Genomic DNA, 57671 nt, shown 5'->3' with positions numbered 1-57671 from the left:
GAGCCTCCGAATTGCTGCCCCACCATGTCGAGGCACTCCTCGCATGGCTCCTGGGAGGCGGGCACCTGATCGTGGCCATCGAGCAACCCTCGGACGTCACCAGCATCCCCTGGCTGCGGAATCTGCTCCCCTTCGCCCCCGCAACCGTCGCCCAGGTCCCCGCCGGGGAAGCTCTCCACCGCTGGCTCCAACAGGGCGCCAGCCCCGTCCTCACGGTACCCGTACCCGTCCACCCAACGGATCCAGGAACGGGCGGGCGCTCGGCACGCCTCCGCCCCAGCCCCACCCCGCAGACGGCTGATCCCTACCTCGCCCTCGAACCGCATCCCGCATTTCTCAACTCAGACATCACGGTGGTGACAGGCGTATCCTCGCCGGCCCAGGTCCTCGTCGCCCAGGGCAATACCCCCCTCCTCCTCGCGTCCCGGCACGGGCGCGGATGGATCACGGTGCTGACCTTCAGCCCCGAACGGGAACCCTTCCGCAGCTGGGATCATCGAGACTGGTTCTGGGCCAGGCTCCTCGCCGTGCCTCCCGAACTCCTCGATCCCGGACTGGCTCCCCGTCGCAGCGGAGTCGGCGTGGACGGAGTGTTCGGGGCGATGCTCGACAGCCGCCAGATTCGCAAGCTCCCCGTCGGCACCCTGCTCCTTCTCCTGGTGCTCTATCTCGCCGTCATCGGCCCGCTCGATCGCTGGATCCTTCGAAGGCTGAATCGCCAGATGTGGACCTGGATCACCTTTCCCGTCTATGTCGCCCTGTTCGCCGCGTTGATCTATCTCCTCGGTTATCGACTCCGCTCCGGCGACCTCGAATGGAATGAAGTCCAGGTCGTGGATCAGATCGCCGGCCCGACCGGCAGCCACTTGCGCGGCCGCACCTGGATCTCCCTCTACTCCCCCGTCAATGCCCGTTACCGCCTCTCCAGCGAGGTTCCCTTCTCCACGTTGCGCCCGGAGTTTCACCCGTCGGGTTCCTCCTCCCGTTCCGAGGCGGGCCGCCTCCAACTATGGCACCCGGCCGTCGGCTTCCAGGGCGAAACCTTCATGCCACTCTGGGTCAGTCAGCTCTATGTCAACGACTGGTTCCAGCCGGCTTCGCCGCTCGTGCAAGGCAGTGTGGAACCCGCTCCGGAAGGCTTGCGTGCACTCGTCGTCAATCGCTCCGCCCTTTCCTTGAATCCAGTCCGGCTCGCCTACCGGGGACAGCTCCACGAACTCGGCCCCCTTCCTCCAGGTCAGCGCCTTGACCGTATCCTCCCCCACCGCCCGGACACGCCGCTGTCCGAGGCCCTGGACCGCCTTCCGCAGATCCTCGCCACAGCCCAGCAACGTCGATCCGCGTTCGGCCGCGAGGATTCAGGCCGGATCGATCTCACTCTCGACGCTGTCATCCTGGCCTCTCTGGGCCAGAACACGCTCAGCTCCCGCACCCCTTCGGGCGAGGTCCTCGTTTCTCCCGCAGGCTTCTCCCTGTCCACTCTTGCCCTCTCCGACCAGCCCGTGCTGTTTGCATGGTCCTCCAACCAATCCCTCGCACTTCCCATCCACCAGTTCACGCCCCGCCGCTCCCGAAAGGATGTCGTTGTCCGAGCCGTGTTGTCGGCGCCCGAATCCTCATCTTCCCTCCACAACCCCTGATCCTTAGCCGGCATGCCAGTCATGAACCCTCCAACCCAGCCTGCGGTCGAGACCTTCGGGCTTACCCGCACCTACGGTTCGCTGGTGGCCCTCGATCAACTCAACCTGACCGTGGAACCGGGCGAACTTTTCGGCTTCATCGGCTCCAATGGCGCCGGCAAGACCACCACTCTCCGAATCCTCGCCACATTTCTGCTCCCCTCCTCCGGAAAGGCAGCCGTCTTCGGACACGATGTCGTCTCCCATGCGGATGATGTCCGTCATCTGATCGGCTACATGCCTGACTTCTTCGGCGTGTATAAGGACATGGAGGTCACCGAATACCTCGACTTCTTCGGCGCCTGCTATCGCATCCCCTCCGCCCAACGCGACCGTACCGTGGCCGATGTTCTGGACCTCGTCGGACTTCATGAAAAGCGCGGCACCCTGATCGGCGCCCTCAGCCGCGGCATGCAGCAACGCCTCGGCCTCGCACGGGTTCTCATCCACGACCCCCGTCTCCTCCTCCTCGACGAGCCCGCCAGCGGCCTGGATCCCCGGGCACGCATCGAAATGATGGCCGTCCTCCAGGAACTGCAGCGCATGGGGAAGACCATCATCATCTCCTCCCATATCCTCAGCGAGCTTCAGACCCTCTGTCATCGCGTCGCCATCCTCGAAAAGGGATCCCTGATCTATGCCGGCCCCGTGCAGGGCGCCAGGCAACAACTCGGCAACCCCACGGTGTACTGGGTCAGAGTTCACCCCCCCTTCGAGCACGCCGCCCAGCTCCTGCGCTCAGAACCGGGCGTCCTTGCGGCGGAAGTCCTCGAGAATCGCATCAAAGTCACCTTCGCCGACCATGAAGCCGACCCTTCCTTCATCCCGGACCGTCTCGTTCGGGCCGGAGTTCCCGTCGTCGAATTGTACGAGGATGAAGTCGGGCTTGAGAAAGTGTTCCTCCACGTCACCAAGGGAGAAACCCAATAACCCAGGTCCAAGCCTCTTCTTTTCCAGCCTGACAGCGTGACCCGAAGCTTCGCGACAACTATCCTGTTGCCATGATTCACGTCGGTATTGGCTATGACGTCCATCCCCTTGTGATCGGAAGGAAGTTGATCCTGGGCGGGGTGGAAATCCCTCACACCCACGGACTCGCCGGACATTCCGACGCCGATGCCCTGATGCACGCCATCTGCGACGCCATTCTCGGTGCGCTGGGAGAGCCCGACATCGGCCACTTCTTCAAGAACACCGATCCACGCTGGCTCAATGCACCCAGTTCTGTGTTCCTCCAGGAGGCCGCCCGCCAGGTGATGTTCCACGAGGGCCGGTTGATCAATGTGGATGCCACGGTCATTGCCGAGCACCCCAAAATCGCACCCTATGTGCTGACCATGAAACAGAACATTGCGCAGGCACTCCACCTCAATCTGCGGAGGGTCGGGGTCAAGGCGACCACGCACGAAGGAATCGGAGCGCTGGGCCGCGGCGAAGGCATCGCCGCCATGGCGGTTGCTTCGGTGGACCTGCCGGAATAGCAGCATGGCCATCAAGTCTGAGATCGCCTGGTCCCGCCCTTCCCCCGAAGGTTTCAAGATCCATGTTTACGCCCGCCGCTACGGTGGCGAATGGCAGTTTCATACCCGCCTGCGCAGGTCCGAACCTTGGGTGCCTCTGCCTGAACCGCCACTCGAGGATTGGAATGCTCTTCTCGATGCCGTCCGGCGGCGTGTTCCCCGCCGCCTCTTTCCTCCAGCCGAGGTCGTCCGCATAGAGCGCATGATCCGGGAACGCTTTCCAGATTCCTGTCTCTGACCTGAAGTCCTCCACGGGTGAACCCGGCACCTCGCCGCATGGCTCCTCCAGGGCCGTGCCTCCGCGCCTTGTTCAGGAAGTGGATGCGATTCGGAGGGGCGGTTTCCGAGAATCCGGGCCATTCCGTTCTGGCCCCGGGCCGGGCACAAGGATCTCACGCACTTGACGCCTGGCTTCTCTCCGAAGCCGGTCCTGCGCCAATCACTCTGGAACTTGCCCCCTTCAAGACGCAGAGGCCGGATCTTGCGATCCGGCCTCTCGATATGGGTCTATGACAGCCCTTAACGCTGCTTACCGTCGAACGCGGTAGTACTTGTTCAACCCGGAAGCCGCTTCCGAGAAGGAACCGCTGGTGTTCCCCGTTCCGGTCCAGGGTCCGTTCGGCGAAGTGGCAGTCTCAAGCTCCCCACCACCCGACCACGTGACGGTGATCGTCACCACCCCGCCAACCACGCTCAGGGTCGGCTTCGACACCACCGGGGCCGCAGTACCTTCCGAAACCGAAAGGGCAAAGGTACGCGACACAGTGGTCTTCCCGTCATTGACCGAGATCGTCACCGTCGCGATCCCGGTGGCGTCCGTCACCAGACCGATCGTCGCAACCGCAGCGCCTGAGCTGATGTCGAAGGTGACCCCGCTCACCAGGCCCGGGTTGGAAGTGCTCGACGACAACACCAACTGCGCCAAGGCAGTGTCGGGGTCGGCAACGGCCAGCGGGATTACCACCGGCGTGTTGGCTGTCGTGGTCTGATCACCGATCGGTCCGAGGGTCGGCGGCAGGTTCGGAACCTCGAACACTTCGAACAGGAAGCTTTGGCTTACCTTGATGTTCCCATCGTCTGCCGAGATGGTCACCGTCGCCAGGCCGATGGCCCCCTGAACCGGATTGATGGTGGCCGCGATGCGTCCATCTCCGCGCAGTCCGAACAGCACGCTCTGCACGATGCTCGGATTGGAGGTGTCCCAGGTGTACCCGAGCGATGCGATCGGAGTGTCGGGATCCATCACGTCGAGCACCACCACCACGGGGATGTTCACGGGCGTGCGTTGATCCGGAATCCGACCCAGCACAGGCCCGTTCAGCGGCGTCACCGTGAGGCCAAAGCTGGTGGTTCCGAGTCCCAACTCATCCGTCGCCGTGACGGTGATGACATCGCTTCCGGTTTGCCCGCTCACCAGTACGATCGTGAGTGTGAACTCCGACCCGCTCCCGGTTACGGTAACCCGGTCCACCAACTCCGTTCCCTCAGCCTCGGCGGTAACCACGAGATTCCCGGACTCTGATCCCGAGACCGTGAAGGGCACCGTCCGAACCTGACCTTCCAGGACCGTCTGGTCGGGAATCGTCGAGATCGTGAGGATGTACGGTGCACCCACGGTGACCGCGATGATGTTGGTCGTACCCACCTCGCCGTCGTGGGCCACGACGGTGATGAATCCAAGCCCCTGCTCCCCGGAAGGACGGAACGTCAGCAACCGCGCCTCATCCTCGCCCTCGAGTTCCACAGTCCCGAGCCCTGGCGTCGAGAGCGTGGCGGTAACCACAATGTCGGCAGCCGGAGTCTCCCGGTCGGAAACCAGGAAGGGCAGGCGTGCCGGGCGATTGGCGGCTGTGGTGAAATCGGCCAAACCACTCAGGATCGGGGGAGCGTTCACCGGGGTGACTACCACCCGGAACGTCGTGGAGGCGATGCCGGTGCCGTCGGTCACGGCCACTGTGACATTACCTTCCCCACTTTCCGAACCACGCGGGGTAATGGTGAGCGTCCGGGTTGTACCCGTTCCGGTGATGGCCAGCGTGAGGAGCCCCGGGTTGTCCGTCGAGGCTGCCGTGATCAGATTGGCGGCCGGGGTGTCCGCATCCTCGATCAGGATGCCCACTTCCAGCGGCGTGTTCTCCGGCGTCGTCTGATCCGCAATCGGAGCGATGGTCGGATCCGTGGTGTAGATGTTCAGGATCCAGCCTCCGGCAATAAGACCGGCGTCCGGGGCCGCATCGTCCACAACATACAGCGACCAGGTGCCGTTCGCGTCGGTTCCCGCAAAGGCACTGAGGGCGGACCCATACGGGGGCGCCGGGGCCGGAGCCGGGAAGGTATCACCACCTTGATGGTTGGTTGGGCGATAGGTACCGCTCGCAATCGGAACGGTCGGGTTGAACGGCAGTTCGCTTGCGGCCCGATCATCCAAGGTGAGGCGCGCCCGGCTGAGGCTTCCGCTGCCGCCGGCATCGCTCATCAATATGATCTTCTGCCCGGCGGGACCCACCAGGAGAACGTCGATGTCCGCCGGGAAGGGATGCGAGAGATCAGCCAAGGTTACGGTCACACGGGCAACCGTGCTGTCCACCCCGGCCACCTCAATGGTCGAAGGATAGGGGTTTGCAGTCAGATTGTCGCGGATGACGATTGGCTCGGCATTCGCATATTGCAGATGCAGGGCCGGAATGACGGTGACTTCGAACGTCGTGCTCGCAGTCAATCCCTCGGCGTCGATCACCGTGATGGTGATATCGGAGGACCCGCTCAGATTGCCAACAGGGGTGATTGTCAGCGTCCCGCCAAAGATCACCACGTTGTTGGTGGGGATGAGGCGCGTGTTGGATGAGGACACCCTGAGGATCAGGTTCCGAACCGGGGTCTCGGCATCCCCGTAATTGAACTCGATGGGCGATGTCTGCGTGCCGGAGAAGATCAGTTGATCGGAGACATCGGTCACGAAGGGCGCATCGTTCACCGGATTCACCCGCACCAGGATGGTCTGGCTGACTTCCTGGCCGAAGGCGTTCTTGGCGAACACGGTAAGGTTCGCCTCGCCGAAGGCATCGGTTCCTGGAACGACGTGCATGCTCCAGCTGGTGCCGGATCCCGAGAACGTCACATTTCCAGTCGGGATCAGCGTCGGATTGGATGAGACCGCACGGAATGTGAAATCGTGCGGGACAAAGGACTCCTCAACCACCGTGAAGGGAACACGGAACTCGGTGTCCTCCGCCACTGTCACATTGCCGAGGCCCGTCAGGTAGGGACGCGTCTCGATCAACAGGCGCCAGCCTCCGTTGACGAATCCCGAGTCCGACGGCGTGTCATCCATGATGAACAGCCTCCAGTCGCCCGTGGGAATCCTTCCGACGAAGTCGGCGAGCGTGCTGGTGTAGGGTCCCGCCGGGGCCGGGGCTGCAAACGGATCGTTGTTGCCGTCGTAGTTGCTGGGCCGATAGGTCCCGCTGGTAACAGGAGCGCCCTGCGAGACCAGCCCCGCAGCTTCCTGATCGAAGACCAGATTGACGTTGGTGACCGAACTGCTTCCACCGGCGTCGCTCATGAGCAACGTGCGTGTTCCATCAGGAGCAACCAGGAGCATGTCCACATCCTGCGGGAAGCGATGGGCGAACCCATCCACGGCCACCCGGATTCGGGAGATCTCCCCGATGAGATCCGGAACCTGAATGACCGACGGGTACGGTGCGCTCGGGCCGTTGTCGTTGATGAAGATACGCTGATTGTTGCCGTATCCACGCTCGCGACTTTCCACCACGGTCACAGGGAAGCTCATCGGCACGGACGTGGTTCCATCCGACACCACGATGGTGATCGTTGTGGTCCCGGTGACCGCGAGTTCCGGCGTGATCTGCACAGTCCGGCTCCCGGGAGGCCCGGAGAGTTGATTGATGACAATCGCCGCGTTCCGAACCAGAGCCTGATTCGAGGAGCTGGCTGTCAGCGTCAGCGTTGAGCTGTCCGGATCGGCAATGGTGAACACAATGTTCGTCGTGCTCTCGCCAGCCCGGGCCGTGATGTCAGGGATCTGGCTGATGGTTGGCGGATCGTCAACTTCGATGACCCGGAACAGGAACTCCGTCTGGACGGTATGAGGCGGCGGGAACGGCCTCGTGAGGTCCTCCACGGTGATCCGAATCGTTGCCGTTCCAGCGCTTCCAGGAACCATCGTCAGTTCGATCTCGTTCGATGGAAGCGTGGCCAGGAAGTTGCTGGTTCCGAAGAACAGCAGGTTTGTGGAAGCGATCACTGATGGATTGAAGGACTCAGCCCGGATCCTGAGATCCGCAGGCGAGGAATCCACATCGCTCACCAGGAATGAGAAGCTCAGCGGCCTTCCTTCCTGGGTGGACTTCTCGGTGATTCGAGAAATCACGGGTGCGTCGTTGACGGGCTCGACAACGTTGGTGATGACCACGCTGGATCGCGCACCGTCAGCCTTCCGGGTGACCGTGACAGTAAGCAGGTTGGTGGACCTCAGATTGCTGGCTGGCTGATTGGTCCCCGGAATGACCGTAAGAACGTAGTTGACACCGGAGGGCACCGTTCCTCCCACGTCCGTTGCCCGAACATTAGGAGACGCCGGCGGAACCAGGGTCGGATTCGAGGAGGCGTAACTCAGAAGGAGATCATCCTTAGGAGTGGTAGGCGTGTCGGCATCGCGAACGACGACGGTCGCGTTGGCCGGCGTATCTTCGTTCTGAACGAGGGGAGCCGGCGTTCCAGCGACGAGTTCGATCGTCGGTGCCGTGACGATGTCGAGGGTCCACCCCTGAGCGATCTGGCCCGCGTGCCCTGCCGTGTCGTCCACGACGTAGAGAGACCAGTTGCCGTTGGGATTGGTGCCAACCAGATCACTGAGCCGACCGGTGTACGGGGCCGCGACTCCGGAGAAGGTGTCGTCATCGCCATAGTTGGTCGGCCGGTAAGTGCCGGATACGAGCGGACCATTATCGGGCACCACGGCGGATGCCGAATCGGCAAACACCAGCCTTGCGTTGCTGACGGGAATCGCACCGCCGGCATCGGAGAGGAGAATGATCTTCGCGCCGCTCGGGCTCACCAGCAGGATATCCACGTCATCAGGCGCCGTGTGACTGAAGCCGTCGAGACGTACGGAGACGCTGTGGATGCCACCGAGCAGGCCTCCGACCGGAATGACCGAGGGGTACGGGGTGGCTGTGTTGTTGTCCCGGATCGTGATGGCTCCGGTGTTCGCGAAGGTGGCTCCAGGAGCCGGTGTGATGTTGACGACGAAGCTGGTCGAGGCAGTGAGTTCCCCGTCCGAGACCCGCACCGTGATGGTCACACTCGCCGCCCCGGTCCCGATCGTGGTGAGGGACAGGAAGCGGTTCGCGTCCGCCCCACCCAGGATGATGTTCTCAAGGGGGATTCGGGTTGCATCAGAGGTTTCCCTCGTGACCACCAGATTTCGGGCAGGGGTTTCCAGATCGCCCACCGTGAACGGAATATTGAGGAGCGAACCACCCGCGATGACGTTGGTCGTCGCCGGAAATCCTCCAATGGTGGGAGGATCGTTGACAGGGTTAACAATCAACGTGACGTCGCGATTCACAGTTGTGGTCGCGTCCCGGATGCTGAAGGTGAGGATGGCTTCCCCGTACTGATTCGGGAGCGGAACCACGTTGACATTCATGGCGCCCTCGTCCCCAGCCGGAATGCTGACGGGTCCGGTGAGAATCAGGTTGGTGGTCGTATTCGGCACCAGCGCCGGATTGCTGGACGTCACGGTCGCATTCGTGACCGAGAGAATCGAGTCGATGTCCCGAACCAGGAAGACGATGTTGGTCGTGGTGTCCTCGTTGATCCGGACGAGATTGGTGGCGGTGCTCACGATGGGCGGATCGTCCACGGGACGAACCCTCAGTGCGAATTGGCGGGAATTGGTCGTATTGCGTTCATCAGCGACGAATACGGTAATGATATTGGTCCCGTGCCGGTCTGCATTCGGGACGATGGTGAGTGTCCGCTGGAAGGTATTGGTCGGAAGAACCGTGAGGTTCGTATTCGAGACCAGATTCTCATCGGAGGACAATGCCCATGACCTCAACAGATTGGCGGGGGTGTCCGCGTCGCTGAGAATAATGGGCACCTGGAGGGTGATGTCTTCGTCAGTAACCTGATCGGGGATGGGGAGGATGGTGGGAGCAGTCTCGATCACCAGGATCCAGCCTCGATCGATCGCTCCGAAGTCGGAGAAGGTGTCGTCGAAGGCGTAGAGTTTCCAATCCCCGTTGGGATTGATTCCGTTGAAATCGGAGAGGCTGCTTCCGTAAGGGCCGGTCGGTGCGGGCGGGGGGAAGTTGTTCCCGGCCGCGTCGATGCCGAAGTTTGACGGGCGGAATGTTCCATGACGCAGTCTCCCGTCCGTCGTGAGCGCGGCCCCCGCGTCATCGAAGGTCATGATCAATCCGCTGACCGAGTTGGTCGGGGCGCCGCCGCCGGTGTTGGCCAGGAGCACGACCTTCTTCGAGTTATCGGGCGAGACCAGGAGGAGCGCCACATCGTCCGGGAAGGTGTGCGTAAGGCCGAGGAGCGTCACCTTCACCCCACTGACCGCTCCTTCGATACCGGAGACATTGATGACCGAGGGATAGGGCAGCGCCGTGGCATTATCACGAATGTCGATTCTGCCGGCATTCGCGTAGGAGAGATTGGGACGGAACTCAACGAGGAAGGTGCGGGTCCCCTTCTGGTTCGTCGGGTCGGTGGCAACCAGGGTAACCTCGGACTGCCCTGTCTGATTCCCGTTCGGGAGGATGGTCAGCAGACGTGTCCGGCCCGTCGCATCGGCTGGATCCACCGCGAGCCGAAGGTGCGAATTGGGCAGAAGGGACGGATTCGAGGACGTCGCCGTCACCTCAATGGAACTCAGCGCGCTGTCCGGGTCGTCCACGGTGAAACTGATCGGTCCCCGGATGAGACCTGCGGGGATGTTCTGAGTAGCGATGGCGCCGATCGCAGGCGGATCGTCCACAGAGGTAACCGTGAGTTTGAACGTGTCGGAGGAGGTGGTGCCGCCAACGGTTGCGGTCACGGTAATGAATGTTTCACCGTGTTGATCCTGCTTCGGTGTGATCACAAGAGTCCGGTTTGCACCGGTTCCTTCGAAGACGAGCCCTGCGGAATCCACCAGCGAGGTGTTGGAGGAGATGGCCGTGATCGTGGTCGGCACACCCGGCTGGTCGTCGCCCAGATTGATGCCAACCCGTCGAACCACGTCCTCCTGGGTCACCTGGTCAGGGATGTCGGCGAGGCGTGCCGCGGTGACAAAGTTGATCATCCACCCACCTGCAATCGTTGCTCCGGCCCCCTTGGAGTTGCCGGTATCGTCCACAACGTAGAGCGACCATGTTCCGTTGGGGGTGATGTTGAAGGGAACGAAGCTTCCCAACGTTGTTCCCACGGTGCCGCCAGTGGGCGCATCGGGGAAGACGTCCGCACCACCGATATCATGATTGGTGGGACGGAAGATCCCGGATGTCAGACCCGATCCAGCAGGAAGCGCCGTGGAGGCATCGTCGTCGAGGATCAGGGTAATCGGCCCGGCGGCGACGGTACCGCCTGCGTCGCTCATGATGACCACCCGATGGTTGTTGGGGCCCACCAGGAGCATATCAACATCTTCAGGGAACGGGTGCTGGAAGCCAACCAGGGTGACAATCACCTTCTGGATTTCCCCCTGCACACCATTGACGGTGATGCTGGAGGGGTACGGAACGGCCTTTGCCACGCCGCCGCCGGCACCGGTATCTTCGATGATGATGGGGTTCGCGTTGACGAAGAGCGGGCTGGGCGGCTGGAGGACATCGAGATCGAAGCTGGTCGATGAGGATGCCGGAGGCACGTTATCATCGGTGACGGTCAGCGTGACCGTCACGGTTCCGGGCTCATTCCCGACCGGATAGAGGGTGACCGTCCGGGCGCCACCCGAGCCACCCAGGGCGATACTCGAAGTCGGCAGGATCTTGACGTTGCTCGAATGCACCGTCACCTGCAGGGCGCCGGCCGGAGTTTCAACATCCGCAACGGTGAAGGGAACGTTCTGAACCGGAACACCGGCGTAGGTGGTCTGTTTGACGATGGCCGAGATGGTAGGCACGTCGTTGACCGAGTCGATGCGGAGCTCGAAGGAGTTCGTAGCCCGGTGCCCGCCACTGTTGTCCTGGGCAATGACGCGGACATTGTTCGTTCCGAAGACATTGGCGACGGGAGTCAGCCGGAGGGACACGTTGTTGCCACTGAGAGTGGCGACCCCGTTCACGAAGCCGGCCAGGGGCGCACCGGAAGAGTCAATGGCGAATGCCGTGACATTGGTGACCGATCCGTCGTAGTCGGTGGCCGTGAAGTCAATGGTGACCGGAGTGTCTTCATTGGTGGTCACGGTGGCCGGGAGACCGGAGATGACCGGGGCCGGGAAGATGTTGAGGATGAATCCTCCCTGCAGCCTTCCCGCCTCACCGCTGGCACGGTCCACCACGTAGAGCGACCAGGTCCCGTTCGGGTTGATCGCATGGAACGCATCGAGTGCCGTGCCGTACGGACTGGCCGGCGCGGGGGATGGAAGGCTTTCGGGCGAATAGTCCGCGGGCCGGTAGGTGCCACTGACAATCGGGGCCGAGGCGGGTATGGCGGCGGAGGCTGCGTCGTCGAAGGTGAGACGCGCATTGACCACGGGGGTCGACCCGCCAGCCTGACCCATCAGAACCACCGCGGGACCTCCCTGCTTGGCGAGAAGGATGTCCACGTCGTTGGGAAACTCATGATTGAAGTCTGCAAGGGTGACCGTGATCTTGCCGATGAGGCCGGGCACATTGGACACGGTGACGCTGGTCGGATAAGGCGTGGCGACACCGGCTTCCGGAATGGCAATCGTGGTGGCATTGCCGAAGACGGCATGGGCGGCAGGGACCACGGTCACCACGATCGGCGTGACGCTGTTGGTCTTGCCGTCACTGACACCAATCTGGACCGTGGCGGTTCCAACAGCCGCTGCCTTGGGAGTGATGGCGAAGAAGTTGGTCCCGTTAATCCCTCGAGTGAAGAAGACGTGATCGTTGGGGATCACGTTGGTGTTGGAGGACGAGGCGAAGAGGGTCAGGGTATCCACGTCGTCATCGACATCGGCCACCACGGCGAACAGCAGGTTGGTGGAGAGCTGCCCCTGAGCCACCTGGAGGGTGTTGGCATTGATGGCGATGGTCGGAGCGTCATTGACCGCCTCAACGTGGACTTCCACCGGGGCGAGGATGGCGGAGGCACCTGTTGAGATCGAGTCGGAGAGGGCGATGGTCACCGTGACGGGGCCCGAGGCGGCCGTGTTCTGATTGGGCCGGGGCGTGAAGGTCAAGGTGCGGGTCTTGCCGGTGCCGGAGAAGCTGAAGGCCGAGTTGGCGATGATATTGGTGTTGCTGGACGAGGCGCTGAGGCCGAGCTGGTCGAGCGGGGTGTCGGAGTCGTCGATCTCGAAGGCGATGGAGAATTGGGTATCCTCCTTGTTGGTCACCGAGGTTGGCACTTTGGTGAACACCGGCGTGGTCCAGAGCCGAACGGTCCAGCCACCAATGGTTCCAACGTCGTTGAACTTATCGTCCACGACAAAGAGGCGCCACGTTCCATTCGGGGACGTGCCCACCAGGGAGCCAAGTGTGCCGGTATAGGGACCGGCAACCCGGTTGGGATGACCCGGGATGTCCCACGTGTCCGCTATTTCCCCGGCGGGATCGAAATTGGTCGGCCGGAAGGTCCCACTGGGAATGGCGCTCGCCGCAGGAAGGGACGAGGAGGCCGTCGCGTCCAGCGTGAGATTGATATTGTTGAAGGGGAAGCCCAGGCCGACGTCGCTGAGGAGGACGATGCGCGCATTGTCCTCGGCGCGGACGAGCAGGACATCCACATCTGCGGCGTAGCTGTGGGAGAGGGAATTGAGCGTGACCGCCACGCGCTGCAGCTGGCCCAGAAGGTTGGAGGTGACAATGCTGCTCGGGTAGGGGGAGGCTGCACTGGGGACATTGACGCCCAGCTCAAACCTCGCATCATTGATGGTGATGGTGCCCGGGTTCGTGAGGGGCAGCCCTTGTCCCAGCGCCGGCCAGGCCAGGAGAACACTCAGTAATGTTGCCCAGGAGCCTATCGCATTCGCGAATGATCGTGGGAGTTGCTTCACAGCGCTATTCATAGTTGTTCCTTAACGGGACAGCTTCAATGACGGGCACTTAACTTGTCTGGCAAGCCTTTGGCAAGGCGAATCGTTGGGACAGGACAGGGCGAATCGGGCGCCGGTCCCGGCGGCGACCCGATAAGCGGCTCGGATGATAACGGAACCTTCCTACTTGGCTGGAAGGGGGAATCGACGACCGGATGGCGACAAAGGAATGGCGACAACGGAACGGCGATGTCCTTCGGCAGGCCAGAACGTGCGCGAGCCTCATCAGGGATACCGCTCCCGAATGAGCAAAGACCACCACGGACTGTTGGAATATCATTTGTAGGGAGGTCGCCCCATGGCCCCAGCCATGATGGACGCCAACCCGCCGCCATCTCGTGGGCACCTTGAAGCACCCCAATGAGCCGTTCCTACGGACCCTATTCAATCCGGTCGTGGTAGCGCAAGGGAAATTGTTGGTGGTTAGCCGGTTGGATGATCGTTGCCTGATACTCCCGGCCGGTCAGGCCGGTTTGGCGCCTGTCACGGCTCCAGCCAAGCTCTGGGGAAGGCGCGATGGGCGGGCTTCCTGAGTTCCGAAGGAGGGGAGTTTCCGGCCGGGTCCGGGGTCCGGATTCGGGGTCGGCTTGCCTTGGGATGGAAGGGGGCTGTACGTTTTCAACCGGATGCGCGACGGACCGTCGAAGCGGATCCCACGTAGGCCCGGGAGGGAGCAGGGGTCCTGATCGGTGAGGGATATATTGTCTATGATTCGACTGAATCACCACTATCAAAAGTTGAAGGCCGGGTACCTGTTCCCGGAGATCGGCCGCCGGGTGAAGGACTTCATCGAGCAGCACCCCGAGGCGGCAGGGCGGCTGATTCGCTGCGGCATCGGAGACGTAACAGAACCCCTTCCGCCCACGGTCATTGAGGCCTTGCACGCGGCCGTGGAGGACATGGGAAGGAGGGAGACGTTTCGCGGCTACGGTCCGGAGCAGGGCTACGAGTGGCTCCGAGCCGCCATCGCCCAGCACGACTTCAGGGACCGGGGCCTGGACATCGCCGACGATGAGATCTTTGTCAGCGACGGGTCGAAGTGCGACTGCGGCAACATCCTTGATGTTCTTGGGGCGGGCAACCGGCTGGCCATCAGCGACCCGGTGTACCCCGTGTACGTCGATACCAACGTCATGGCAGGGCACACCGGAGAGGCCAATCCGGAGGGATCCTACGCCGGAATCGCCTACCTGCCCTGCACGCCGGAGAACGGATTTTTTCCCGAACCGCCCCGGGAGCCCGTGGACCTGATATACCTGTGTTCTCCCAACAATCCCACTGGGGCAGCCGCAACCCGCCAACAGCTTGAAGCCTGGGTGGAGTATGCCCGGACCCATCGGTCGTTGCTGCTGTACGACGCCGCCTACGAGGCTTATGTGACCGACCCGTCGCTGCCGCGATCGATTTTCGAGGTCCCGGGGGCCCGGGAATGTGCCATCGAGTTCCGGAGCTTTTCGAAGAGCGGGGGGTTCACCGGGGTTCGCTGCGCCTTCACCGTAGTGCCCAAGACACTGCTGGCGGCGACCCCAGGGGGCGAAGCGCTGCCGTTGCATCCTCTGTGGCTGAGGCGCACGACGACGAAGTTCAACGGCGTCTCGTACATCGTCCAACGGGCAGCCGAAGCGCTGTACACCCCGGAGGGCCGGTCCCAAGTCAGGCTCCTCATCGAGCACTATCTTGGCAACGCCAGGATTCTCCGGGCGGCTGCGGTAAGCGCGGGCCTGGAGGTCTTCGGCGGAGTGAACGCACCCTACATCTGGGTCCGGACGCCTTCGGGCGTGACGAGCTGGCAGGCGTTCGACCGGATCCTGAACGAGGCCCATGTGGTGATTACGCCGGGCAGCGGGTTTGGTTCGCGCGGGGAGGGATACTTCCGCATCAGTGCCTTCAACAGCCGGGCGAACGCCGAAGAGGTGGCAAGCCGGCTAAAGGCGCTGCGGTGGTGATCGACTCTTCGGTCAGGCGATGGGGGTCGGGAATCCGTGCTCGCACACGAACCTTGCCCCCCGCCTCACGCAGCAAGGCCCTCCGAGAACGTGGCCGTGGCCATGCAGCAAGGTCGGGCGCGCTGGCCAGATCTTATCGGCGTGGTACTTGGGGTTGTGGACTCGCGGAGCTCGTCCCTCCGAGTCGCTGCCTCGTCACCCACAACCCGGGGGATAGACGGCCTCGGCGATTCGGGGAAATTGTCTCTTGTCACCCCGGGCCCGGCTGGTAGGGTGCGCCTCCATTTTTCTTGGAAATGAAGGCAGAAATTCATCCGCGGTACGAGGCAGTCGATATCCGCTGCGCCTGCGGCAACGTGATCACGACCCGGTCCACCAGGAAGGGTCCCATCATCATCGGCATCTGCAATGCCTGCCATCCGTTCTACACGGGGACGCAGAAGTTCGTGGATACCGCAGGGCGCGTGGACAAGTTCCAGCAGCGTCTGGCCAAGACCCAGGCGGCCCAGGCGGCCTTGGCCGAGGCGGCCAACAAGAAGAAGCGGCGGTAACGGCTTTCCGGCTCTCCGCCCGCCGATTCGCACCGGATCGGCGGGCGGTTTCCTTGGGTGGATCTCGCCCCCCACATCGAGCGGTTCGGACGGCGCCTGGCCGAGGTCGAGGCGGCACTCAGTGCTCCCGACGCCTATGCCCAGCCGCAGCGTGCCCAGGAGTTGTCGCGGGAGCATTCGCGGCTCAAGGAGCTGGTCGCCCGTGGCGCCGAGTACCTGCGATCCGGTCGGGAACTCCAATCCAACCTTGATATCCTGGCGTCCGAGCCGCCGGGCTCTGAACTGGGACAACTGGCGGAAGAGGAGATCCGCCGTCTCGAACCCGTCGTGACCCGGCTGACCCAGGAGGTCCAGCGAGGCCTGCTTCCGCCGGACCCGACCGATTCCCGCAACACGATCATCGAGATTCGTGCCGGGGCGGGTGGGGCGGAATCGGCCCTTTTTGCGGCCGACCTCTGTCGCATGTACGCGCGCTACGCCGAGGATCGCGGATGGAGGGTGGAGACCCTGGATTCGAGTCCATCGGATCTGGGAGGCCTCAAGGAGGTGATCTTCAGCGTGACGGGGGAGGAGGCCTTTCGCCGGCTGAAGTTCGAGAGCGGGGTACACCGCGTGCAGCGGGTTCCCGCCACCGAGGCCCAGGGCCGCATCCACACGAGCACGGCCACCGTGGCCGTGCTCCCGGAAGCCGAGGAGGTGGACGTCGAGATCAAGCCGGAGGACCTCGACATCAGTGTCTGCCGAGCGTCCGGACACGGGGGGCAGGGGGTCAACACCACGGACTCCGCGGTGCGGATTGTCCACAAGCCCACCGGACTCGAGGTGCGCTGCCAGGACGGCCGGTCCCAGCTCAAGAACAAGGCCAAGGCCCTTCAGGTCCTCCGGTCGCGACTCCTGGAACGGAAGATCGCCGAGGAGAAGGCCAAGTACGATGCCCAGCGCAGCCGCCAGGTCGGGACCGGGGAACGCAGCGAGAAAATTCGGACCTACAATTTCCCCCAGAACCGCGTGACCGATCATCGGATCGAACTGACCGTGTACAATCTCGCCCAGGTCATCGATGGGGCGATTGACGACCTGATCGAACCGCTGCTGGCGCACGATCTGAAGGATCGCCTGGCTGAACTGGCCCGTTCCTGAGCAGGTCCCCACTCCCATGGTCCATTCTCTCATGACACCCGCCGCCCTGATTTTCGACTGCGACGGCACTCTGGCAGACACGATGCCGCTGCATTGGCAGGCATGGCAGGCCATCCAGCGCCGCCACAATTTCACGTTCCCCGAGGATCGCTTCTACTCGCTCGGAGGGGTGCCGTCCCGGGATATCCTGACCATGCTCAAGTCCGAGCAGCACCTGGAACTGAACCCGATCGCCGTCGCCCTGGAGAAGGAGGAGACCTATCTGGAGATGATGGTGGACATCCAGCCGATCCATCACGTGGTCGAGGTGGCTCGTGCCAACGCCGGCCGCCTGCCCATGGCGGTGGCCTCCGGCGGTACCCGCCGGGTGATCGAACTCGTCCTGAACCGGCTGGGCATCCGCGATCTGTTTCAGGCGGTGGTCACCAGCGAGGACGTCACCCGCCAGAAGCCCGCCCCGGACATTTTCCTCGAAGCGGCCCGCCGTCTGGGCGTGGAGCCATCCCGGTGCCGGGCCTATGAGGATACCGATCTCGGTCTCCAGGCCATCCGCGCCGCCGGCATGGAAGCGGTCGATGTCCGCCTGGCAACGCCCCCGGCGGCGTGAGCTTTGAAGGGATCACCTTTGCCGCCCGGCACGCCCGGCTGTTGGAAGCCTTCGGGTCACGGTCCGACCCCCAGGAACGTCTGGCCTGGCTGGTGGACCTCGCCCGCAGCGAATCCCCCATGGATCCCGCCCTGCGTGCCGACCCATGGCTGGTCCCTGGCTGCACCAGCCGGCTCTGGCTGGTATGCCGCGAGGAAACCGGCCGTTGCCGCTTCGCCTGCGACTCGGACTCGGTCATCCAGAAGGCCCTCATCGGACTGCTCTGCCGCCTGTACGACGGATTGGCGCCGGAGGAGATTCTTGAAGGGGAACCCGCCTTCCTTTCGGAAACGGCGTTCCTGCGGGCCCTGACGGACAACCGGCGCCGCACCCTCGTCCGGGCCAGGGACCGCATCCGGGAATTTGCCCGGGCGCACCTCGACGGCCGCCCCTCATGAACCTCTGCGATGCCCACAACCACCTGCACGACGAACGGTATGGCGGGGATCCGGGGCGTCTCGTCGCCGAGTCCCGGGAAGCCGGAGTCGTCCGCATGGTGGTCAACGGTTCCCATGAGGAGGACTGGCCGGCCGTTGCCGACCTGGCCCGACGTTTTCCCGACGTCGTGATCCCGGCCTTCGGCCTTCACCCCTGGTATGTCCACCGGCGCGGCACCGGCTGGTGGGACCGTCTGCGTCGGCACCTCGACGACTGCCCCGGGGCGACGGTAGGGGAAATCGGCCTCGACCGATGGATCCTGGAATGTCCCGCTGCGGCCCGTGCGGCGGTGTCGCCGGAACTGGCCCACTGGACCGCGGCATGCCTCGACGAGCAGGAGGCGGTGTTCGATGCGCAACTCACCCTCGCCGCCGAGCGCGGTCTGCCCGCCAGCGTGCACTGCCTGCAGGCCTGGGGCCGTCTCTTCGACCGGCTTCGAAATGGCCCATGTCCCTCGGCCGGCTTCCTCCTTCACAGTTACGGGGGCCCGGCGGACATGGTGGTGCCCCTGGCCCGTCTCGGGGCGTATTTTGGGTTTCCGGGCTACTTCCTCCGCTCCCGCAAGGCCCGGCAGCGGGACGCCTTCCGATCCGCACCCCCCGATCGGCTCCTGGCCGAAACGGATGCCCCTGACCAGCGCCTGCCGGACGCCTCGGACCCGTGTGAACCGCTCCTGCAAGCGACCGACCGCCCCCTGGTCGAACCGATCGGGACGGATGGACGGCTCCTGAATCACCCCGCCAACCTCCGGGTCGTGGTGGCGGGGTTATCCCGGTTCCTGGGGGAATCCCACACTTCCCTCGCCGCCCGCCTCGACGCCAACTTCCAGCGACTCTTCGGACCCGCCCGTCACTCGTAGATCTGGAAGCGGGCACGCCGCACATGGAACTCCCCAAGGTCCGCCGCCCACAGGGCGCGGATCTCCGCCGCCGACCGGCCCGACCGGATGGCCTCGAGGGTGGGCGGGTGCCGCAGCAAATGGGCCATGCGGTCCAGCGCAAACACCCCGGGATGCAGCCGCTGCAAGGTCAGCGCGAGGGTCAATCCCACCTCGACCACCGGACACGCATCGCGGTCATTGAGCATCAGATACACCCCCCCGCACTCCTGCCCCTGGAAGACACTGGCCTTCGGAGTGAACCGGACCGGCACGAACCGGATCCCCGGCAGCCCCGCCGCGTTCAACTCCCGGGCCCAGCGCCGATCGTCAATGTAGGGCGCTCCCACCACCTCGAACGGCGTGTCCGTTCCCCGTCCCACACTGACCGCCGATTCCAACAGTCCGACCCCGGGATACAGGATCGCCTGCTTCAGGCTGCGCATATTGGGCGATGGGTTGATCCAGGGGAGCCCGGTCTCGTCGTACCCCCGGTCCCGCCGCCAGCCTTCCACCGGAATCACGGTCAGCATCCCCGTCCCCGCCCATCCGCGCTCTTCCGCAAACATCCGAGCCAGTTCCCCCACCGTCATGCCATGCCGCAGTGGAATCGGATGATAGGCGACGAACGTCGATTCGCCTTCGGTGTTCACCGGCCCCTCCACCCGCGACCCGATCGGATTCACACGGTCCAACACGAAGAATTTCAGTCCACTCCGGTGCGCCGCCTCCATGCTGAGGCCCATGGTCGATATGTACGTGTAGAACCGGCACCCGATGTCCTGGATGTCGAACACCAGCGCATCCAGTCCCTCCAATTGCCCGGCCCGCGGCTGCCGCGTCTCCCCGTACAGGCTGTGCACCGGCAATCCCGTCCTCTCGTCCACGCCATCCGGGACCTTCTCATCCAGCACCCCGCGAATCCCGTGCTCCGGACTGAACAGACAGCGCAGATCCACCCCCGGAGCCGACTTCAACAGGTCAATGGTCGGATTGCGTTCGCGATCAGTCCCGGTGTGGTTGGTGATCAATCCCACCTTCAGGCCGCGCAACACGGCAAACCCTCCCTCCACCAGAACGTCGATCCCGTTCCGCACCCCTCCCGCCTGCCGCCCCGATGCCCCGCCGGTTGCCGCCCCTCCGGTTTCCCGCCCCTGACGCGGCAGCGCTCCGGGAACCCCGTGGAAATTGAAATCCCCCACCGCCTCCGCCGCCAGGGTCCCCAGCCGGCGCCGCAACGCGAGGACGTTCCCTTCCTCGGTCGGGTGGTTCCGGTTGGACATCAGGATCACAAACGTCCGGGAAAACGGATCCACCCACAACGAGGTGCCCGTCCAGCCCGTGTGCCCGTAGCTTCCCACCGGAAAATGATCCCCCCGCGGCCCCGCATACGGGGAATCGATGTCCCAGCCCAGCCCGCGCCGCGCCGCCGGCAGCGACGATGGCGTCTGCACCGTCGTCATCAGGCGGACCGTCTCCGGCCGCAGCACGGTCACCGTCCCCACGGTCCCCCCGCCCAACAGCATCCGGGCGAAGCGGGCGGTGTCGGCGGCGGTGGTGAACAGCCCGGCATGACCGGCCACCCCGCCCATCCGCCGCGCCGTGGGATCATGCACCTCCCCGCGCAGGAACGACTCGCCCGCCTTGGTGGTCGGGGCGATCCGTCCCCGGAGGACCGACGCCGGTCGAAACCCGGTGTGGGCCATGCCCAGCGGCAGGTAGAATTCCTCCGCACAAAACCGGTCCAGGCCCACCCCGCTCACCCGGCGCACCAGCTCGCCCAACAGCAGATAGTTCACATCGCTGTACCGTGACCGCATCTCCGGCACCCACTCGGGCCGCTCGCCAAGGGCCCTCTGGATGCCTCCGTCGTACCCGGTCCACTCGGGACGCAACCCGATCCCCGCCCGCAACCCCGAGGTGTGGGTCAACAGATGCCGCACCGTGATGGCCTCGCGTCCGTCCCCATCAAACTCCGGCAGATATCGACGCACGGGCGCATCGAGGTCCACCTCGCCCCGCTCCACCAAACGCATCACCGCCGGGGTGGTGGCCATCACCTTGGTCAGCGACGCCGCATCGAACAGGGTGTCCTCGGTCATTGCTTCCGGCTCGGGTTGCAGCGCCCGCTGTCCAAACACCCCCCGATACACCGCGCCCTCCCGTTCCAGCCAGACCACCGCTCCGGGCAGCGCTCCACGGCCGACCGCCTCGTTCACGGCCGCTTCGATCTCGGCCAGTTTCTCCGACCGGAAGCCCGTGCCCGCCGGCAGTCCGGTCCTGGGCGGCTCGACGGGTTGCCTGGGCGCACAGGCCCCGGCAAGGCACATCGCCAGCAGGGCAGGCAGGGTGGGAATCCTACGCATGACGGGCGCCGAGCATCGGGCCCGTCCCGCCCGAGGCAACACCGAAAACCGGCCCATTTTCCGCTTGTCTCACCGGCCCGCCGGCAAACCATGGCTCGCCGCGGCCGGCGCGGGGCGACCGATCCCACCCATGCTCACCAAACGCATCATCCCCTGCCTCGATGTCCACGCCGGCCAGGTCACCCGCGGCCAGCAATTCGGCCGGGCCGAGGAGGGCGGGCTCCGCAATGTCGGCGATCCCGTGGAACTCGCCCTGCGCTACAACGCCCAGGGCGCCGATGAACTGGTCTTCTACGACATCACCGCCAGCGCCCACGGACGCGCCACGCTGATCTCGGTGATCGAACGCGTCGCCGACCAGTGCTTCATGCCCCTCACCGTCGGCGGTGGCATCCGCTCCGTGGACGACATGTGGACCCTCCTCCGCGCGGGAGCCGACAAGGTCAGCATCAATTCCTCCGCCCTCCAGAACCCGGAGTTGATCCGCCAGGGTGCCCTCAAGTTCGGCAGCCAGTGCATCGTCGTCTCCATCGACGCCCGGCGCACAACCCCGGATCGCTGGGAGGTCTTCCTCAAAGGCGGTCGCGAACCCGCCGGACTCGAAGCCGTCGCCTGGGCCACCCGCGCCTGCGAACTCGGCGCGGGCGAGATCGTCCTCAACAGCATCGATGGCGACGGCATGAAATCCGGCTACGACCTCGAAATCACCCGGCGCGTCTGCGAAGCGGTTCCCGTCCCCGTGGTGGCCAGCGGCGGGGCCGGCCGCCCGGAACACATGGCCGAAGTCCTCCTCGCCACCGGCGCCAGCGCGGCCCTCGCCGCCGGCATCTTCCACAGCGGCCAGTGCACCGTGGCGCAGGTCAAGGCCCACTGCGCCTCCCGCGGCCTCCCCATGCGACTCCGGCACCCGACGCCAGCGGCCTGACCCGTTTTGATCGCCCCCCCGGGGCGGGCACACGCCGTTGACCCTCACAATCGCGCCGAGGACCGTTCCTGGATCCATCTCAGATCCCGGTTGTTGGGGGATGCGTAGCTGTGCCCGTGCCAGTCGATGTTCCCGGCGGGCCGGTACGTCCTCCGATCGTGCCAACGGGGCCGTTCAACGTGCCCATCGGCGAACCCGAACACCGCGCTCCGTTCGTGGTGCGCCCCGGGCACGTGATAAAAGGTGTTCTTCCCCATCGCCACCCCGAAGAACGGCCGGCAGATGCTGTCCGCATGGATCTCCCCGAAGGTGAAGGTCTGCGACGGACCCGGCGCCGTCAGATCCACCGACTTCCGGTACGCCCGGTAACCGGGTGTCGGGTTTTCTCGGTACCGTTCGAGCTGGTCCGAACGATTGTACGGCTGCCACCCGGCGAAGGCGTTCAGCCCGTAACTGCGCACCACCCGGAGACGCTTCCCGCCCACCACCACCGTGCTGCGGTCCGACGGACACCGGTAGATCTCGTAACTCTTGAGGTACGAGCCGAAGAGCGATCGCCGCGGATCGGTCAGCAGGAACGTGTTGGTGTTGTCGCGAAGTTCCCCTTCGAAACTCCCACCCACCCAGGTTGGCACCGCCGCCCCGTCGCCGCGCCCGTTCGACACCAGACGGTCGTCGTGGTCATCCGCATACAGCGTCCAGATGATGCCCATCTGCCTGAGGTGGTTGGCACACTTGATCGCCTGCGCCCGGTCCTTCGCCTTCGCCAGCGACGGCAGCAGCATGCTTGCAAGGATGGCGATGATGCCGATGACCACCAGCAACTCGATCAGGGTGAACGCCAGGGCGGGCTCGCGCCTTGAGACGGGGAGGGTCACGCCCCCTGCTTCCCCCGCCTGCCCGCTCCCGTCAAGCCCACGTTGGGCGGTGCATCCCGGAGTTGTGGGTGAGGAGGCAGCAGATCGGAGCGACGAGCTCCGCGAGTCCTCATCCCAACGCACCCCATCGTTGCGGCCTCGTGGAACTCGGCCCTCCGAGGCGATGCTTCGCGAAGTTCGCGCCTCTACCCACAACTCCGGGATGCACGGCAAGCCGGTCGATTGACACGGATTTTCCCGGCCCGCTAGACTCAGCGGCAATTGAGGGGCCGTTATGAGTTACCTCGGTCAACCCGTACTGGTGCTCAACCGCCTGTGGCAGGCTGTCAATGTCTGCTCAGTCCGGCGGGCCATCGCCCTCTTGTTTCAAGGCCACGCCCAGGTCGTCCTGAACGCCGGGGACGGTTCCTTCCAGACGTTCAGCTTCCGGGAATGGCGCAATCTCTCCTCTTCCGAACCCCACCCGGAGAGCGTCCACGCCATCTCCTTCAAGATCCGCGTGCCCCGGGTCATCCTCCTGCTGGTGTTCGATCAACTCCCGGCCAAGGAGGTCAAGTTCACCCGCCATAACATCTTCGAGCGCGATAAGAACACCTGTCAGTACTGCGGCCGGCTGTTCGACCGGCGCGATCTCAACCTGGACCACGTCGTTCCCCGCGACCGCGGCGGACCCACCACTTGGGAGAACATCGTCTGCTCCTGCATCCCCTGTAACACCCGAAAGGGCAACCGGACCCCCCAGGAAGCCGGTCTGCGCCTCGTCCGCAAACCGCGCCGCCCCAAGTGGCGCCCCTTCCTCCACGTCCAGGTTGGCCTGCCCGCCCACGACCAGTGGCGCCATTTCGTGGATCTCGCCTACTGGAACGTCGAGCTGGGTCAGGACCTCGGCTGAATCCCCGGCTCCGGCCGTCCCCTCCGGCCGTCCCGTGCGGCCCTGACTTCATCTTCCCCCATTCCCCGCCGATACTCAGAGCGGAAGGGGTTGAACGGAATTGCAGCCCCGACCGGGACGGACACCACGGGTTCGCCTCCACCAAAGCATGCCTGCGGTGGACCCGGACACCGCCCCGCCCCGTGGCGTTCCGCCAGTGCCGCTCACGGAAAAGCCGTTGCGACCCGCCCGGGCGGATGCTACGAACTCATCACTATTGCGAATGCACCGTGCATGGTGCCGGTGCCCAAGAAACCCATGAGCGGCCCCAATCCACGCTTCCCGATGGCGGACACCTCCCTCTACCGCGAGTTTCAGGCCGAGCGCGAGGAAATCCTCCGCCATAAGTGGCTCGAATCCGAGAAGCTCGGGTACGACGTCGGCTTCGAATACGCGCTCACCGATTGGAACCTCAAACACCGGCCAGCCTGGCGTCGCCACCGCCAGCAACTCCTCTCCCAGCAGGCTGCCTGATCCCCTGCCCTCCACCCGGCAGGCGAACCAACGTATCGCCCCATCGCGGCAACGCCCCGCTCCAACAGGCCTGTCGCTCCCCGCCTGCCCGCCCAGTCCCCCAATGCAGGCGGCCACCGCTCCTCCCGCCCCAATCATGACCGCCACCCCCACCGTGCTGATGAACGCCCACGCCCTCCGCCTGGCCGTCAGTCGCATGGCCCACGAAATTGCCGAACGCAACGCCGGCAATTCCCGCCTCGTCCTCCTCGGGGTCCAGAAAGGCGGCGTCCATCTCGCCGCCCGGCTCGCCCGGGAACTCGAACGCCTCACCCATCATCCCGTTCCCGCCGGCCAGCTCGACGCCTCCCTCCATCGCGACGACCTCCACCAGCGTCCCGCCCCGGATATCCGCCCCACCAATCTCCCGGGCGACCTCAACGGCGCCACCGTAATCCTCGCGGACGACGTCCTGTTCAGCGGCCGCACCGCCCGCGCCGCCCTCGACGCCCTCCACGACTTCGCGAGGCCCGACCGCGTCCAGCTCGCCGTTCTCATTGACCGCCACGGGCACCGTCAGCTCCCCATCCAGGCCGACTACGCCGCCCGCAAACTCGATACCCGACCGGAACAACGCGTCGATGTCCACTGGACGGAGGACGGTCGCGAAGACGGCGTTCTGCTTCTTGCCCCATGACCTGGAACCGGCCCCACCTCCTCGATATCGAGTCCCTTTCCACCGAGGAACTTCTCACCGTCCTCGACACCGCGCGCGGCTTCAAGGCGGTCGGCACCCGCGCCATCAAGACCGTCCCCGCCCTCCGGGGCAAAACGGTCGTCAACCTCTTCGTCGAGCCTTCCACCCGCACCCGGATCAGCTTCGAACTCGCCGCCCAGCGGCTCACCGCCGACGTCATCAACTTCAGCGCCGACACCTCCTCCCTCAGGAAGGGCGAGACGCTCCGCGATACCGCCCGCAACCTCGAGGCCATGAACGCGGACATCATCGTCATCCGCCATCAGGCCGCCGGAGCCCCCCACTTCCTTGCCCGCTTTCTCCAGGCCAGCGTCGTCAATGCCGGCGACGGTGCCCACGAACACCCCACACAGGCCCTTCTCGATGTCTTCACCATCCGGGAGAAAAAGGGCTCCCTCGAGGGTCTCAAAGTCACCATCATGGGGGACATCCTCTTCAGCCGCGTCGCCCGGTCCAACATCTGGGCCCTCCGCAAACTCGGCGCCTCCGTCACCCTCTGCGGCCCCCCAACCCTCGTGCCCTCCATCTTCGAACGCATGGGCTGCCGCGTCTGCTGGAATGTCGATGAGGCCCTCCGCGACGCCGATGTCGTCAATCTCCTCCGCATTCAGCACGAACGGCAGCGCCAATCGATGTTCCCCGGGGTCGGCGAATATCGCGCCCAGTACGGTCTCGATCGCAGCCGCATGGCCGACCTCAAACCCGATGTCCTCATCATGCACCCCGGCCCCATTAATCGCGGGGTCGAAATCGATGCCGATACCGCCGATGGCGAACGCTCCGTCATCCTCGAACAGGTGACCAACGGCCTCGCCGTCCGCATGGCCGTCCTCTACCTCGTCACCGGCAACGACCCCGGGTTCGTTCGCAATTGATCCGCCAGCCTCCCTTTCCTCCCGCCACACCGGTCCCAACCGGACCCCTCGGGCGTCGAACAACCCGTATTTCCCGCTGCGCCACCGGAACTCGACGCTCCCCGTGTCGCTGGTGAACCACACCTCGGCCGGACCCCGCCGCCACCGTTCCTTCACCGCCTCCGAGGCCTTCGCCGACGCCGGGGACGCCGCATCCGCCACAATCAGCAGCCGCGTCCCCCACCGCTCCAACAACGCCTCCCGAACCGGTTCCCCCCGGTCCGCCAGCCCGCACACCACGATTTCCGCACGCAACTCCGGCCGCCGCGTCATCAATCGTTCCTGGGCAATCGCCCCCAGATCGGACACCAGCAGCACCCGCGTCCCGCCTGGCGCCACCCCGACCACCAGGCATCCGTCGTCCGCCCGCGATGCGGCATCCCCCGTCGCCGGATACCAGATGTCCAGACCCTCCACCCCGCGATCCCCTTCCGTCACCGTTCGCCATCGATCCGGATACCGCTCCTTCAATTCCGTCACCACCGCCCGATAAGGACCCGACCGGAACCGCAGCGGACTCGCCAGCACCCGCTCCGGACGCCACCGCTCCGCCACCGCCACCGCCCCGCCCACGTGCCGCACATCGCCGTGGGTCAGCACCAGCGTTCCCAGCCGGTTCACCCCCTGGGCCTTCAGGAACGGAATGGTCACCGCCCCGGCGGAGGCCTCGTCGCCCGTGTCCACCAGCGTCGATCCCCCCGCCTGACTCACCCAGACCGCGTGCCCCCCGCGCAAGGGCAGCACGACCAGACGTTCTTCCCGGGCCCGGCCCACCCAGACAACCATCGACCAGCCTGCACAAAGGAGGCCCAGTCCGAACCATGTCATCCGCCAATGCCGGCACCGGGATCCTCCGCACCCAATGGCCAGCAGGCCCAGGTACCAACCCACCAGGGCCGCGACAGGCGGCTGCCGAACCTGCCAGCATGCCCCCGGGAACTCGGCCGTGGCACGGCTCAGTTCCAGGATCAACCGCATCCACAACCAGGCCGAGTGGTTGAACCACTCACTCAGCATCGGCGCCCAGGCCCCGCACACCAGACTCCCCAGACTGCTCGCCAACGCCGCCCCGCCCAACGGCACTACCAGCAGGTTCGCCACCAGACTTCCCGGGGTCACCAGGTTGAAATACCACGCCGCCAGCGGCAGCGATCCGAGCCAGCAACTGACCGTCACTGCCAGCGCCCCGGCCAGCTTCTCCCACGTCGCCTCCCAACGTCGCCTCCACCACGGCACGAGACTCGGGGGCAGAAACGGATCCGGCGCCGCCAGCCGGACCCACCCCTGACGCAGCAGCGGCACCAGGATCCCCATCGTCCCCACCACCGCGAACGAGAGCTGAAAGCCGGCATGGAACAGTTGCCGGGGATCCCACAACAGCACCAGCAATCCCGCCGCCGCGAGGGAGTTCAGGACGTTCAGCGGCCGCGCCGCCATCCAGCTCCCCACCAGCACCGACACCATCAGCGTCGCCCGTACCGCCGAGGGCTGCCACCCGGTCGCCGCCGTGTAGAACCACACCGCCGGCAGCACCACGATTCCCACCATCACCCGCGGCAGCCCCGCCACCCGCAGGACCTCGACCACAAGCCCCACCAGCAAGGCAATATGCAGCCCGCTGATGGCGAACAGATGCATCGTCCCGCTGCGCATGAACGGCTCCTCCACCTCGTCCGTCAGCCCGATCTTCCACCCCAACGTCATCGCCCAGATCAGCCGCAGCACCTCATCCTCCTCGGGCAACCCGCGCGCCAGCGTCCGTCGCGCCCATCCCTGGAATCGATCCGCCCAACCGGGTGAATCCCGTTCCCCCTCCAACCCGATCCGTTCCCAGTCTTCCGAGGTCGGCGCCCGCAACTCGAAGTGGATTCCGCGCCATCGCAGGTACCCGCCGTAATCGAACAAACCCGGCGCGGACGGTCCCGCCGGACGCCGCAGGATCCCTGAAATCCGCACCTCCGTACCGCCGCAAAACCCCGGCTCGACCGGGGCCGACGTCGAGACCGCCACCCGCCCCGTCACCGCCTCCCATTCGCCTCCCTGTTCCCGCAACGCCCGGCACTCAACCACCACCCAGGAGTTGGTCGCGAGACGCCCCCATCGCTCATTCCGGCGCTGTCCAGGGGTGCTCACCAGCGTGCCCTCGATGGTGGCCAGCACCTCCTCCCTCCCCTCGCGCAAGCGCAGCTCGTCCGGCGCAATCACCGCCATCCGCCATGTCGCGTGGGTCGCCCCCGCCGTCACCAAGAACACCCCCATCCAAACCCGTCCCCATCGCGTTCCGCCCAACCGCAGCGCCACCCAGCCCACCAACGCCGCGCCAGGAAACAAGGCTCCCAACGGGATGCTTTCGAGGGCCCCGAGGACAACACCGAACGCGAAGAGGCTGACCACCCCCACCAGCGGATGCTTCATGGTCTCACCAGCGGCGCCACCACCGACCGGTCCTCCTTGTACCGATCCAGGCCGACGCCGGCCCCGACGCTACCGCCCCAACCCAGGCTCCGCGAGCCTATCCCGACACAGATGCCGCGCCGGAATCCTAAGCCCAAGACGTGCAGTAAGATCGGGGGTGCTGGCTTGATCCTTTCAGGCAAGAACCCTCCACACTAAACAGCCATGCTTATTACTTTTGACGGACCGGCAATCAGGTCATCGAAGGAGCGTGAGGCCCATAAATAGTAAGCCAGACTTAGTATTATTGACCGTCAATAGTACAATGCCTGACTGTGTATTTGCTTTATTGACTGCCTCAATTAACAGTCAGGCTTTTTGAGATTGACCTCCCGGTGACCAAGGGGTCCACGACCACTAGATGAGGTTGGCAGGGGGCGGCGCCGGAATAGCAGCGCGTCAACTGCATTACGCCGGCCCAAATAAACTGCAGCGTCAACATCAGTGCGCCTGCCCTATTATTTGGTTTGGCGAGCTCATGGGTCGCGACACGAGACGCGGACCGCCAGTCCCTCGGGGCGCAAACAAACAGGCCGGGGTCCGCGCGAACGAAGGGTCGCCCCAGCGGCATTCATCCTCGGTGGCGCCCACTCCCCGTGGGAATGGCGTTGCGCCGTCAGCCCCGGCCACCGATTCCCTTCACCTCGGCCGCTGGCCCGAATTCCCGAGCGTCTTGTGCAACGTGTCCAGGTAATTGCGGGAAACCGGCCCGATGCTGAAGGTCCGGCACGACCGCTCGAGACGGGACATGATTCCCTCAAACTCCGCCCGACTGATTGGACGGGTGCCCACCATCAGGGCCGCCGCCCGCCACATGTACTCATGCAAAGGACTCCGACGGCGCCCATCCGGCCGGCGTCGGAGGTCCGAGTACACCTCGCGCATTTCCTGATCGGTCGGATCTCCGATCAGCGTGCCGTACTCCAAGGCATGGAGGTCGAGAACCAGAAAGGCGTCCTCGTAGTTGTCAGGATAGGTGCCAAACTCGGGCGGCTGGAGATCGCCACGAAACAGTGCCTCCAACGACGGCGGTGCCCAGGACACGTGCTCATCCCCCCACGCAATCATCATCCAGCCGTTCTCAACGAACTTGGGGACCGGCTTTCGTTGCGTCTCGGGATCCTCGATCGAAATGGCAACACGAAGAACCGTGTCGGGTGAGAGGGTGCTGTTGGCGAACGCCTCACGCAGGGAGGGCGTGAAATGTTCCAAGGCGAAGATGGGATTGAGTTTCGAACGCATGGCGGACGACCGAATCGACCGAATCATGGCCCAGCCATCGAGCCAGTGTCATTCAGAATGACGCATTCGGGCTTTCTAGCGCCCGCCGATCCGCACCGCGACACCGCGCGCCCGCGCCCACTCAATCGCCGCGGGGTAGTCGAGCACCTGCCCGACATTCAGATAATCCGGTCCTTCCCGCATCGACGCCGGCCACTCCTGCAGATCCAACCCCGCGACGCCGGGCTCGAACAGCGCCGCGTACAGGGCGTTCACGCCCATCGCCCCTTCCGCCGCCAGTTCCACCCGTGCCAACTCCGGCGCCACCTCGCGCAGGACTGCCAACCCGCGCCGGATGTCCCAGATGCGCATGCCGTCCAGGGTCTGACCCAGCAGCATGAACCGGCGCCGGATCTGCACCTGCTTCCGTTCGTCACCCGACCATCCCCCTTCTCCGATTCCGCGCGGCGCCAGGAACGCCCAGGCGGTCGCGTCCTCCCCCTCAAACTCCCCGCGCCCCCAGCCATCGCCCAATTGCCGCACCGCCCAGACTCCCGCCGCCCTGGGATCCAGAACCCGAAGCACCAGCGTCCCGGGCGGCCGGTCCTCGGCCGTCACCAGGTCCAACCGCAACGGAACATCCGACTGGCTCTCGAAGGTCCACGTCCGCAAACGGCGCGATCCCACCTTCCGGTCCTCGACCTTCTCCATGCGGCCGGTCGATCCCTCGTCCGGCCAGCCTCCGAAGACTCTTTCCCTCAACGACCTCAGCCGCGCCACGCCTTCCCCTACAATCCCGCCCCGACCTTCGGCCGATCCGAACCATTCCTGCGCCGTGGTATTTCGCTGATCTTCCGGAAGATCCCCGAACACCCGCAACGCCATCGGATCCAGGCGTCGCACCGCCGCCTCGCCGATCAACGGTTCCTCGCCCTTCAGATGCCGGTTGAACCAGCGGAACACAGGCACCTGCAGGTCCTGCGTGTCCCGATGCGGGCCCGGCGCGATCACCAACCCCAGCCGGTCAACGGCGCCCAACGCCTCGTACACCCGGCGGACCTGCGCGTGGACCCGCTGCACACCGTCCAGGGGGAAGATCGTGTCGGCATCCGTGTTCACGATCAGCAACGGGCGCGGCGCCACCAGGGCCGCCTTCATCGCGAAATCCCACTGGTGCGTGTTCACGAAGTACATGCAGTCGCAATGCCCCTCGACCACGCCATCGACCACGTGATTGCGGAGATCGGTGATCCCCGCCACCGGCGCCGCCACCCGCACCCGCTCATCGATCGCCGCTGTGGTCCACGTATAACTCCCCCCGCCGCTCCGCCCCGTCATTCCGATCCGTCCGGCATCCACATCCGCCCGCGATTCCAGGTAATCCAACGCACGGATTCCATTCCACGTCTCCACCCCCGCCGGCGTGTAACCCCGCGAGTTCCACCACCACTGCCCCAGCCGGTGCGTCCCGTGATGATCCCCCTCGATCTCCCCCAACTGCAACGTGTCGATCGTCAGGCAGACATACCCGTGTCGCGCAAACCACATCCCGTGATGCTGGTACGCGGTCTTGTTCCCACAGCTCACCCCGTTGGTCCGCACGGCCGCATGCCCGCACACGTACAGCACCCCCGGCAAGCGCCCCACCGCTCCCGCCGGCCGGTAGAGGTTCCCCGTGACGTACAGGCCCGGCATCGACTGGAACTGGAGCCGTTCCACCACGAACCCGTCCCCCTCGACCTTCCCGGCCACCACCGCCTGCAACGGCGTCCGTTCCGGCATCGGCCAGAGCCCCAGCATGTCCAGCAACTCCTGTCGCAACCGTTCCCGCTCGTCGCCGCCCCGGGCCAACCGCTCCAGACCCGCCCTCGCGCGCTCCTCCAACCGGGATGTCTCCCCGGCGAAGTAACGTCGCAAGGCCGCATCCGCCGGGCTTTCCCCGGTTCCCGGCGCTGCCAGCGCCCCCAGACTCCCCAGCCAGCACGCCACCCATGCCACTCCAAGTCGGGTCATGCCCGTCACGCTGCGCCTGCCGGCTTCCCCCGCGCAAGCCCCCAACTCTGCGGATCGCAGGGACCGTCGTCGGCAGGGAATCCCAACCCCGTTCCCAATCGCCAACGGCCCACCGACTTCCGGCTCGCCCGGCAACCCGTCGGACTCCTCATCCATTTTTCGGTGCCACCACGATCAGGGAAGGCCTCCGTCGCCTCGTCAACGATCTCCCCCCCTCTCCGCGTGTCCCCCCTTCCCACAACCCAACCCGAGGATGCTTTCACACGGAGCCGCGCCGGACCGCGGCCGCCATGGTCGAGACGTTCTGAAGGACCTCACGGGCGGCGCCGGCGTCGGGAATCCGCAGACCGAATCCCTTCTCGAGCGCGACGACGAGCTGCAGGGCGTCCACCGAATCGAGCCCGAGACTCTCGGGACCGAACAGCGGCTGGGTGTCGCCAATGTCGTCGGGCGCCATGGTGAGCATCAGGTTCTCGACCAGGAGCGCCTTCATTTTCCGGATCAGCTCGTCCGAGGCAGCGCTGTCCGGCGGTTCAGTGGATTCCCCCATCGACGGTGACCGCGGACCCTGTGAGGTAGGAGGCGTCCGGACAAGCGAGAAAGCGGACGACCGCAGCCACTTCCTCCGGGCGTCCGAGGCGGCGCGCGGGGATCCGCTGGAGGATGCTCCGTCGCGCCTCCGGATCGAGCGCCCCGAGCGCCTCGGTCTCGATGTAGCCGGGGCATACCGCATTGACCGTGATGCCGATGCGGGCGACTTCCTTGGCCAGGGACCGGGTGAGGGCCACGACGCCGGCCTTGGCGGCGGCGTAATTGGCCTGACCGGCGGGAGCCAGGAGGGCGCTGACAGAGGCCATGTTGACAATCCGGCCCCAGCGTTGGGCGATCATCGCGGGCAGGACCGCCTGACATCCGTGGAAGACGGCGTCGAGATGGGTCGCACGCACCTCCTCCCAGTCCGCCACCGGCATCGTGCCGAGCAGGGAATCGCGGGGTCCGCCCGCATTGTTGATGAGGACATCGAGGCGCCCGTGCCGGTCGAGGATGGCGGCCACCGCGCGGTCCCAGTGCTCGCGGGAGGTGACCTCGAGCTGGACCAACTCCAGGCGCCCCGGTGCGGCATGGGCGAGGGCGTCCAGGCGTTCGCGCCGGCGATGCCAGCCAAGCCAGAGGACCGGGGCATCCGGTTCGGACAGGAAGGCCCGGACGATCGCCCCGCCAATGCCGCCATTGGCACCGGTGAGCAAGACAACACGCGGTGAGGTCATAGGCGCAAATCCTGCCGGCCGGACTCGGGGGCGTCGAACCGGACCCCTCCCGCGCGGCCGTACAAACCCGGCACCACGGCGCCGGCCCGGACGGTCTCGCCGCGGGCGACCGACGCCGCCGCCTCGATCATCCGCCAGGCGGCCCCGGCGGCCCAGGCTTCGCCGAGGTTCGCGAGCGGGTCTCCGCTCCCCGGGACGGGATGGTGACGCCCACCGCGTGGGCGGGCATCCCATTGCCGGGGGTTGATGGTCCCTCCATCGGCCGGCCCGGTGGCCATGCCGAGGGCCTGCATCAAGGCGGCTTCCGGTCTCTGTGCCGCGGGGGCGACGGCCCCGATCCGGGCCAGGGCGCCATCGTCTGGCTCCCGCGCGAGAAGCAGCGCTCCGGCACCCTCGGCGGAAACGCGTCCAGGGTATCGAAGCGCCAGGGCATGGGCGGTCAGCCAGTCCGCCTCCTCGGCGGCCACGATCAGACATCGATCGACACGGTTCGTCCCGATCCAGAGCAACGCCGTGTCGAATGCCTGGATCAGGCAGGTGGGATCGCCCACCTCGGTTTGCACGCGGCCGGTCAGTCCCAGAATCGCGGCTAGGTGGCTGGCGGGAGCGTTGAAGACCGTTTCGGGAAACAGCAGGGGACTGGCTGTACGCGGATCCTGAACCGCCTCCTGATGAAAGCGCCGCGAGCAGACGACCCCACCGGTCATGGTGCAGAAGACCAGGCCGGTGCGGGCGGCGTCCGGCAGGGGCCCCGGGGTTCCCTCGGAGTCCAGGCCCAGCGCTTCGAGGGCGGCGGCAACGGCGAAGCGGGTGATGGCACCCGCCCGACGCATCCGTGGATGCCCGGCCCAGGGAGGGCGAAGACCCGGCAGAGGAACCCGGTGAACCCCCAGCGTGGGAAGGTGGGCCGGGGAATCGGCACGATCCGGCGTCAGCGGGGCTCCGGACGCGATGGCCGCCCGGAGCGCGGCGACCCCCCAGCCAGCCGGACTCACGGCACCAAGACCGACGACCAGAACGTCACGCATGCCACCTCCGGAAGAGCAGGCTGGCATTGGATCCACCGAAGCCGAAGGAGTTCGACAAGGCCAGTTCCAGTCGCTGCGGTCCCTCCGGCCGGCCCGGTTCACGGAGGAGGCGAAAGACGCAGGCCGGATCGGGTTCGAGCGTGGGGGCGTTGGGTGGCAGCCATTGTTCCCGCAGGGCCATGAGGCAGATCACCGCTTCGACCGCACCGGCTGCTCCGAGAAGGTGCCCGGTGGCGCCCTTGGTGGAACTGACGGCCAGTCGCCCCGCGTCGTCGCCGGCCCAGGCACGGATGGCCGCGGCTTCGGCGGCGTCGTTGTGGGGCGTGCCTGTCCCGTGGGCGTTGAGGTAGTCCACGTCCGCAGCGCTGACCCCGGCGGCGACGCAGGCCTCCGTCATGCCGGCCAGGGCCGCACGCCCTTCGGGATCGGGCTGGGTGAGATGGTGAAGATCCGTGGCGGCACCGTACCCGACCAGTTCGCCCAGGGGGGTGGCGCCCCGGCGCCGGGCGCGGTCGAGAGTCTCGAGGATGAGAATGGCTGCGCCTTCCCCCAGTCCGAGTCCATCCCGGTGGCGGTCGAAGGGCCGGCACGAGGTCGTCGAAAGGGCCTGGAGGGAATCGAACCCGGAAAAGACCAGTTCGCTCAGGGCCTCGTAACCACCCGTCACGGCCACCTGGGCGCGTCCCGCCCGAATCCATTCCCAGGCGTGTCCGATGGCGTTGGCGCCGGACGCGCAGGCATTGGCGAGAACGGTTGCCGGCCCGGACCAGCCAAGGTCCGACGCCAGATCCTCGATGTGCCGGTTGGCAAAATAGTCGTCGAGCCGTTCGAACTGGCGCCGTCGCGACGCGGTGCGGTCGGCCTGTCGGAGGTACGCCTGACCGGCATTCATGCCGGCGCTGGTGGTGGCGAGGGCCACGGGCCATGTGCCTCGGTCGGGGTCCGATGCGACACCCGCCATCTCGGCGGCCTCGCGGGCGGCCGCCAGCAGCAGCCGTCCGGCCCGGTCCATGCGCATGAGGCGCCGCGGACCCAGGCGCCCGGGCTCCAGAGCGGGCAGCGGACGAACCTCGGCGGCCAGCCGCGCGCGATGGCGCGAGACATCAAAGAGCGTGACGGGAGCGAAGCCGGAGCGTCCCGAGGCGAGGGCATCGGCATTGGCCCGCCAGCCCTGTCCCAGGGCCGTGACGATGCCCGCGCCGGAGACCACGATCCGGGGATGACTGGGGACTGGCATGCGAGGCGGAACGGTCGGGATGGGGACCGGAGGTGAGATTGCCAACCTCACGATGGAACGTCCATGCTGGCCCGACTTGAGTACGAGGCCCGCCACCGACTCCGGGGAAGATGCGTCGTGGGACGTCGCGATCGTCGGCGGAGGTCTGGCGGGCTCGGCAATGGCCCTGTTGCTGTTGCGCCGGATGCCGGGCCTGCGCGTGCTGATGATCGAGCGAAGCCGGGTCTTCGGGCGCCGGGTCGGCGAGGCCACGGTCGAGGTGAGCACCTATTTCCTGGGGAAGGTGCTCGGACTGACCCGGCACCTGAACGAGGCGCATCTGGCCAAGCAGGGCATGCGATTCTGGTTTGGCGACGCGGCCACCCGGGGGTTGGGCGACGCCGGCGAGATCGGGACCCGCTACCTCGTCCGGCTGCCGGCCTACCAGGTGGACCGGGCGGTTCTCGATGCGGAAGCCTTGGACCAGGCGTGCGCGGCGGGAGCGGTTTGCTGGCGTCCGGCGGTGGTCCACCAGGTGGAACTGAAAGGTTCCCATGGCCAGCACCTCACGGTGACCCACGAAGGAACCCGCCGGTCGATTCACGCCCGCTGGGTGGTGGATGCCTCGGGGGTCGCGGCGCTGCTGGCGCGCCAGGAAGGCTGGTTCGAGGTCAATGACAGTCATCCCACCTCCGCCGCGTGGGCGCGATGGGAAGGCGTGGGCGACTGGGACGGCATCGAACTGGCGGCGCAACATCCGGAATGGGCCCGGGCCTGTCCGGGAATCCGGGGCACGGCCACCAACCACTTCATGGGCGATGGCTGGTGGGCCTGGTGCATTCCCTTGAAGGGGGGCGACGTCAGCGTGGGTGTGGTGTTCGATGAACGACGCCAGACCTGGCCCGCCGAGGGAACGGTCGCGGAACGCCTGAAGGGATTCCTGGACCGTCATCCGGTGGCGAGGGAGTTGCTGGCCGGAGCCCGGCCCCGGGACGGCGATGTCCACTGGCGCCGGCGCCTCGCCTACCGGTGCCGGGTGCAGGCAGGCGACGGGTTTGTGCTGGTGGGGGACGCCGCCGGGTTCATCGATCCGCTGTATTCGCCGGGATTGGACTGGCTGACGTACACGGTCTGCGCGGGCGCCCGGCTGGTCGAGTCGGGTCTGCGCGGGGCGGCGCTGGCGGAACCGCTGGCGCGCCACAATGCGGCGTTCACCCGCAGCCACCGGCAATGGTTCGAGGCCGTGTACGAGAACAAGTACGCCTATCTCGGAGACTTCGAACTGATGCGCCTGGCATTCCTGCTGGACCTCGGCCTTTACTATCTCGGAGTGGTGTCCCAACCCCTGCGCCGCGGCGACGTCGCCCTGGTCGAACCGATCTTCTCCACGCGCCCGTCCGGCCCGGTGTTCCGCCTCATGCGGACCTACAACCGCCGGTTCGCCGCCATGGCGGACGAGCGCCGCCGGACCGGCCGGTTCGGCAGGCGGAACCGAGGTTCGCGCTTCCTGTTCGGCGGCTACACGATCGAACCCTCGAGCCTGCGTCCCCTGCTGGGCGCCCTGCTGGGCTGGATGCGGCTCGAACTGCGGGAAGGCTGGAGGACCTGGGGCCGACGTGCGGTTCAGCCGACCGTGACCGGTTCGGTCGCCGCGGTGCCGGCAGCGGCCCGGGAGACCTCCCGCGGAGTGCCCGCATAGTGGGCCGCGAGACTGATGGGCGAAGGCTCGAGTCCCGCGGACGTCAGCGCCGCCCGAATGCGCTCCGAGGTCATGATGACGCGGTCGCGCCGGTAGAGGAGGTAGTCTGCCCGGCTGGCGCCCGGGGTCAGGTTGACCGTCACCAGGTTTGCGCCGGTGCCGAGTCCTCGGAGGTAACCGTCCCGCGGTGAGAGGATGTTGAGGGCGCTCACGGCGGGAATCACCCATTCGGGCCGGCGAAGCCGGAGCAGCGCCATGACATTGAGGGTGTCCTCAAGGTCGCCCGCAGGGGCGCCGGACAGCGCGGACTCGTTTCCGGGGATGAACGGACTGACGCTGCAGCCATCAAGCGGGAGTTGGGCGGCGAGGTCGATGGCGGCGTTGAGATCGGCCCCGGTTTCGCCGGGCAGTCCGGCAATGAATCCCGAACTCACACGCCACCCGGACGCCGCCAGGGCGCGGATGTGATCCAGCCGTTCCTCGAAGGTCCCAGGAGCCCGGAACCGTTGGTAACGGTCCGGACCGGCCGTCTCGAATTTCATGATGTAGAGACTGGCGCCGGCCTCGCGCAGGGCCCGGTAGGCTGGCGCATCGAGGGTTCCCAGGCAGACACTGATGCCCAGGGCGGTCTCGCGCCGCAGGCGACGGATCAGGGGCAGCACCACCTCGCGAAGCGCCACCGGATCCTCCCCGCTCTGGATGTTCAAGTCGGTCACGAACTCCGGCCAATGTTCGAGCAGCAGGTCGGCCAGAGCGTCGGGGTCGGCCCGAAACCGGTTCAGGCCGCGATGGCTTCGCCGCATCCCGCAGTAGGCGCAGTCCTCGCGGCAATGGTTGGAAACCTCGACGACGCCCCGGACGAACACCCGGTTGCCGAACTGGCGGCGCGCCAGCTGCCGTGCCCGGTCGTGCAGGTCCTGCTGACGGCGGCCCCGCAGGCCCACCCCGCCATGCCACCGTTCCACGCTGCCGGAGTCCCCGCGCATGAAGCGATTACCCGGAGGGGCCATGCCGGAAGCAATCCATTTATCCGCCGCGACCTCCGGCCGGGCGCATCCCAGGCTCCTGGATCTCGCCCAAGCCATCCCTCGTGGGGACTCGTCCTCGTCCTCGATCCGGCAGGCACACCGTTTCGAGGTTTTCGGGCGACCCTTCTTTCGTCCTGGGCCGGCGTCGGATTCCCGAACCTCTGTTCACGCTTCCCCCGGGCGGGCAATGTCGGGTCCGCATGATCCCCCGGGACCATTGCCATGCGGTGATCCCGTGCCTGAACGAAGCGCCCGCCATCGGCAGGCTCGTCCGGGAGGCCGCCCGGCATCTTGGCGCCGTCTGGGTGATCGACGATGCCTCCACCGACGGGACGGCGACGGCGGCCCGCGATGCGGGGGCGCACGTGATCCAGCACCCGGCGACGCGGGGCAAGGGGGCGTGCCTGCGGGCCGGGTGGCGCGCGGTGCAGGAACAGGGGATTCCCTGGGCGCTCTGCCTCGACGGCGACGGCCAGCACCGTCCGTCCGACATCCCGCACTTTCTGGAGAACGCCTCGCGAACCGGGGCGGATCTGGTGGTGGGCGACCGGATGCACGCTGCGGACCGGATGCCGTGGCTGCGCCGGGCGACGAACCGCACCCTGAGCGCCTGGCTGAGCCGGGCGGGCGGGCGCGCGTTTCCCGATTCCCAATGCGGCTTCCGCCTCGTCCGTACGGATCGCCTGCACGAACTCGTCCTGACCACGGAACATTTCGAGATCGAGTCCGAACTGCTGCTGGCCGCCGCCCGGGCGTCCTGGCGGATCGAGTTCGTTCCGATCGAAACCGTGTACGCGAACGAGCACAGCAAGATCCGGCCGTTCCGCGACGCCTGGAGGTGGCTGCGCTGGTTCCGGCACGCGCGGAGAAATCCCCCCGCCGCGGCGTCCCCTGCCCCGGGGCGTTCGGCCGTCAGCGCGCTCCGGCAGCCGGACTGAATCCCAACCCGCGCCCGGGGGCCGCAGGCAGGGCGCAGGGACCTTCAGCGAAAGGCCGAGGAATAGACCTCGTACGCCTCGACCGGGCCGCCAGGGAAGTAGGGCAGCGGCGGCAGTTCGAAGCGGCGGGTCGCACGATCGAAGACCAGTTCGACCGGGTGCCCGGCCTCGTTGGGATCGTAGGCGAGGAACCGATGCTGACGTTCGGTGGTCTCAACCGCATAGACCAGCACCGCGTGATTGATGGTCAGGCGCGGGAACCGGACCACGTGGAGCACGGCAGGGGAACCGGGCTCATCGCCCGCCAACCGCTCCGCCAGACGATCGGCCAGTCGCTGGCGCTGGACGGCGCTGAACGGGAACACCATCCGCCAGTGGCCCCGCTGGACGTAACTCTGCCAGCTTCCACCGGCCTCCCGCCGCACCAGGTCCCCGTGGACCTCGCTGAGCTGCCGAAGCCCGGTGAACCCCGGAATCACGACACGCCGGGCCTCGGTCGAACCGCGCCGCGGAGACCGCCGAATCACGCTGCGGATGGCACTCCGAAGTTCGTCCGGCGCCACCGGGGCCAGGTCCGGTTCGAATCGCGCATGCAGATGGAACTCCTTGGCGGCGCGGACGACGACGAAGCAGCGCTGGGCATAGTCGGGACGGGGCTTCCGTCGTCGATGGGACATGCGCCCGGTGTCCGGGTCCACCTCGTACAGCCAGAGGGTCTCGTTCGGGAACGCGAACGTGTCCCGGTGGAACTCGAAGGACTGCGGCGACGCCCCGCTGCCCGGGGACGCGCAGCCGGCCGCCCCGAGAATCGTCAACGCCAGCAGCAACATGAGCGCGGTCCGCGCTCCGGGATGAGGTCGGCGTGAGGGCATCGGGGAAGGGGAGAGCGGGGATGCGATGGCGATTACGATTACGATTACGATTACGATTACGAGTACGGGGACGGGGACGGGGACGGGGAGGAGGATGGCTGTTGGAATCGGGGACGCGACCCTGCGGCGTGTGAGACTTCTGTGGGGTGTCGGACGGGCGGCATGCCGGTGCAGGGTGGCCTGGGAGGGACGGATATCGCGAGTCCACAACCCAGCGTTCCACACCCTTGCGGCCTCGTGGAACTCGGCCCTCCGAGGCGACGCTTCGCGAAGTTCGCACCTTCCCGACAGGTCCGGGATGCACGGCCACCCGGAGCGATTCCGCTTTTCCGCTGGGAACGCGGGCGTTCGCGGGCACAATCACGGGCCTTTCGGGAGTTCAGCGTTTCGTCATGAGCGAATCTCAAGAGTCCGGGCCGGTCGGATCGGCCGCGCGCGATTTCATCCGGGAACGGGTGGCGGCCGACGTCGCCGCCGGCCGGCACCAGCAGATCGTGACGCGGTTCCCCCCCGAGCCAAACGGGTATCTCCATATCGGGCATGCCAAGAGCATCTGCCTGAACTTCGGCATCGCCCGGGACTTCGGGGGGCGCTGCCACCTGCGCATGGACGACACCAATCCGACCAAGGAGGAGGTCGAATATGTGCAGTCGATCGCCGAGGACGTCCGCTGGCTGATCGCCGGGTGGGCGGACGACCGGCTGGGTCTCAAGGTGGCGGGGCAGAAGCCGGTGACGCTGACCGTGGATGGCCGGCAGGACTTTCTGATTCCCGCGGTGGCGGGTTCGGACGTGGGCGGCGCCGGGACCGACGTGCTCGAGCCGTTCTTCGCCTCGGACTACTTCGATCAATTGCATGAGTACGCGTTGATCCTCATCCGCAAGGGTCTCGCCTACGTCTGCGACCTGTCGGCGGAGGAGATCGACCGGTACCGGGGCGCGCCCGACCGGCCCGGGCAGGCGAGCCCGTTCCGGGAGCGGACCGTCGAGGAGAACCTGGAACTCTTCGAACGGATGCGGCGCGGCGAGTTTCCGGATGGAACGCGGACCCTGCGGGCAAAGATCCGGATGGAATCGCCGAACATCTGGTTGCGGGACCCGGTGCTGTACCGGATCCGGCACGCGGCGCACCACCATGCGGGGGATGCCTGGTGCATCTACCCGATGTACGATTTCGCGCACGGGTTGAGCGATTATCTCGAAGGGATCACCCATTCGATCTGCACCCTCGAGTTCGAGGTGCACCGGCCCCTGTACGACTGGATCCTCGAGAGCCTCGACCTGCCGCGCCCGCGCCCGCAGCAGATCGAGTTCGCCCGCCTGAACCTCGGCTACACGGTGATGAGCAAGCGCAAGCTGCTGCAGCTCGTCAACGAAGGCCGGGTGACCGGCTGGGACGATCCGCGCATGCCCACGCTATCCGGACTTCGCCGCCGCGGCGTCCGCCCCGAGGCGTTGCGGGAATTCGTCCACAGCGTGGGGGTCACCAAGTACGACGGCCTGACCGATGTGGCGCTGCTCGAACACGCCATCCGCGGCGACCTCAACCGAGTCGCGGAACGCCGGCTGGCCGTGCTGCGTCCGCTCAGGGTTGTGCTCGTCAACCTGCCGGATGGGCTTCGCGAGACGGTACCTGCCACCAACAACCCGGAGGATCCGGCTTCGGGGACGCGCCAGGTACCCTTCACCCGCGAGTTGTTCATCGAGCGCGACGACTTCCTCGAGCAGCCGCCCAAGGGCTTCTTCCGTCTTCAACCGGGGGGCGAGGTGCGACTCAAGTACGCGGGCATCATCCGCTGCCAGGAGGTCGTGAAGGATGACCGCGGGGAGGTGACCGAACTCCGCTGCGCCTTCGACGAGGACAGCCGCCCGGGCGGGCCGACCAGCGGCCGCAAGATCAAGGGAACCGTCCACTGGGTCAGCGCCCCCGAGGCCGTCGAGGCCGAGGTGCGCCTGTACGACCGGCTGTTCACCGTTCCGGAACCGGACGCCGACGGGGACTTCCGGGCCCATCTGAACCCCCGCTCGCTCGAGACGGTCACGGCCCGGATCGAGCCGTCCATGGCCGACGCCACGGCCGATCGCCGTTACCAGTTCGAGCGGATCGGGTACTTCGTGCTCGACCGCGACAGCCGCCCGGGGCGGCCGGTCTTCAACCGGACCCTCTCCCTGAAGGATTCCTGGGCCCGGGAGCAAAAGAAGGGTTGATCCCGCGATGCGGCGGGGGGCGTCCCCGGAGTTGTGGGTGAGGAGGCAGCGCATCGGAGGGATGAGCTCCGCGAGTCCTCCATCCACTGCGCCCCTCCACTACGGCCTCGTGGAACCCGGCGCTCCGAGACGACGCTTCGCGAACTTCGCACCTCTCCCCACAACTTCGGAATGCAAGGCCGCACGGCTGCGGCTGAAACCTTCCCGGATCAGGGGGGTGGGGCGGCGGAGGGGATGGGAGGCGGGGTCATCGACTGTGCGCGGTAAAGGGCCCAGCCGATCCAACCCCCACCGGTCACCTGCCGAGTCCCGGTCGGGCGGATTTCGCGAACCTTCACAGGATAGGGCCTGGAGAAGCTGATCTCACGCGCGCCCATGAGGGCGAAGTCGGCATGCTCCACCTCGAAGGCGGGTCGTGAATCCTCCTCGTCGATGTTGTCGGTGACGTAATTGAAGAGGCCGAGAATCTCCGTTTGTCCTCCGTCCCGGGTGCGCCAGCGGATCCCCTTGCCTTCGTGTTTGACGCCGAGGGCCCAAAGCCGGCCGCCCTGATTGCGGACCAGGCCGACGTCGGTGGTACCTTCCGGATTGAGTTGTCGCGCCCACAAGCGTTGGCCGGCCTGGCGCAGTTCGATGTGGGAGGAGCAGTCGGTGACAAACAGGTCGCCGGTGCCGGTGCCGAGGATTCGGAGGTCGCAACCTTCGAGGATCAATGTGTTGGCGCGGGAGCGGTTCTCGGCCGTGGGCGGCCGGCCACCGAAGGCCTGGAGATTCTGGAGCTTCACCCGGGACGCGGAGGTGTCGTCGATGACAAACCGACCGGTTTCGCTGCCGATGATGCGTCCGAACCCCAGGCCGATGAGATGCCGGACACTTCCGTGAAGGCGCACCGTGCCATCGAGGCTGTAATGGTTGGGGTCGCCTCCGCCGATGCCCGGAAAGTAGACGGTGGTCTTGCCGGCGGCTGCGGCGGCGTCGACGGCGGCCTGGATGGCGGGGGTATCATCCCGATTGTCGCCGGGCACGGCACCGAACGCCTGCACGCTGATCCAGTTCGAGAGGTTGGTTTCCCAGGCCATGACAGGCTCCGGTTCGATGGGCAGGTGGAGACCGCGAGCGGGTGCGTCGTCGAACAGGCGCTGGACGGGATGCGAGAGGTATTCCTCGATGACAGGGGCGTCGATGGTGCCGCCGGGCGTGGAACTGTGGAGGGCGGCGAGGAACCCGGAGGTTTCGACATGGCGCGCGTAGAGCACGCTGGTGTTGACGATGGCGGGTTGATCCGGGGCACCCCCGGTGAAGCTGCCGCCGACCAGGGCGACGACGCCTCCCCACCAGGTCCAGTCGTTGGGGAATTCGTTGCGCAGGGCGCGTGGGGAGTGTTCGACACGCAGATCCTCGATCCCGACGGCGGTGGCATTGACGTACACGCCTTCGGTGCGGGCATGGCGAATGGTGATTCGGGACAGGGTGGTGCCCCAGATCCAGGCGGCGCGGATGCCGGTATCGAAGCCTTCGATGGTCACGTCCTGGACGAGGTTGGGTCCGTTCTGGCCGGCGAACCCGATGTTCACGCCGATCGCGCCGTTTCCGCGGACCCGCACATTCTTCAGGGCACCGCTGTTGTTGCTGAACCAGCGGATGCCATCCATGTGGGGGTTGTTGCCGGAGTCGATGGTGAGGTTGCGCAGGTTGCGCATGAACCAATCGGCCGAGCCGGCGTTGGAATCGTCGGGGAGGGTGCGGATGACCGCGGTGACCTGGGTGTCGGCGATGCCATCGGTCATGCGCAGCACGACACCGTCACGGGTTTCACCGTAGATCCAGGGACCGACGCGGGATCGGACGACGAGGGTTTGGGTGAGGCGATAGGTGCCGTTGGGCAGGTAGAGGATCCGGGTTCGGCCCGTACCGCGGTCGCTGCTGAGATCGATGCCTCGTTGAAGGGCCTCGGTATCATCGGCGATGCCGTCGCCGACGGCCCCAAGGTCCCGTTTGGCATGGAGGACGGAGGGATCCTCTGGAAACACCACCCTGAAGTGGGCGGGGGTGGCATCGCCTGTGGCCAGGGCTGACTGGGCCAGGGAGAGGAGGGAAACCAGCATCCAGCGGGGGAAATGGAGGTGCCGGAATCGACCCTTCATAGGCCCGGGATCATGGTGTCCTCGTCGGGCCTTCGCAACGGCGCATCCGGATCGCGCGCGGCGGGCGGTGCATCCCGGAGTTGTGGGTGAGGAGGCAGCGCATCGGAGGGACGAGCTCCGCGAGTCCTCAAGGCATTGTGGCACTCCCGTGCGGCCTCGTGGAACTCGGCCCTCCGAAGCGAGACTTAAGACTGCTTGCGATGGGAATGGGTGGGCGAGACCGATCGATCGGGGCCGGGAGTTCAGGGGAGGACGGCCCGGAAGAAGTGAGTCGGGCTGTCGCCGGGGGGCGGCAACGGCAGGACGTGCGTGGGTTCTGTGGAAGTCACCTCGGTCCACGGTGTCCAGCCGGTTCCCCCGAACGCGGGGCGCCGTTCGAGGCGATAGGTGTTTCCCGGGGTACCCCGGAGTTCCAGTTCCCCGCCTGCATTGAAGCGCAATTCCGGTCCGATCTGAAACGGGACGATCCACCAGGTATCGCGAACCCAGAGGAAGTCGCCGTCAGCCACCAGAGATGAGGCGACCTGCAACGGGGTCGTTCGACCTACCGGGCTGATGAAGCCCGCGTTGGGCGCATCCATGAAGGGCACCGAATCCCCAACCGGCACCAACGGTGATGTCCCTGGAGGCCCAGCGAACAACTGGGCGCGAAAGCGGGAATCCACCCTCTCCCCACTCCACTGGAAAATGACCGGGCTTTCAAACTGGCCCACCGAGCGGTTCCCGAAAAGGACAGTCCCCTGTCCGAAGCCACTGAGACTCAATCCGCACCCGATCCAGGCAACCAGCATCGCTTTCATGTCGCAGGATGACACGGGACCATTGCCGTCGTCGTCCGGCAAGGGGCGAATCGGTTCGTTCCGGAGAACCCTGCACCGTTGAGGCGTTGATGACGCTTCGGCCTGTGGTGTCGCCGGCCTTTGAGATTCCCACCGGACGGGTTTTCGAGGATTCAGGGGCCGCACGTCATCCGGTACCATGAATACTCCGCCCTTCCCTCCGTGCCCGCGTCCGGCGCCCGGGTGCCTGAGAGCCTGTCTGAGGACCTGCCTCCCGATGGTCCTGCTGCTGTCGGGCTTCATGCCGCTGGCGGCGGCGGCGACGACGGCGCCTGAACCGGTGACCTGGACCACGCAGGAGGATCACCGGAACATGATGGAGCAGCTCGGCATCACGCGGCTGCGGCCGGGTCCGAGCGGTCGGGCGGGGGCCACCAACTCGGCGAACTACGACCCTGCCCTGGCCAATCCCTTTCCCGAGCTGCCGGATCCGCTGACGTTGCGCAGTGGGGCGACGGTGACGAGCGCCGAGGCGTGGTGGCACCACCGCCGGCCGGAGATCGTCGAGGAGTTCGAGCGCGAGATCTATGGGCGCGTGCCGCCCCATGTCCCGCCTGTGGCGTGGTCCGTGAGCACCCAGGCGACCGACCGGGTGGTCGGGACGATTCCCGTCTTCGCCCGGCAACTGGTCGGGAGGGTGGACAACTCGGCCTGTCCTTCAATCGAGGTGAACCTCCAGGTGACGCTGGTCACGCCGCGGGAGGTGCCCGGGCCGGTGCCGGTGCTGGTGATGTTCGGCGGGTTCGGGGGCGGGGGGTTCCCGCGGCGCGCTGGTGAACCCGAGCCGACCAACCGGTTCGCGGCCTTCGGTGGCGGGACCTTCACGGATCCGCCCTCGACCGAGCAGTTGATCGCCGCCGGCTGGGGTTATGCCACGCTCGTTCCGTCGAGTGTGCAGGCGGACAACGGCGCGGGTCTGACGCGTGGGATCATCGGCCTGACCAACCGGGGTCAGCCGCGCGAACCCGATCACTGGGGTGCCCTGCGCGCCTGGGCCTGGGGCGCGGCACGGGTCCTCGACCATCTCGAAACAGACCCGACGGTGGACGCGAAGAAGGTGGGGATCGAGGGGGTGTCCCGCTTCGGCAAGGCGGCGCTGGTGACGCTCGCGTTTGAAACGCGGTTCGCCGTGGCGCTGATCGGTTCCTCGGGGGCCGGCGGAGCGAAGCTGTTCCGTCGGCACTTTGGCGAGGCGGTCGAGAATCTGACAGGGTCGGGTCAGTACCACTGGATGGCCGGAAGCTTTCTTCGGTATGGCGCCGCTGAGTCCCGTTTCGGCAGCCGGAACGCGGGGGACCTGCCCGTGGATGCCCATCAGCTCATGGCCCTGTGCGCGCCACGGCCGGTGTTCATCAGCTACGGGATTCCGGAACGGGGCGACGCCTTGTGGCTGGATCAGGAGGGCAGCTTCATGGCCGCCGTCGCCGCCGGCCCGGTGTTCCGGCTCCTCGGGGTCAGGGATCTCGGGGTGTCGGCCCCCTACCTCACCGCCACGAAGCCGCCCGTGAACACCGGGTTGCTCGACGGGGAACTCGCCTGGCGCCAGCACGATGGCGGGCACGAGGACCGGTCGAACATGAAACACTTCCTCGCCTGGGCCGGGCGGATGCTGGGCATCCCGCAGCCCGCTCCACCTCCATCGGCGGACCCGGGATCGTGATTTGCCTCGTGATCTCTAGCTGACCACCTCGATGGCAAAGCCTCCCGGTGCCACCACCACGAAGGTCCATCCGTGGCTGCGTTCCGGCGCCGGCGGATCAAAGCCGTCTTCGGTCAGGCGCCGGTGGATCGCGTTCACCTGCTCGTCGTTCTCCTGCATGAACCCGATGTGGGTGGTTTCCGGGTCCGTGATGGGCGGCCCGCGGAACAGGCTAAGGATCAAGCCGTCATCATCCTGCAAATGCCCCATCCGATCGGAAGGTTTGCCGACGGGGCGGAGTCCGAAGTACTTCTCCAGGAAGGCGCACGCCGCCTTGACGTCGGTGACACTGATGCCGAGGTGATTGAGTTTCATTGAGAATTGGATTCCGGGGGAACGAGGAGTGAGAGGCTGGGTCGCCGAGGCTCGATGCGTCAAGACGAGGACCGTTCCGCAAATCGCCGCGTAGGAAACTATTCAAGCCCGTTGCAGCACTTGCTTGCGGCCTCGTGGAACTCGGCCCTCCGAAGTCACAAGCCCGGCTTTACCTTTCGGAGGGACGAGCTCTGCGAGGCTGCAAGGCCATTGCAGCATTCCGCTGCTCCCGCTCCGCGATTCGGGGCAAATCGCGGACGGGTCAGTCTTCGGGGCGTTCGCCGCTGGGGGCCATCTTGACGAGTTTGGGATCAAATCGGGCCAGCACCTCGACGAGGTCGGCCTGGGCGGCCATGACGTTCTCGATGTTCTTGTACACACCGGGGACCTCGTCGAGACCGGCGGAGATGAGGTGGACATCGCGTTCGCGGAGGAGGCGCTGGACCTTGGACCATTCGAAGGTCTCGAGGGCGCGGGTCCGGCTCATGACGCGTCCGGCACCGTGGGCGGCGGATTCGAGCGACTCGGGATGGCCCCTGCCGCGGACGACGAAGCCGGGGCTGGCCATGGAACCGGGGATGATGCCGAGGACGCCGGCGCCGGCCGGGGTGGCGCCCTTGCGATGGACCACGACGTCGCGCGGGGTGCCTTCGATGATGTGGCGTTCGCGCCAGGCGAAGTTGTGGTGGTTCTCGAGATCGAGGAGGACGCCGGTGCCGAGGCGCCCGGCGATGTGGCGATGAATCAGGGCGTGGTTGGCGGCGGCGTAGCGACCCATGAGTTCCATGGCGGCCCAGTACTCCTGCCCTTCGGCGGAATCGAGCGACAGCCAGGCGAGGTGGCGGACTTCCTTCGGCAGGTCCGGCAGGTTCTGCATGGCCAGTTTGCTGTACCGATCGCAGACGGCCGCGCCGGTGCCCCGGCTGCCGCTGTGGCTGAGCAGGGCGACGTACTCGCCGGGAGGCAGGCCTTGAATCGGTTCGTGGCTGGTGAACCGGCCGAACTCGACGAAGTGATTGCCGCTGCCGCTGGTCCCGAGCTGGGCCCAGGCGCGGTCCTTGTTCTGCTTCGTCACGGGGCTGACCCCCCAGTCGGCATCGAGCACGTCGTGGGTGCGGCGTTCGGCGAAGGAGGCCCCGACGCCGAAGCGGGTCTCGCGTTCGATGGCGTCGATCAGCCGGTCGCGCCGGCGGTCGAGATCCCGCAGGGGCCAGTCGAGGACGGAGAGCTTCATGCGGCAGGCGATGTCCACGCCCACCGCGTAGGGGATCACGGCGTTCTCGGTGGCGAGAACGCCGCCGATGGGCAGGCCGTAGCCGACATGGGCGTCGGGCATGAGGGCGCCGGCCACCGAGATCGGCAGGCGGCAGGCGCGGGCGAGTTGATTGACGGCTTCGGGTTCGAGGTCGGTGCCCCACTGGCGCCAGGGTGCGCTGTCCGACCGCATGGGGGCGGGGGCGCGAATCATGGCGCGGGCAAACTCGCCACGGAGCGGGTCGTCCAGGAACTCGGCGGGACGCTGCACCACCGCCTCGACGTCGGCGCGAAGGCCGGCGGGATCGAGGCCCTTGAGGATGTAGCGGCTGATGAAGTCGATGCCGCGCCGCATGGCTTCCCCGGCGGGGACGCCGAGACGGATGAGATCCTTCGTGTTCATGACGGGTCAGCCTCCCATGGCGGACGGGTCGCCGAGGGCGCCCTTGTTGAAATCGACGTAGGCCTCGGTGAGATCCGCAGCGTAGAGGGTGGCGGCGCCCCTGCCGAGTCCCAGCCGGATGTGGAGTTCGAATTCGGCCGGTGCCACCACGGCGCAGAGAGTCTCGAAGGCGGTCCGGGTCGGCTGGCCGCGGCGCAGGCTCCAGACGATGGTTCGGGCGCCGGGCGTGCGGTAGCCGATGTCCACCCGCTCCTCCTCGACGCGGGCCGGGCTGTAACCGAGGGCATCGATGATGCGGCCCCAGTTCGGATCGCCGCCGTGCCAGCTGGTTTTCACGAGGGCGCTGTTGGCGACCGCCCGGGCCGCGGCGTCGGCTTCGGCGTTCGAGCGGGCGCCTTCGACGCGGACGGTGACCACGCGATGGACGCCTTCGCCGTCGCGGACGATGGCCCGGGCGAGTTCGAGGCAGACCTGGTTGAGGGCGGCCTGAAAGATGCGGGCACCGGCGGACGTCCTGCCGCGCACGGCGGATCGGGGTGTGCCGGAGAGACCATTGGCCAGGAGCAGCACGGTGTCGTTGGTGCTCATGTCGCCGTCCACGGTGATGCGGTTGAAACTCAGCGCCACGGCTTCCTCGAGCATGGGCCGCAGGGTGCGGGCGTCGATGGCGGCGTCGGTGGTGAGAAAGGCGAGCATGGTCGCGTGCAGACCCCGCGGGACGGCGGCGGGACGCTGGCCATCGGCGGACATGCCGGGCTGGATCATGCCCGCGCCCTTGGCGATGCCGCCGAGGCGGACGGTTTTGCCGGCGAGTCGGAACTCGACGGCAACGGCCTTGGGTCGGGTGTCGCTGGTGAGGATGGCCTCGGCCGCCTGGTCGGCATGGGCCGGGGTGTCGCCGAGGGCCCCGACCGCCGCGGCAATGCCGGACTCGACGCGATCCATGGGGAGGGCGACCCCGATGCGGCCGGTGGACCCGACCAGGACCTGTTCCGGGGGAAGGCCGAGCAGGCGTCCGGCGCAGTCGGTCATGGCCCGGGCGTCGCGGAGTCCCTGGCGTCCGGTGCAGGCATTGGCGTTGCCGGAATTGACCACGATCGCCTGGGCGCGACCGGAAGGGACCCGTTCGAGGCAGACCTTCACGGGGGCGGCGCAGACCTGGTTGGTCGTGAACAGGCCGGCCACGGAGCAGGGGACGTCCGAGACGATGAGGGCGAGGTCCCGCTTGGCGCCCTTCTGGGAGCCCTTGCCGGTTCCGAGGCGTTTGATGTCGCAGAACACGCCGGACGCGCGAAAGCCGCGGGGGGCGAGGATGGAACCTTCCAAGGGGCGGAGCGGAGTCTTCATGGGAACAGAAAGGGGGATCAGGAGGGGTTGGATCGGGTGAAGGAGTGGAGGGCGGGCGGGGCCGGCTTTAGAACAGGCCGGTGGTTTCGGGAAAGCCGCTGAGGATGTTGAAGCTCTGGACGGCCTGGCCTGAGGCGCCCTTGATGACGTTGTCTTCGGCGCTCATGACGATGAGCCGGCCGGTGCGGGGATCGAGGCGCCAGGCGAGTTCGAGGACATTGGTGCCGACGACGTTCTTGGTATCGGGCAGGGCGTTGCCGGTGAGGAGGCGGACGAACGGTTCGCGGGCATAGGCCTCGCGGTAGCAGGCGGCGATCGCGTCGGCCAGGGCCTGGGCACGGCCGGCATCGTGGAACCGGGCGACCGGGGCGAGATAGAGCGTGGTCAGGATCCCGCGGTTGACCGGGATGAGGTGGGGGGTGAACTGGACCACCACGGGTTGACCGGCGGCGAGCGCGAGCTGTTCCTCGATCTCGGACAGGTGACGGTGCCGCGGCACGCCGTAGGGGCGGACGCTTTCGTTGCACTCGCAGAACAGGTAGTCGATCTCGGCCTTGCGTCCGGCCCCGCTCACGCCGCTGAGCGAATCCGCGATGATGCCGGTGGACTGGATGATGCCCTGGCGAAGCAGCGGCAGGACCGGGAGCAGGATGCTGGTGGGATAACAGCCCGGGGACGCCACGAGGCTGGCCTGGCGGATCGCCTCGCGATGGACTTCCGGCAGGCCGTACACGGCCTGGGGGAGCAGCGCAGGGGCGGGATGGGGATGACCGTAGAACGCCTGGTAGGTGGCTGCGTCGCGCAGGCGGAAGTCGGCGCTCAGATCGATGACCCGCCGTCCCGCCTCGACCAGCGGCACGGCGTAGGTCGCGGCGACGCCATGGGGCAGGGCGAGGAAGATCACGTCGGCGGCCCCGGCGAGGCCGGCGGGATCGGGATCGGTGAAGGTGAGGCTCGATGCCCGGGGATGGCTGGCGAAGCGGGGGTACACCTCGGCGACCGTCCGGCCGACGTTCTGGCGCGAGGTGACGGCCGTCAGTTCGGCATGCGGATGACCGAGGAGGAGCCGGACCAGTTCCTCGCCGGAATAGCCGGAGGCGCCGACGATGGCGACGCGCACGGGGCCGGGCGTGGGGACGGGGGCCAAAGGGCTGGGGATGGCAGGCATGGGAGGTGAGGGGAGGGGGTGACAGCAAAAAGCCCCGCCGGCGGGTTGGCCGGCGGGGCGCAAAGGGGTTGAAGAGGACTACCGCTTGGAGAACTGGAACCGTTTGCGCGCGCCGGGCTGACCGTACTTTTTGCGTTCACGCATACGCGGGTCGCGGGTCAGGAGCCCCTCGGCGCGGAGGGCCGTCTTGACGTTGACATCGGATTCGAGGAGCGCCCGGGCCACGCCGAGGCTCACGGCTCCCGCCTGCCCGACAGGCCCGCCGCCGTTGATATTGACCCGGATGTCGTACTTGCCGACCGCCTGGGTGGCGGTGAGGGGTCGCATCGCGAGGGTGCGGAGCGAGTCGGTGGGGAAGTAGGTCTCGAAGGGGCGGCCGTTGACCATGACCTTGCCCGTTCCGGAGATCAACCGGACGCGGGCGGTGGCGGTCTTGCGGCGACCAGTGGCGACGTACTCTTGGGTCTTCGGATCGATCATGGGGATGGATCGGGGATCGCTTGGGGAGTGAAAGGGGGGAGTGATCAGGAAGCCGGGGCCAGGGGCGCGGGCTTCTGGGCGGCGTGGGGATGCTTGGGGCCGCGATAGACCTTGAGCTTGGTGAGGAGGCGGCGGCCGAGGCGGTTCTTGGGAACCATGCCCTTCACGGCCCGGTGGATGAGTTCATTCGGGGCCTTGGCGCGCACCTGGGCGACCGAGCGGTACTTCTCGCCGCCCTTCCAGCCGGAATAGCTCATGTAGAGCTTGGCGGTCTCCTTGTTGCCGGTCAGGCGGACCTTCTCGGCGTTGATGACGACCACGAAGTCGCCGGCATCCAGGTGAGGCGTGTAGATGGGCTTGTCCTTGCCGCGGAGGGCATCCGCGACCTGAACGGCCAGCCGTCCGAGAACCGCGCCGTCCGCGTCGATCACGTGCCACCGCCGCTCCACCGTGGCTTGCTTGGGCAAAAAAGTCTTCATGTCATCCCCGAAGAAAAGGGACGCGGAGCCTACCAATGAGGCTCCGGTCGTCAACAGCCATTTCGGAATCCATCACTTCAGCACCGGGCGGAGGACCATGTTGCGGTAGTCCACCGCCTCGTGGTCGCCCTGGAGGTAGATCGGGCCGGGCCGGGATTCATCCGACCAGAGGGCCCCGCCGGTGCAGCCGAGCAGCGGCTGATTGTCGATGATCTTCACGCCATTGAGGATCACGGTGACATGGCGATCGACGAGCGTGATGTCGAAGGTCTGCCATTCCCCGGGGGGCTTGCTGGCGTTGGTGGTGGGGGTGATCCGGCTGTAAACGCCCCCCATGCCATGGGAATCCGCCGGACGACCATAGGAGTCCGCCACCTGCACCTCGTAGATGCCGCGCAGGTAGATCCCGCTGTTGCCGCGCTCGGGGACCTTGGCTTCCAGGGTCAGGTTGAAATCCTCGAACTCCCGGTCGGTCCGGAGATTGCCGTAGTTGCGGCCGGTGGACTTGTCGGGCCGGTTGATCAGGACGCCGTTCTCGACGCTCCAGCCGTTGGCGGCGCGGGTTTCGATCAGGCGCCAACCGGTCAGATCCCGGCCGTTGAGCAGCGCGATGGGTTCTCCGAAGCGGACCGCCGAGAGGTCGGGACGCGGCGGCAGGGGCGGGATGCGGCGTCCGGAGAACTCGGACCGTTCCATGCCCTGCCCGTTTTCGCGCGGATTGATCCGGATGAACTCGATGCTGTCGCCGTACACCTGGCCGGAAAGCAGTTCGGTGAACTGCTGGGTCCGCACCACCTGGTTGTCCGCGTTGCGCCGACGGACATCGCGGGTGCGGGTGACGTGGAGGTTGCCGTCCTCGAAGAAGACGCTCGAGACGGGGACGACGCTGCCGCCGCCCCAGAGGATCGAGCCGTCGTACCATCCGCCGGCGTCGCGGCGGACTTCCAGCCACCCGGCGCCACCGCCGGGAATCGTCAGGGCCCAGCGGCCCAGGTAGGCATCGGCCGCGGCCGCCGTCCATGACGTGGCCGCCAGCAGGGCGGCGACCAGGACGGACCGGGTGGAGGGGATCGGAAGAGGCGTGGATTTCATGAGGTTGATTTCGATCGTGACGGAGCGTGTTCGGGGCCGGGGCAAGCGTACCCGGGCCGGACGGAACGGCTCAAGTCCGGGCCGGGCCGGATGTTGGATCCGTCCCGGGCTCTTTCCCAATCCCCCGGGCGCCCGAGTTCCCGGGTGCCCGGGTGCCCACGGGCAAACCGCAGCGGGTGGAAGGACAGGGCTCGGGAGACGGACGCCGTCACCCATCGTGCCCCACCACGACAGCGATCAACCGCGCCGGCGGATCCGGCTAGTCGAAGACCACGGTGGCTGGGTTGGAGCACGCCTGGGCGCCCGGCTCGCAGACACGGTAGATGTAGGTGCCCCGCCCGCGGCGGTCGATGGGGTCGGTGTACTTGCCGTTATTGGGGACGGTGGCGATGCGGAGACCGTCCCGGAAGACTTCCACATGGGCGGACGCCGCGTTGGACCATGCCAGGTGCGCCCGCTGAAGTCCGCCCTGGAACTTGGTGCCGTGGGCCGTCAGGACGATGCCGGAGCCGTCGCTGATGGGGACCAGGGCGGAGACGGTATGAACCTTTCCACCGTTGTCGGTGACGCGGAGATAAACAGTGTAGAGATCAGGGACGGCGTAGGTGTGGGAGATGAGGACGCCCTTGCCACCGGTCTTGTCGCCGAAGGTCCATGAGTAATCCGCGATAATGCCGTCGGGATCGTAGGAGGCGCTGGCATCGAAGTGGGCGGTGAGTCCGTCGGTGACCACGGTAAACGAGGCCTTCGGGGGATCGTTGGGCGGGGGTGGGGGCGGCGGCGGGGGCGGGGGTTCGTTGACGACGGGGAAGAGGTATGCGGCGCCCACGTCGAGTCCGGCTCCGTCGTGACCGGGTGCTCCCGCGAGGAGGCTGGGCCCGTCGAGGTCGAGTGCCGTTCCGAGGGCATCATAGGAGCCTGCCAGCGGGGCGGCGGTCAGCGTGGTGATCAGCGTCCAGGAACCGTTGTGGCGTCCGAAGACGACGACCGCGCCGTCCTGCTGCCGGGTGGCGTCGGCCTGGGGCCCTCCCATGGCGAGGAGATCTCCGGAGAGGGCGACGGAGGTGCCATAGTAGGAGCCGGTGAGTTTCTGGGCAGGGCTTGTTGAGGGTGGCAGCAGGCCCGCTTCAAAAACCCAGGAGGTGCCGTCACGGCGATAGACAAAGGCGCCGCCCGCCCCGGACTGGCGGGTGTTGTCGGAGGGTGCACCGACGAGCAGGCGTCCGTCCCGGAGGGCGACATCCCAGCCGAATCCCGAGGACGTCTGGGAGAAGGGGTAGCGGAGGGTGCCATCCTCCACCCAGGCTGTTCCGGTGTGGCGGTACAGGTTGACGCGCGCGGAGTAGGGGGATCCGACGACGGCCAGATCCCCTTCGAGGGCAACCGACCAGCCGAAGTAGTCGCCGGTGGCGGGGATGTCGCCGCCGAAGCGACGTTCGAGCTGCCAGACACCGCCTCCGGTGTGGCGGTAGAAGAAGACGTGGCCCTTGGTGGAGCCTCCGAGGCAGCCGATATGGGGCGATCCGATGAGGAGGCGGTCACCGCTGAGGGCGACCGAGGCGCCGAACTTTCCCTGGCTGCAGGACTGTTCGAGCCGGGCCTCCTCGAACCACTGGGAGGTGGCGGCATCGTACCGGAACACGTAGGCGGCGTACCAGGCGCCGATGACCAGGGTGTCTCCATCGAGGGCCAGGGCGCGACCGAACTGGTACCGGGCTGCGGCATCGGAGGGGGTCAGACGCCAGGCAAGGGAACCGTCGGCGGTGGCGACATAGACGGCCCCGGCCTGCCGGGTGCCGGAGGCATCGAGTTCCCTTGGCGCGCCCACGGCGGCGAGTCCGTTGCGCAGGGCGACCGCGGTGCCGAACGCGGCTCCGGGTTGGGCCGGGTTCGGGAGGAGGCGATGGGCGGCCTCACTGGATATGGTGGTCGCGGCGACAAGGAGGAAGGTGGCGAACGTGGGATTCGTTTTCATGAGATCAGGTCCTCGATTCGGTTCCGTCACGGTGTGCGTCCCGGCGAGCCCAGAGCGATGACGAAGGGGACGATGGGAATGCAGGTCGTGGACTTCATGGCGGCAGGGGTACGGATCGGGGGGCAGGCTGCGAGGTTGCTTGAACCGTGCCACACCCAGGGGAGCGGGGAGCGAGAAGCGTCAAGGGCCTGCCGGCCGGGGCATTGCAGTGTCGGCGCGGGGTGACAGAGCCGGCTGAAATCGTCTCAGGAGGAGACAGTGTGGTGTGTCACTGACGTTCCGGGTGAGACAGGGAGTCTGCCGGGGGGTGGGCTGGGCGCGGGGTGACCCAGGGGCCGGTGGGGGTCAGGGGACGTGCTATTCCGCCGGCTTGGGCTGGGTGTCCGCGTCGGTCTCGCGGTGCGGGATGCCGAGTCGGGTGAGGCGGCGGTAGAGCGTGGCGCGACTGATGCCGAGGGTGCGGGCGGCATCGGTGCGATTGCCGCCGGCTCGTTCGAGGGCATCGAGGACACGTTGGCGCGGGTCGGGAGAGCGCTCGGGATGGGGCGGTAAGCGGGGCGGGGAATCGAGGATTTCCGGAGGCAGGTCCGAGGCCTGGAGAACCGCTCCGGTGCAGCGGATGGTGGCGAATTCGATGGCGCCTTTGAGTTCGCGCACGTTTCCGGGCCAGGAATGATCGAGAAGGATGGTCATCGCCTCGTGGCTGATGTGGTCGATGGGCCGGCCCGTGGCGGCGCGGCACTGGGCGAGAAAATGGGTCACCAGGAGAGGGATATCCTCGCGCCGGTTGCGGAGGGGTGGAAGCACGATGCGTCCGACCCGGACCCGGTAGAGAAGATCGGACCGGAAGCGGCCCTGTTCGACGGCCCGGGCGAGGTCGTGCTGGGTGGCGGCGAGGACGCGGACATCGACTTTGCGGGGCCGGGTTTCGCCGAGGCGGACGACTTCCCGTTCCTGAAGGACGCGCAGGAGGGCCGTCTGCGCTTCGGCGGGCATGTCGCCGATTTCGTCCAGGAAGAGGGTTCCGCCGTGAGCGGCTTCGAAATAGCCGTGGTGATCGGCGACGGCACCGGTGAAGGCGCCGCGTTTGTGACCAAACAACTGGCTGCTGAGGAGCGAACTGGACAGGCCGGCGAGGTTGACCGCGACAAAGGGCCGGTGGGCACGCGGGCTGTGGTGATGGATGGCGCGGGCGGCGAGCTCCTTGCCCGTCCCGGTTTCGCCCTCGATGAGAACGGTGCTGTCCACAGCGGCGAGCTGCCGGATCTGTTGGAACACCTGCTGGGCGGGTTCACTCCGCCCGACCAGATCATGGAAACGGCCCTTCTCGTCGAGCTGGCGCCGCAGGTCATAGAGAGCCGTGACGTCGTGGAAGAAGAAGATGCGGCGGCGGGGTTCGCGCGGATCGTCCTGGATCTCGACCTCCATCCACCAGTGGCGGCCGGGCGCCACTTCGATGCGGACCGGGGCCCGGCCGCGCTCGGCGACGGGTCGGGCCATGAGTTGGTACAGGCGGGCCTTGTCGTCGTCGCGGAAGGGGAAGAGATCTTCCCAGGGCTTTCCGACAAACGCCTCGGGATTCCGGCCGAAGCTGCGCCGGGCCGCCCGGCTGAGGAAGGTCACGCGGCCCTCGGGGTCGGTGATGGCGGCGGCGACGGCGAGCTGGTCCAGGATGGAGATGAGGTCATCGCGGCTGGATTCGAGGCGATGAAGGGCATCCTCCAGTTTCGTCTCGGCGCGGGCGCGGTGTTCGATCTCCGAACGGAGGTGAGTATTGGCGAGGGAGAGTTCCGAAGTGCGTTCAGCGACGCGGATCTCAAGGAGGTCATGAGCGCGGCGCAAGTCGGTCTCGGCGGCTCGACGCTGGCGTTCATCCCGACGGATGACCGCGAACGCGACGGCGAGGAGGGCGAGACCGAGGGCATTGCCGGCGAGGATGATGGTGGTGGCCCTGCGGGCGCCGGTCCTGGCCGACGCTTCCCGCCCGCTCAGCAGGGCGGTTTCGGCCTGCTTCAGGGTGGCGATCACGGCGCGGATCCCGTCCATGGACTCCTTGCCGTCGCCAGTGCGCACCAATTCGAGGGCGGCGTCGATTCCGTGCGATCGATGCAGATCCAGGGTGGCCTGGAGTTCGGAGAGCTTTCGTTCGACGAGCGGTTCGAGGTGGTCGAGCTGGCGCTGGTAGGCGGGGTTGTCGGCGGTGAGTTCGCGGAGTTCGAGGACGTCCCGGTGGATGCCGGTGACACTGGTGCGGTAGGGTTCGAGGTA

At 66.6% G+C, this 57671-nt stretch carries 40 protein-coding genes (2 of these 40 cut by a window edge); 17 read left to right on the top strand and 23 right to left on the bottom strand.

Annotation, left to right across the window (positions count from 1 at the left end; translation table 11 throughout):
• From KF833_09115 to ispF, 3 genes are all read left to right on the top strand, one after another.
• Positions 1–1640 carry the 3' portion of a hypothetical protein gene (locus tag KF833_09115; GenBank protein ID MBX3745459.1) on the top strand. 625 nt of this gene lie to the left of the window's left edge, so the window shows 1640 of its 2265 coding nt (coding positions 626–2265); its start codon lies off the left edge, out of view; the stop codon is at positions 1638–1640.
• A gap of 12 nt (positions 1641–1652) precedes the next feature.
• Positions 1653–2609 (top strand): ABC transporter ATP-binding protein, encoded by a 957-nt coding sequence (locus tag KF833_09110; GenBank protein ID MBX3745458.1) that lies wholly within the window; start codon positions 1653–1655, stop codon positions 2607–2609.
• A gap of 71 nt (positions 2610–2680) precedes the next feature.
• The gene (gene ispF, locus KF833_09105; protein ID MBX3745457.1) at positions 2681–3160 is read left to right on the top strand and encodes a 2-C-methyl-D-erythritol 2,4-cyclodiphosphate synthase; all 480 of its coding nucleotides are present in this window, start codon (positions 2681–2683) and stop codon (positions 3158–3160) included.
• 568 nt (positions 3161–3728) lie between these two features.
• On the opposite strand, the gene KF833_09100 is transcribed toward ispF, so the two are convergent.
• Positions 3729–13403 (bottom strand): proprotein convertase P-domain-containing protein, encoded by a 9675-nt coding sequence (locus KF833_09100; protein MBX3745456.1) that lies wholly within the window; start codon positions 13401–13403, stop codon positions 3729–3731.
• Positions 13404–14149: 746 nt separating this feature from the next.
• On the opposite strand from KF833_09100, the gene KF833_09095 reads away from it, so the two are divergent.
• The 6 genes from KF833_09095 (at position 14150) to KF833_09070 (ending at position 19022) form a co-directional block, all read left to right on the top strand.
• Entirely contained in the window at positions 14150–15388 is a 1239-nt protein-coding gene (locus KF833_09095) for an LL-diaminopimelate aminotransferase (protein ID MBX3745455.1), read from the top strand.
• 296 nt (positions 15389–15684) lie between these two features.
• On the top strand, positions 15685–15939 hold the full coding sequence (gene rpmE, locus KF833_09090; protein ID MBX3745454.1) for a 50S ribosomal protein L31: 255 nt from the start codon (positions 15685–15687) through the stop codon (positions 15937–15939).
• A gap of 57 nt (positions 15940–15996) precedes the next feature.
• Positions 15997–17079: a peptide chain release factor 1 gene (prfA, locus tag KF833_09085; protein ID MBX3745453.1), complete on the top strand. Its 1083-nt coding sequence runs from the start codon at positions 15997–15999 to the stop codon at positions 17077–17079.
• A 31-nt stretch (positions 17080–17110) separates the two neighbouring features.
• Positions 17111–17686, top strand: coding sequence for an HAD-IA family hydrolase (locus KF833_09080; protein MBX3745452.1), 576 nt, complete (start codon positions 17111–17113; stop codon positions 17684–17686).
• Positions 17683–18123, top strand: a complete 441-nt coding sequence (locus KF833_09075; protein ID MBX3745451.1) for a SufE family protein — start codon at positions 17683–17685, stop codon at positions 18121–18123. The genes KF833_09080 and KF833_09075 overlap by 4 nt, the downstream gene beginning before the upstream one ends.
• Positions 18120–19022: a TatD family hydrolase gene (locus KF833_09070; protein MBX3745450.1), complete on the top strand. Its 903-nt coding sequence runs from the start codon at positions 18120–18122 to the stop codon at positions 19020–19022. Before KF833_09075 ends, KF833_09070 begins: the two co-directional genes overlap by 4 nt.
• On the opposite strand, the gene KF833_09065 is transcribed toward KF833_09070, so the two are convergent.
• Positions 19013–21406 (bottom strand): DUF1343 domain-containing protein, encoded by a 2394-nt coding sequence (locus tag KF833_09065; protein ID MBX3745449.1) that lies wholly within the window; start codon positions 21404–21406, stop codon positions 19013–19015. The genes KF833_09070 and KF833_09065 overlap by 10 nt on opposite strands.
• Before the next feature lie 130 nt (positions 21407–21536).
• On the opposite strand from KF833_09065, the gene hisF reads away from it, so the two are divergent.
• Complete coding sequence (gene hisF, locus KF833_09060; protein ID MBX3745448.1) at positions 21537–22331, top strand: imidazole glycerol phosphate synthase subunit HisF; 795 nt, start codon at positions 21537–21539, stop codon at positions 22329–22331.
• Between the two features lie 44 nt (positions 22332–22375).
• Here the strand turns inward: hisF and KF833_09055 are convergent, their stop codons facing one another.
• Positions 22376–23209 carry a type II secretion system protein gene (locus KF833_09055; GenBank protein MBX3745447.1) on the bottom strand — a complete coding sequence of 278 codons (834 nt, stop codon included), beginning with the start codon at positions 23207–23209 and terminating at the stop codon, positions 22376–22378.
• A gap of 274 nt (positions 23210–23483) precedes the next feature.
• Between KF833_09055 and KF833_09050 the strand changes: the two genes are divergently transcribed.
• The 3 genes from KF833_09050 to pyrR all read left to right on the top strand — a co-directional run bounded on the left by KF833_09050 (position 23484) and on the right by pyrR (position 25290).
• Positions 23484–24101, top strand: a complete 618-nt coding sequence (locus KF833_09050; protein ID MBX3745446.1) for an HNH endonuclease — start codon at positions 23484–23486, stop codon at positions 24099–24101.
• Between the two features lie 297 nt (positions 24102–24398).
• Positions 24399–24614 carry a hypothetical protein gene (locus KF833_09045; protein ID MBX3745445.1) on the top strand — a complete coding sequence of 72 codons (216 nt, stop codon included), beginning with the start codon at positions 24399–24401 and terminating at the stop codon, positions 24612–24614.
• Between the two features lie 136 nt (positions 24615–24750).
• The gene (gene pyrR, locus KF833_09040; GenBank protein MBX3745444.1) at positions 24751–25290 is read left to right on the top strand and encodes a bifunctional pyr operon transcriptional regulator/uracil phosphoribosyltransferase PyrR; all 540 of its coding nucleotides are present in this window, start codon (positions 24751–24753) and stop codon (positions 25288–25290) included.
• Here the strand turns inward: pyrR and KF833_09035 are convergent.
• The 7 genes from KF833_09035 to KF833_09005 form a co-directional block, all read right to left on the bottom strand.
• Positions 25191–28679 (bottom strand): ComEC/Rec2 family competence protein, encoded by a 3489-nt coding sequence (locus KF833_09035; protein MBX3745443.1) that lies wholly within the window; start codon positions 28677–28679, stop codon positions 25191–25193. The genes pyrR and KF833_09035 overlap by 100 nt on opposite strands.
• Positions 28680–29357: 678 nt before the next feature.
• Positions 29358–29960, bottom strand: coding sequence for a hypothetical protein (locus tag KF833_09030; protein ID MBX3745442.1), 603 nt, complete (start codon positions 29958–29960; stop codon positions 29358–29360).
• A 75-nt stretch (positions 29961–30035) separates the two neighbouring features.
• A complete protein-coding gene (locus KF833_09025) occupies positions 30036–31952 on the bottom strand; it encodes an acetylxylan esterase (GenBank protein MBX3745441.1) in 1917 nt (638 codons plus the stop codon).
• Between the two features lie 259 nt (positions 31953–32211).
• On the bottom strand, positions 32212–32502 hold the full coding sequence (locus KF833_09020) for an acyl carrier protein (protein ID MBX3745440.1): 291 nt from the start codon (positions 32500–32502) through the stop codon (positions 32212–32214).
• Entirely contained in the window at positions 32486–33220 is a 735-nt protein-coding gene (locus KF833_09015; protein ID MBX3745439.1) for an SDR family oxidoreductase, read from the bottom strand. The genes KF833_09020 and KF833_09015 overlap by 17 nt, the downstream gene beginning before the upstream one ends.
• Entirely contained in the window at positions 33217–34248 is a 1032-nt protein-coding gene (locus KF833_09010) for a hypothetical protein (GenBank protein ID MBX3745438.1), read from the bottom strand. The genes KF833_09015 and KF833_09010 overlap by 4 nt, the downstream gene beginning before the upstream one ends.
• Positions 34241–35485 carry a beta-ketoacyl-[acyl-carrier-protein] synthase family protein gene (locus tag KF833_09005; GenBank protein ID MBX3745437.1) on the bottom strand — a complete coding sequence of 415 codons (1245 nt, stop codon included), beginning with the start codon at positions 35483–35485 and terminating at the stop codon, positions 34241–34243. Before KF833_09005 ends, KF833_09010 begins: the two co-directional genes overlap by 8 nt.
• A 76-nt stretch (positions 35486–35561) precedes the next feature.
• On the opposite strand from KF833_09005, the gene KF833_09000 reads away from it, so the two are divergent.
• Positions 35562–37163, top strand: a complete 1602-nt coding sequence (locus tag KF833_09000; protein MBX3745436.1) for an NAD(P)/FAD-dependent oxidoreductase — start codon at positions 35562–35564, stop codon at positions 37161–37163.
• Here the strand turns inward: KF833_09000 and KF833_08995 are convergent.
• On the bottom strand, positions 37088–38149 hold the full coding sequence (locus KF833_08995; protein ID MBX3745435.1) for a radical SAM protein: 1062 nt from the start codon (positions 38147–38149) through the stop codon (positions 37088–37090). The genes KF833_09000 and KF833_08995 overlap by 76 nt on opposite strands.
• Before the next feature lie 242 nt (positions 38150–38391).
• On the opposite strand from KF833_08995, the gene KF833_08990 reads away from it, so the two are divergent.
• A complete protein-coding gene (locus KF833_08990; GenBank protein MBX3745434.1) occupies positions 38392–39129 on the top strand; it encodes a glycosyltransferase family 2 protein in 738 nt (245 codons plus the stop codon).
• A 44-nt stretch (positions 39130–39173) separates the two neighbouring features.
• Here the strand turns inward: KF833_08990 and KF833_08985 are convergent, their stop codons facing one another.
• On the bottom strand, positions 39174–40001 hold the full coding sequence (locus KF833_08985) for a hypothetical protein (GenBank protein MBX3745433.1): 828 nt from the start codon (positions 39999–40001) through the stop codon (positions 39174–39176).
• 392 nt (positions 40002–40393) lie between these two features.
• On the opposite strand from KF833_08985, the gene KF833_08980 reads away from it, so the two are divergent.
• On the top strand, positions 40394–42208 hold the full coding sequence (locus KF833_08980) for a glutamine--tRNA ligase/YqeY domain fusion protein (protein ID MBX3745432.1): 1815 nt from the start codon (positions 40394–40396) through the stop codon (positions 42206–42208).
• A 209-nt stretch (positions 42209–42417) separates the two neighbouring features.
• On the opposite strand, the gene KF833_08975 is transcribed toward KF833_08980, so the two are convergent.
• Entirely contained in the window at positions 42418–44352 is a 1935-nt protein-coding gene (locus KF833_08975) for a glycoside hydrolase family 55 protein (protein ID MBX3745431.1), read from the bottom strand.
• Between the two features lie 242 nt (positions 44353–44594).
• A complete protein-coding gene (locus KF833_08970) occupies positions 44595–44933 on the bottom strand; it encodes a hypothetical protein (protein ID MBX3745430.1) in 339 nt (112 codons plus the stop codon).
• Between the two features lie 475 nt (positions 44934–45408).
• Between KF833_08970 and KF833_08965 the strand changes: the two genes are divergently transcribed.
• A complete protein-coding gene (locus KF833_08965; protein ID MBX3745429.1) occupies positions 45409–46851 on the top strand; it encodes an acetylxylan esterase in 1443 nt (480 codons plus the stop codon).
• 15 nt (positions 46852–46866) lie between these two features.
• Here the strand turns inward: KF833_08965 and KF833_08960 are convergent, their stop codons facing one another.
• The 9 genes from KF833_08960 to KF833_08920 form a co-directional block, all read right to left on the bottom strand.
• A complete protein-coding gene (locus KF833_08960) occupies positions 46867–47205 on the bottom strand; it encodes a VOC family protein (GenBank protein ID MBX3745428.1) in 339 nt (112 codons plus the stop codon).
• Between the two features lie 262 nt (positions 47206–47467).
• A complete protein-coding gene (locus tag KF833_08955; GenBank protein ID MBX3745427.1) occupies positions 47468–48862 on the bottom strand; it encodes an RtcB family protein in 1395 nt (464 codons plus the stop codon).
• A gap of 6 nt (positions 48863–48868) precedes the next feature.
• Positions 48869–50209, bottom strand: coding sequence for a bifunctional glutamate N-acetyltransferase/amino-acid acetyltransferase ArgJ (gene argJ, locus KF833_08950; GenBank protein ID MBX3745426.1), 1341 nt, complete (start codon positions 50207–50209; stop codon positions 48869–48871).
• 67 nt (positions 50210–50276) lie between these two features.
• Positions 50277–51377 carry an N-acetyl-gamma-glutamyl-phosphate reductase gene (gene argC, locus KF833_08945; GenBank protein ID MBX3745425.1) on the bottom strand — a complete coding sequence of 367 codons (1101 nt, stop codon included), beginning with the start codon at positions 51375–51377 and terminating at the stop codon, positions 50277–50279.
• A gap of 78 nt (positions 51378–51455) precedes the next feature.
• A complete protein-coding gene (gene rpsI / locus KF833_08940; protein MBX3745424.1) occupies positions 51456–51857 on the bottom strand; it encodes a 30S ribosomal protein S9 in 402 nt (133 codons plus the stop codon).
• Between the two features lie 44 nt (positions 51858–51901).
• Positions 51902–52336: a 50S ribosomal protein L13 gene (gene rplM / locus KF833_08935; protein MBX3745423.1), complete on the bottom strand. Its 435-nt coding sequence runs from the start codon at positions 52334–52336 to the stop codon at positions 51902–51904.
• A 72-nt stretch (positions 52337–52408) separates the two neighbouring features.
• Positions 52409–53428 carry a DUF1080 domain-containing protein gene (locus KF833_08930; GenBank protein MBX3745422.1) on the bottom strand — a complete coding sequence of 340 codons (1020 nt, stop codon included), beginning with the start codon at positions 53426–53428 and terminating at the stop codon, positions 52409–52411.
• Between the two features lie 259 nt (positions 53429–53687).
• On the bottom strand, positions 53688–55403 hold the full coding sequence (locus KF833_08925) for a PKD domain-containing protein (GenBank protein MBX3745421.1): 1716 nt from the start codon (positions 55401–55403) through the stop codon (positions 53688–53690).
• 357 nt (positions 55404–55760) lie between these two features.
• Positions 55761–57671 carry the 3' portion of a sigma 54-interacting transcriptional regulator gene (locus KF833_08920; GenBank protein ID MBX3745420.1) on the bottom strand. Its footprint extends 225 nt past the window's final position, so only the last 1911 of its 2136 coding nucleotides appear in the window; the start codon falls outside the window, past its right edge; it ends in the stop codon at positions 55761–55763.

The organism is Verrucomicrobiia bacterium, from assembly GCA_019634625.1.
GTDB lineage: Bacteria > Verrucomicrobiota > Verrucomicrobiia > Limisphaerales > CAIMTB01 > CAIMTB01.
Note: the sequence above shows the minus strand (reverse complement) of the source record. Positions and strands in the feature narration are given on the sequence as shown.

What these genes read in the sequence shown, in the direction of transcription:
- KF833_09020 (MBX3745440.1), bottom strand. Translation starts at nt 32,502, where the DNA reads ATGGGGGAATCCACTGAACCGCCGGACAGCGCTGCCTCGGACGAGCTG.
- KF833_09080 (MBX3745452.1), top strand. Translation starts at nt 17,111, where the DNA reads ATGACACCCGCCGCCCTGATTTTCGACTGCGACGGCACTCTGGCAGAC.
- KF833_08960 (MBX3745428.1), bottom strand. Translation starts at nt 47,205, where the DNA reads ATGAAACTCAATCACCTCGGCATCAGTGTCACCGACGTCAAGGCGGCG.
- KF833_09070 (MBX3745450.1), top strand. Translation starts at nt 18,120, where the DNA reads ATGAACCTCTGCGATGCCCACAACCACCTGCACGACGAACGGTATGGC.
- KF833_08990 (MBX3745434.1), top strand. Translation starts at nt 38,392, where the DNA reads ATGATCCCCCGGGACCATTGCCATGCGGTGATCCCGTGCCTGAACGAA.
- KF833_08975 (MBX3745431.1), bottom strand. Translation starts at nt 44,352, where the DNA reads ATGAAGGGTCGATTCCGGCACCTCCATTTCCCCCGCTGGATGCTGGTT.
- KF833_08965 (MBX3745429.1), top strand. Translation starts at nt 45,409, where the DNA reads ATGGTCCTGCTGCTGTCGGGCTTCATGCCGCTGGCGGCGGCGGCGACG.
- KF833_09045 (MBX3745445.1), top strand. Translation starts at nt 24,399, where the DNA reads ATGAGCGGCCCCAATCCACGCTTCCCGATGGCGGACACCTCCCTCTAC.
- KF833_09110 (MBX3745458.1), top strand. Translation starts at nt 1,653, where the DNA reads ATGCCAGTCATGAACCCTCCAACCCAGCCTGCGGTCGAGACCTTCGGG.
- KF833_08980 (MBX3745432.1), top strand. Translation starts at nt 40,394, where the DNA reads ATGAGCGAATCTCAAGAGTCCGGGCCGGTCGGATCGGCCGCGCGCGAT.
- rpmE (MBX3745454.1), top strand. Translation starts at nt 15,685, where the DNA reads ATGAAGGCAGAAATTCATCCGCGGTACGAGGCAGTCGATATCCGCTGC.
- rplM (MBX3745423.1), bottom strand. Translation starts at nt 52,336, where the DNA reads ATGAAGACTTTTTTGCCCAAGCAAGCCACGGTGGAGCGGCGGTGGCAC.
- KF833_08970 (MBX3745430.1), bottom strand. Translation starts at nt 44,933, where the DNA reads ATGGATGCGCCCAACGCGGGCTTCATCAGCCCGGTAGGTCGAACGACC.
- KF833_08995 (MBX3745435.1), bottom strand. Translation starts at nt 38,149, where the DNA reads ATGCGCGGGGACTCCGGCAGCGTGGAACGGTGGCATGGCGGGGTGGGC.
- KF833_08925 (MBX3745421.1), bottom strand. Translation starts at nt 55,403, where the DNA reads ATGAAAACGAATCCCACGTTCGCCACCTTCCTCCTTGTCGCCGCGACC.
- KF833_09065 (MBX3745449.1), bottom strand. Translation starts at nt 21,406, where the DNA reads ATGCGTAGGATTCCCACCCTGCCTGCCCTGCTGGCGATGTGCCTTGCC.
- KF833_09030 (MBX3745442.1), bottom strand. Translation starts at nt 29,960, where the DNA reads ATGCGTTCGAAACTCAATCCCATCTTCGCCTTGGAACATTTCACGCCC.
- pyrR (MBX3745444.1), top strand. Translation starts at nt 24,751, where the DNA reads ATGACCGCCACCCCCACCGTGCTGATGAACGCCCACGCCCTCCGCCTG.
- KF833_08930 (MBX3745422.1), bottom strand. Translation starts at nt 53,428, where the DNA reads ATGAAATCCACGCCTCTTCCGATCCCCTCCACCCGGTCCGTCCTGGTC.
- KF833_09095 (MBX3745455.1), top strand. Translation starts at nt 14,150, where the DNA reads ATGATTCGACTGAATCACCACTATCAAAAGTTGAAGGCCGGGTACCTG.
- KF833_08955 (MBX3745427.1), bottom strand. Translation starts at nt 48,862, where the DNA reads ATGAACACGAAGGATCTCATCCGTCTCGGCGTCCCCGCCGGGGAAGCC.
- KF833_09005 (MBX3745437.1), bottom strand. Translation starts at nt 35,485, where the DNA reads ATGCCAGTCCCCAGTCATCCCCGGATCGTGGTCTCCGGCGCGGGCATC.
- KF833_09025 (MBX3745441.1), bottom strand. Translation starts at nt 31,952, where the DNA reads ATGACCCGACTTGGAGTGGCATGGGTGGCGTGCTGGCTGGGGAGTCTG.
- KF833_09015 (MBX3745439.1), bottom strand. Translation starts at nt 33,220, where the DNA reads ATGACCTCACCGCGTGTTGTCTTGCTCACCGGTGCCAATGGCGGCATT.
- KF833_09035 (MBX3745443.1), bottom strand. Translation starts at nt 28,679, where the DNA reads ATGAAGCATCCGCTGGTGGGGGTGGTCAGCCTCTTCGCGTTCGGTGTT.
- ispF (MBX3745457.1), top strand. Translation starts at nt 2,681, where the DNA reads ATGATTCACGTCGGTATTGGCTATGACGTCCATCCCCTTGTGATCGGA.
- KF833_09050 (MBX3745446.1), top strand. Translation starts at nt 23,484, where the DNA reads ATGAGTTACCTCGGTCAACCCGTACTGGTGCTCAACCGCCTGTGGCAG.
- hisF (MBX3745448.1), top strand. Translation starts at nt 21,537, where the DNA reads ATGCTCACCAAACGCATCATCCCCTGCCTCGATGTCCACGCCGGCCAG.
- KF833_09010 (MBX3745438.1), bottom strand. Translation starts at nt 34,248, where the DNA reads ATGCGTGACGTTCTGGTCGTCGGTCTTGGTGCCGTGAGTCCGGCTGGC.
- KF833_08985 (MBX3745433.1), bottom strand. Translation starts at nt 40,001, where the DNA reads ATGCCCTCACGCCGACCTCATCCCGGAGCGCGGACCGCGCTCATGTTG.
- argJ (MBX3745426.1), bottom strand. Translation starts at nt 50,209, where the DNA reads ATGAAGACTCCGCTCCGCCCCTTGGAAGGTTCCATCCTCGCCCCCCGC.
- argC (MBX3745425.1), bottom strand. Translation starts at nt 51,377, where the DNA reads ATGCCTGCCATCCCCAGCCCTTTGGCCCCCGTCCCCACGCCCGGCCCC.
- rpsI (MBX3745424.1), bottom strand. Translation starts at nt 51,857, where the DNA reads ATGATCGATCCGAAGACCCAAGAGTACGTCGCCACTGGTCGCCGCAAG.